The 56,418-nt window shown below is 54.3% G+C and carries 57 protein-coding genes, 1 pseudogene and 1 riboswitch (2 of these 59 running past the window's edge); of the genes and pseudogenes, 20 read left to right on the top strand and 38 right to left on the bottom strand.

Annotation, left to right across the window (positions count from 1 at the left end; all coding sequences use genetic code 11):
- The 6 genes from Y71_RS11230 to Y71_RS11205 all read right to left on the bottom strand — a co-directional run.
- Window positions 1-309, bottom strand: the 5' end (the start) of a protein-coding gene (locus Y71_RS11230; RefSeq protein ID WP_007371686.1) for a type VI secretion system accessory protein TagJ. The gene continues 504 nt to the left of window position 1, outside the view; the window shows 309 of its 813 coding nt (coding positions 1-309); its start codon is at window positions 307-309; its stop codon lies off the left edge, out of view.
- Window positions 310-318: 9 nt separating this feature from the next.
- Window positions 319-1,308 (bottom strand): hypothetical protein, encoded by a 990-nt coding sequence (locus Y71_RS11225; RefSeq protein WP_007371685.1) that lies wholly within the window; start codon window positions 1,306-1,308, stop codon window positions 319-321.
- A 20-nt stretch (window positions 1,309-1,328) separates the two neighbouring features.
- Window positions 1,329-2,123 (bottom strand): PP2C family protein-serine/threonine phosphatase, encoded by a 795-nt coding sequence (locus Y71_RS11220; protein WP_007371684.1) that lies wholly within the window; start codon window positions 2,121-2,123, stop codon window positions 1,329-1,331.
- Window positions 2,120-3,907, bottom strand: a complete 1,788-nt coding sequence (gene tagH / locus Y71_RS11215; RefSeq protein ID WP_007371683.1) for a type VI secretion system-associated FHA domain protein TagH — start codon at window positions 3,905-3,907, stop codon at window positions 2,120-2,122. The genes Y71_RS11220 and tagH overlap by 4 nt, the downstream gene beginning before the upstream one ends.
- Before the next feature lie 125 nt (window positions 3,908-4,032).
- Complete coding sequence (locus tag Y71_RS11210) at window positions 4,033-4,428, bottom strand: putative T6SS immunity periplasmic lipoprotein (protein WP_007371681.1); 396 nt, start codon at window positions 4,426-4,428, stop codon at window positions 4,033-4,035.
- 155 nt (window positions 4,429-4,583) lie between these two features.
- A complete protein-coding gene (locus Y71_RS11205; RefSeq protein ID WP_017457017.1) occupies window positions 4,584-5,066 on the bottom strand; it encodes an Hcp family type VI secretion system effector in 483 nt (160 codons plus the stop codon).
- Window positions 5,067-5,330: 264 nt separating this feature from the next.
- Between Y71_RS11205 and Y71_RS11200 the strand changes: the two genes are divergently transcribed.
- Entirely contained in the window at window positions 5,331-5,540 is a 210-nt protein-coding gene (locus Y71_RS11200; protein ID WP_007371679.1) for a hypothetical protein, read from the top strand.
- Between the two features lie 61 nt (window positions 5,541-5,601).
- Here Y71_RS11200 and Y71_RS11195 read toward each other — a convergent pair whose 3' ends face one another.
- The 11 genes from Y71_RS11195 to Y71_RS11145 all read right to left on the bottom strand — a co-directional run bounded on the left by Y71_RS11195 (window position 5,602) and on the right by Y71_RS11145 (window position 17,707).
- Window positions 5,602-6,096: a T6SS effector amidase Tae4 family protein gene (locus Y71_RS11195; protein WP_007371678.1), complete on the bottom strand. Its 495-nt coding sequence runs from the start codon at window positions 6,094-6,096 to the stop codon at window positions 5,602-5,604.
- Window positions 6,093-6,554, bottom strand: a complete 462-nt coding sequence (locus tag Y71_RS30365; RefSeq protein WP_233218382.1) for a Rap1a/Tai family immunity protein — start codon at window positions 6,552-6,554, stop codon at window positions 6,093-6,095. The genes Y71_RS11195 and Y71_RS30365 overlap by 4 nt, the downstream gene beginning before the upstream one ends.
- Before the next feature lie 34 nt (window positions 6,555-6,588).
- A complete protein-coding gene (gene tssC / locus Y71_RS11185; RefSeq protein ID WP_007371676.1) occupies window positions 6,589-8,088 on the bottom strand; it encodes a type VI secretion system contractile sheath large subunit in 1,500 nt (499 codons plus the stop codon).
- Between the two features lie 3 nt (window positions 8,089-8,091).
- The gene (gene tssB, locus Y71_RS11180; RefSeq protein WP_007371675.1) at window positions 8,092-8,616 is read right to left on the bottom strand and encodes a type VI secretion system contractile sheath small subunit; all 525 of its coding nucleotides are present in this window, start codon (window positions 8,614-8,616) and stop codon (window positions 8,092-8,094) included.
- A 74-nt stretch (window positions 8,617-8,690) separates the two neighbouring features.
- Window positions 8,691-9,704 (bottom strand): type VI secretion system protein TssA, encoded by a 1,014-nt coding sequence (tssA, locus tag Y71_RS11175; protein WP_007371674.1) that lies wholly within the window; start codon window positions 9,702-9,704, stop codon window positions 8,691-8,693.
- Between the two features lie 11 nt (window positions 9,705-9,715).
- Window positions 9,716-10,423: a type VI secretion system-associated protein TagF gene (gene tagF / locus Y71_RS11170; RefSeq protein ID WP_007371673.1), complete on the bottom strand. Its 708-nt coding sequence runs from the start codon at window positions 10,421-10,423 to the stop codon at window positions 9,716-9,718.
- A 17-nt stretch (window positions 10,424-10,440) separates the two neighbouring features.
- Window positions 10,441-14,055 carry a type VI secretion system membrane subunit TssM gene (gene tssM / locus Y71_RS11165; protein ID WP_007371672.1) on the bottom strand — a complete coding sequence of 1,205 codons (3,615 nt, stop codon included), beginning with the start codon at window positions 14,053-14,055 and terminating at the stop codon, window positions 10,441-10,443.
- 3 nt (window positions 14,056-14,058) lie between these two features.
- The gene (locus Y71_RS11160; RefSeq protein WP_007371671.1) at window positions 14,059-15,297 is read right to left on the bottom strand and encodes a DotU family type VI secretion system protein; all 1,239 of its coding nucleotides are present in this window, start codon (window positions 15,295-15,297) and stop codon (window positions 14,059-14,061) included.
- A 17-nt stretch (window positions 15,298-15,314) separates the two neighbouring features.
- A complete protein-coding gene (tssK, locus tag Y71_RS11155; RefSeq protein WP_007371670.1) occupies window positions 15,315-16,658 on the bottom strand; it encodes a type VI secretion system baseplate subunit TssK in 1,344 nt (447 codons plus the stop codon).
- A gap of 24 nt (window positions 16,659-16,682) precedes the next feature.
- Window positions 16,683-17,189 carry a type VI secretion system lipoprotein TssJ gene (gene tssJ / locus Y71_RS11150; protein ID WP_007371669.1) on the bottom strand — a complete coding sequence of 169 codons (507 nt, stop codon included), beginning with the start codon at window positions 17,187-17,189 and terminating at the stop codon, window positions 16,683-16,685.
- A gap of 23 nt (window positions 17,190-17,212) precedes the next feature.
- The gene (locus Y71_RS11145; RefSeq protein ID WP_007371668.1) at window positions 17,213-17,707 is read right to left on the bottom strand and encodes a hypothetical protein; all 495 of its coding nucleotides are present in this window, start codon (window positions 17,705-17,707) and stop codon (window positions 17,213-17,215) included.
- Between the two features lie 972 nt (window positions 17,708-18,679).
- Here Y71_RS11145 and Y71_RS11140 point away from each other — a divergent pair.
- On the top strand, window positions 18,680-20,380 hold the full coding sequence (locus Y71_RS11140; protein ID WP_007371667.1) for an alpha,alpha-trehalase: 1,701 nt from the start codon (window positions 18,680-18,682) through the stop codon (window positions 20,378-20,380).
- A gap of 49 nt (window positions 20,381-20,429) precedes the next feature.
- Here the strand turns inward: Y71_RS11140 and Y71_RS11135 are convergent, their stop codons facing one another.
- Window positions 20,430-20,684 (bottom strand): GlsB/YeaQ/YmgE family stress response membrane protein, encoded by a 255-nt coding sequence (locus Y71_RS11135; protein WP_007371666.1) that lies wholly within the window; start codon window positions 20,682-20,684, stop codon window positions 20,430-20,432.
- Window positions 20,685-20,895: 211 nt separating this feature from the next.
- Here Y71_RS11135 and ycgR point away from each other — a divergent pair, with 211 nt between their 5' ends.
- Window positions 20,896-21,627: a flagellar brake protein YcgR gene (ycgR, locus tag Y71_RS11130; RefSeq protein ID WP_007371665.1), complete on the top strand. Its 732-nt coding sequence runs from the start codon at window positions 20,896-20,898 to the stop codon at window positions 21,625-21,627.
- On the opposite strand, the gene emtA is transcribed toward ycgR, so the two are convergent.
- Entirely contained in the window at window positions 21,628-22,239 is a 612-nt protein-coding gene (gene emtA, locus Y71_RS11125; protein WP_007371664.1) for a membrane-bound lytic murein transglycosylase EmtA, read from the bottom strand.
- A gap of 101 nt (window positions 22,240-22,340) precedes the next feature.
- Between emtA and ldcA the strand changes: the two genes are divergently transcribed.
- Window positions 22,341-23,252 carry a muramoyltetrapeptide carboxypeptidase gene (gene ldcA / locus Y71_RS11120; RefSeq protein ID WP_007371663.1) on the top strand — a complete coding sequence of 304 codons (912 nt, stop codon included), beginning with the start codon at window positions 22,341-22,343 and terminating at the stop codon, window positions 23,250-23,252.
- Window positions 23,253-23,373: 121 nt separating this feature from the next.
- Window positions 23,374-25,107: a potassium/proton antiporter gene (locus Y71_RS11115; protein WP_007371662.1), complete on the top strand. Its 1,734-nt coding sequence runs from the start codon at window positions 23,374-23,376 to the stop codon at window positions 25,105-25,107.
- Between the two features lie 15 nt (window positions 25,108-25,122).
- On the opposite strand, the gene dadX is transcribed toward Y71_RS11115, so the two are convergent.
- Together dadX and Y71_RS11105 are read right to left on the bottom strand one after the other, a co-directional pair.
- The gene (gene dadX, locus Y71_RS11110; protein ID WP_007371661.1) at window positions 25,123-26,193 is read right to left on the bottom strand and encodes a catabolic alanine racemase DadX; all 1,071 of its coding nucleotides are present in this window, start codon (window positions 26,191-26,193) and stop codon (window positions 25,123-25,125) included.
- A gap of 18 nt (window positions 26,194-26,211) precedes the next feature.
- A complete protein-coding gene (locus Y71_RS11105; RefSeq protein ID WP_007371660.1) occupies window positions 26,212-27,510 on the bottom strand; it encodes a D-amino acid dehydrogenase in 1,299 nt (432 codons plus the stop codon).
- 318 nt (window positions 27,511-27,828) lie between these two features.
- Between Y71_RS11105 and Y71_RS11100 the strand changes: the two genes are divergently transcribed.
- On the top strand, window positions 27,829-29,361 hold the full coding sequence (locus Y71_RS11100; protein WP_007371659.1) for a SpoVR family protein: 1,533 nt from the start codon (window positions 27,829-27,831) through the stop codon (window positions 29,359-29,361).
- Window positions 29,362-29,397: 36 nt separating this feature from the next.
- Here Y71_RS11100 and fadR read toward each other — a convergent pair whose 3' ends face one another.
- Window positions 29,398-30,117, bottom strand: a complete 720-nt coding sequence (fadR, locus tag Y71_RS11095; RefSeq protein ID WP_007371658.1) for a fatty acid metabolism transcriptional regulator FadR — start codon at window positions 30,115-30,117, stop codon at window positions 29,398-29,400.
- Between the two features lie 329 nt (window positions 30,118-30,446).
- Between fadR and dsbB the strand changes: the two genes are divergently transcribed.
- Window positions 30,447-30,977 carry a disulfide bond formation protein DsbB gene (dsbB, locus tag Y71_RS11090; RefSeq protein ID WP_035887433.1) on the top strand — a complete coding sequence of 177 codons (531 nt, stop codon included), beginning with the start codon at window positions 30,447-30,449 and terminating at the stop codon, window positions 30,975-30,977.
- A gap of 369 nt (window positions 30,978-31,346) precedes the next feature.
- On the opposite strand, the gene ycgN is transcribed toward dsbB, so the two are convergent.
- From ycgN to Y71_RS11075, 3 genes are all read right to left on the bottom strand, one after another.
- Window positions 31,347-31,793: a cysteine cluster protein YcgN gene (gene ycgN / locus Y71_RS11085; RefSeq protein ID WP_007371656.1), complete on the bottom strand. Its 447-nt coding sequence runs from the start codon at window positions 31,791-31,793 to the stop codon at window positions 31,347-31,349.
- Window positions 31,794-31,886: 93 nt separating this feature from the next.
- Window positions 31,887-32,546, bottom strand: coding sequence for a fumarylacetoacetate hydrolase family protein (locus Y71_RS11080; RefSeq protein ID WP_007371655.1), 660 nt, complete (start codon window positions 32,544-32,546; stop codon window positions 31,887-31,889).
- A 143-nt stretch (window positions 32,547-32,689) separates the two neighbouring features.
- Window positions 32,690-32,965 carry a YcgL domain-containing protein gene (locus Y71_RS11075; protein ID WP_035887435.1) on the bottom strand — a complete coding sequence of 92 codons (276 nt, stop codon included), beginning with the start codon at window positions 32,963-32,965 and terminating at the stop codon, window positions 32,690-32,692.
- A gap of 123 nt (window positions 32,966-33,088) precedes the next feature.
- On the opposite strand from Y71_RS11075, the gene minC reads away from it, so the two are divergent.
- Genes minC through minE form a run of 3 tightly spaced genes read left to right on the top strand, consistent with a single transcriptional unit; the run spans window position 33,089 to window position 34,886 of the window.
- Window positions 33,089-33,781, top strand: coding sequence for a septum site-determining protein MinC (minC, locus tag Y71_RS11070; RefSeq protein WP_007371653.1), 693 nt, complete (start codon window positions 33,089-33,091; stop codon window positions 33,779-33,781).
- A 22-nt stretch (window positions 33,782-33,803) separates the two neighbouring features.
- Window positions 33,804-34,616, top strand: a complete 813-nt coding sequence (gene minD, locus Y71_RS11065; protein WP_007371652.1) for a septum site-determining protein MinD — start codon at window positions 33,804-33,806, stop codon at window positions 34,614-34,616.
- 3 nt (window positions 34,617-34,619) lie between these two features.
- On the top strand, window positions 34,620-34,886 hold the full coding sequence (gene minE / locus Y71_RS11060; protein ID WP_007371651.1) for a cell division topological specificity factor MinE: 267 nt from the start codon (window positions 34,620-34,622) through the stop codon (window positions 34,884-34,886).
- Between the two features lie 87 nt (window positions 34,887-34,973).
- On the opposite strand, the gene rnd is transcribed toward minE, so the two are convergent.
- The 5 genes from rnd to yoaA form a co-directional block, all read right to left on the bottom strand.
- On the bottom strand, window positions 34,974-36,089 hold the full coding sequence (gene rnd, locus Y71_RS11055) for a ribonuclease D (protein WP_007371650.1): 1,116 nt from the start codon (window positions 36,087-36,089) through the stop codon (window positions 34,974-34,976).
- 83 nt (window positions 36,090-36,172) lie between these two features.
- A complete protein-coding gene (gene fadD / locus Y71_RS11050; RefSeq protein ID WP_007371649.1) occupies window positions 36,173-37,858 on the bottom strand; it encodes a long-chain-fatty-acid--CoA ligase FadD in 1,686 nt (561 codons plus the stop codon).
- Window positions 37,859-38,063: 205 nt separating this feature from the next.
- Complete coding sequence (locus Y71_RS11040) at window positions 38,064-38,654, bottom strand: Slp/YeaY family lipoprotein (RefSeq protein ID WP_007371648.1); 591 nt, start codon at window positions 38,652-38,654, stop codon at window positions 38,064-38,066.
- Between the two features lie 36 nt (window positions 38,655-38,690).
- Window positions 38,691-39,386, bottom strand: a complete 696-nt coding sequence (gene tsaB, locus Y71_RS11035; protein WP_007371647.1) for a tRNA (adenosine(37)-N6)-threonylcarbamoyltransferase complex dimerization subunit type 1 TsaB — start codon at window positions 39,384-39,386, stop codon at window positions 38,691-38,693.
- Window positions 39,387-39,444: 58 nt separating this feature from the next.
- Window positions 39,445-41,355 carry a DNA repair helicase YoaA gene (gene yoaA / locus Y71_RS11030; protein WP_007371646.1) on the bottom strand — a complete coding sequence of 637 codons (1,911 nt, stop codon included), beginning with the start codon at window positions 41,353-41,355 and terminating at the stop codon, window positions 39,445-39,447.
- A gap of 111 nt (window positions 41,356-41,466) precedes the next feature.
- Between yoaA and Y71_RS11025 the strand changes: the two genes are divergently transcribed.
- Complete coding sequence (locus Y71_RS11025) at window positions 41,467-41,811, top strand: RidA family protein (protein WP_007371645.1); 345 nt, start codon at window positions 41,467-41,469, stop codon at window positions 41,809-41,811.
- On the opposite strand, the gene Y71_RS11020 is transcribed toward Y71_RS11025, so the two are convergent.
- The gene (locus Y71_RS11020) at window positions 41,812-41,994 is read right to left on the bottom strand and encodes a YoaH family protein (RefSeq protein WP_007371644.1); all 183 of its coding nucleotides are present in this window, start codon (window positions 41,992-41,994) and stop codon (window positions 41,812-41,814) included. It lies immediately after the preceding gene.
- An 81-nt stretch (window positions 41,995-42,075) separates the two neighbouring features.
- On the opposite strand from Y71_RS11020, the gene pabB reads away from it, so the two are divergent.
- The 4 genes from pabB (at window position 42,076) to Y71_RS11000 (ending at window position 47,303) form a co-directional block, all read left to right on the top strand.
- A complete protein-coding gene (gene pabB / locus Y71_RS11015) occupies window positions 42,076-43,428 on the top strand; it encodes an aminodeoxychorismate synthase component 1 (protein ID WP_007371643.1) in 1,353 nt (450 codons plus the stop codon).
- A gap of 3 nt (window positions 43,429-43,431) precedes the next feature.
- Window positions 43,432-44,010, top strand: a complete 579-nt coding sequence (locus Y71_RS11010) for a CoA pyrophosphatase (protein ID WP_007371642.1) — start codon at window positions 43,432-43,434, stop codon at window positions 44,008-44,010.
- Window positions 44,011-44,183: 173 nt separating this feature from the next.
- On the top strand, window positions 44,184-45,548 hold the full coding sequence (gene sdaA / locus Y71_RS11005) for an L-serine ammonia-lyase (protein WP_007371641.1): 1,365 nt from the start codon (window positions 44,184-44,186) through the stop codon (window positions 45,546-45,548).
- 156 nt (window positions 45,549-45,704) lie between these two features.
- Window positions 45,705-47,303 carry an EAL domain-containing protein gene (locus Y71_RS11000; RefSeq protein ID WP_007371640.1) on the top strand — a complete coding sequence of 533 codons (1,599 nt, stop codon included), beginning with the start codon at window positions 45,705-45,707 and terminating at the stop codon, window positions 47,301-47,303.
- 3 nt (window positions 47,304-47,306) lie between these two features.
- Here Y71_RS11000 and yoaE read toward each other — a convergent pair whose 3' ends face one another.
- On the bottom strand, window positions 47,307-48,866 hold the full coding sequence (yoaE, locus tag Y71_RS10995; protein ID WP_007371639.1) for a CNNM family cation transport protein YoaE: 1,560 nt from the start codon (window positions 48,864-48,866) through the stop codon (window positions 47,307-47,309).
- Window positions 48,854-49,012: a protein YoaL gene (locus Y71_RS31095; protein WP_405055677.1), complete on the bottom strand. Its 159-nt coding sequence runs from the start codon at window positions 49,010-49,012 to the stop codon at window positions 48,854-48,856. The genes yoaE and Y71_RS31095 overlap by 13 nt, the downstream gene beginning before the upstream one ends.
- Window positions 49,013-49,324: 312 nt before the next feature.
- On the opposite strand from Y71_RS31095, the gene manX reads away from it, so the two are divergent.
- The 5 genes from manX to mntP all read left to right on the top strand — a co-directional run bounded on the left by manX (window position 49,325) and on the right by mntP (window position 53,481).
- Complete coding sequence (manX, locus tag Y71_RS10990) at window positions 49,325-50,293, top strand: PTS mannose transporter subunit IIAB (RefSeq protein ID WP_007371638.1); 969 nt, start codon at window positions 49,325-49,327, stop codon at window positions 50,291-50,293.
- A 63-nt stretch (window positions 50,294-50,356) separates the two neighbouring features.
- Window positions 50,357-51,157 (top strand): PTS mannose/fructose/sorbose transporter subunit IIC, encoded by an 801-nt coding sequence (locus Y71_RS10985; protein ID WP_007371637.1) that lies wholly within the window; start codon window positions 50,357-50,359, stop codon window positions 51,155-51,157.
- A gap of 12 nt (window positions 51,158-51,169) precedes the next feature.
- Window positions 51,170-52,021, top strand: coding sequence for a PTS mannose transporter subunit IID (locus tag Y71_RS10980; protein ID WP_007371636.1), 852 nt, complete (start codon window positions 51,170-51,172; stop codon window positions 52,019-52,021).
- Between the two features lie 56 nt (window positions 52,022-52,077).
- Complete coding sequence (locus tag Y71_RS10975; protein WP_007371635.1) at window positions 52,078-52,536, top strand: DUF986 family protein; 459 nt, start codon at window positions 52,078-52,080, stop codon at window positions 52,534-52,536.
- Between the two features lie 196 nt (window positions 52,537-52,732).
- Window positions 52,733-52,908: riboswitch (yybP-ykoY riboswitch) on the top strand.
- 6 nt (window positions 52,909-52,914) lie between these two features.
- Window positions 52,915-53,481, top strand: a complete 567-nt coding sequence (mntP, locus tag Y71_RS10970; protein ID WP_007371634.1) for a manganese efflux pump MntP — start codon at window positions 52,915-52,917, stop codon at window positions 53,479-53,481.
- On the opposite strand, the gene rlmA is transcribed toward mntP, so the two are convergent.
- The 5 genes and pseudogenes from rlmA to Y71_RS10950 all read right to left on the bottom strand — a co-directional run.
- Entirely contained in the window at window positions 53,478-54,293 is an 816-nt protein-coding gene (gene rlmA / locus Y71_RS10965) for a 23S rRNA (guanine(745)-N(1))-methyltransferase (protein WP_007371633.1), read from the bottom strand. The genes mntP and rlmA overlap by 4 nt on opposite strands.
- 141 nt (window positions 54,294-54,434) lie before the next feature.
- The gene (cspE, locus tag Y71_RS10960; protein WP_001062678.1) at window positions 54,435-54,644 is read right to left on the bottom strand and encodes a transcription antiterminator/RNA stability regulator CspE; all 210 of its coding nucleotides are present in this window, start codon (window positions 54,642-54,644) and stop codon (window positions 54,435-54,437) included.
- Window positions 54,645-54,656: 12 nt separating this feature from the next.
- Window positions 54,657-54,798 (bottom strand): annotated as a pseudogene (locus tag Y71_RS29985) (DUF2627 domain-containing protein).
- Window positions 54,799-55,309: 511 nt separating this feature from the next.
- Entirely contained in the window at window positions 55,310-56,299 is a 990-nt protein-coding gene (locus tag Y71_RS10955; protein WP_007371632.1) for an MBL fold metallo-hydrolase, read from the bottom strand.
- Between the two features lie 17 nt (window positions 56,300-56,316).
- Window positions 56,317-56,418, bottom strand: the final stretch of a protein-coding gene (locus tag Y71_RS10950; RefSeq protein ID WP_007371631.1) for a YebO family protein. The gene runs 189 nt beyond the window's last position; only the last 102 of its 291 coding nucleotides appear in the window; its start codon lies beyond the right edge, outside the window; the stop codon is at window positions 56,317-56,319.

The raw sequence follows: 56,418 nt of genomic DNA, 5'->3' as shown, positions 1-56,418 counted from the left end.
CGCTGCCAGCCACGGCCACTGCCGATCTGGCGTTACCGGACGGGCGCGACCAGCCATCACGTCGGCACGCTGGCGTTCACCGTTGATCGCCTGCTCCAGCAGCGTCACCGTCGGTTGCGCCTGCGGTTTCAGCGCCTGCCAGCTTTTCAGCTGCGCCAGCGCGCGCGGCCAGTTACCGTCAAGGCAGAGAAACTGGGCAAAAGCCGCACGCAGATCGGCATCGCCTGGCTGGGTACGGATGCGGCTTTCCAGCCGGGCAAGGCTCTCCTGCAGGGATTCGCCTGCCAGTTGTTGCAACAAGGTGTTCATCGCCGCTCCTTAGTTCAGGGTCTTGTAAGTCCCGACCGCCGGATCGCGCAGCTGCGGGTGCAACGAATCGATCAGCAGAATATTAAGGTGCGTACCCGGTTCAAACCACGGCGTCCAGGCTTTGCGCACTTCATCAAGGCGCGCCTGCAAACGGGTGGCATCGCTGGCAACATCGCGGGAGATTTCCACCGCCACCGTGCCGTTCGCCTGCCAGCCGTTGAGGCTGTTGACGTAGGGCAGGATCATCCAGCTTTGCGCCAGGCTGCCTTCGCTGACGACCATGCGTTCGTTGTTAACGGTGGTGATCAGCAGACGATCGGCGTCAACGCTGTCGCTCAGGCCGCTCACCGGGAAACCGTGAACAAAGGTCATGGTGATCTTTTTCTCGCTGCCGTTGCTGATCTGCGTCACTTCGCTGCGCCCGTTCAGCCAACCGCCCTTTTCACATTTGCCGTCCTCTTTCGCCGGAATAAACAGCGCTGGCGCGCTGGCATCGCCCTGCCAGAAGGTGCGCAGATGGCAGCCGTCCTGCAGGGTAAATTCCTGCCACGGCGTACGGTTAGCGGCCGGGGAGAGATCTTCAGCACGCTCGGTTGGCGGCGTCAGGGCGGCAGAGGTGGACGTTGAAGCGGCCGCGGTTGCGCCCGTTGAGGTGACGACCGGTGCCCACTCTTTCGCTTTATCGGCCGTCCCTTCAGCCAGAGTCGCGCCCTGCGGGTCGGTCAATTTCCAGTGCACCTGCGTCAGCGTACCGCACTGGTTTTCCAGCAGCGCGCCAAGGCGCGGTAAGAAGTTGTTCAGAACGGCAGGTTTTTTATCGCCGCTGGCAACAATACGCAGCGGCAACGTTTTGCTGCACCAGCTTTTCGGCGTGTTATCCGCAATGTTATCGATCCAGACATCCAGTTTTTGCGAAGGCGACTGCACGATGCGGTAGTTTTCTGCCTGTACGCTGCCACACACCGCCAGCAGAGCCAAACCCGGTAGCCAAAGTTTCATAAAAGTCCTTGTAAGCTGTATCAATCACGAAGAGGGAAAAACTGGGCGGCTTCAGAGAGCGTATGCAGTAGCGTCGTCTCCTGAGGTGTGCCCATCCACACCGCTACGGCGCTATAGTTGTCCTGCTGGGTTTGCGCCCCGACACTGTTTTTCAGCAGGATTTGATTCATCAACGTCAGCCACTCGTCCGGCGTATTCACCATATGCAGCGACTGTTGCATCTGCTCTTCACTGACACCGTGCCAGAAGCCATCGGTACAGAGCAAAAAGGCATCGCCATCTTCGATCGGCACCACATCGCTGTAGCTTGGCTCGCGTTCATCTTCGCCAAGACCCAGCGCGAAGTAGAGCAAGTTGCCGTTGATGCCTTCGGTCTGATGCCCGGCATCTTTCATCTGCTGCACCAGGCTGTGATCGGTGGTGACATGATAGAGCCAGCCGCGACGAAAGAGATACAGGCGGCTGTCGCCCGCGTGTGCCCAGTAGGCAAGCTGATAATCCCGGTCGATAAACAGGCTTACCATGGTCGTGCCCATACGGTGATAATCCTGTACCGCTTTCTGCTCCTCGCGGATAGCGCGGTTAGCATCGTTGACGTACTGACGAATGTACTGGGCATTCAGGTGCTCATCGCCATCAAACCGGCTGATGATGGTATTACGCGCCAGTGCGGCCGCTACGTCGCCGCCGGGTAACCCGGCGATGCCGTCACATACCACAAAGCAGGCGGCACGCTCGCCGATGTTCTCCCCGGTCTGGTCCTGATTACTGGCACGTTCGCCCTGGCGGGATATGGAGGCCGTGCTGATATTCATTCTTCCGATCCGCTTTGTGAGTCTTTGTACTGGTTAACCTCCATGTCATAAGCGTGGAGGAACGCTTCGCCAAACAGGGTATGGAAGTCATCGTCAATTTCACCCGCCGTTTGCGCGTAGGTGCGCACAAAGTAGTCCCACAGAGCGGCTTTACGGTTCGAGAGTACGCCGAGACGCGCGGTGGCGCCGTCGCGTTTAGCGTCATCTTCCAGTTGTTCCGGGTTAAACGACTGCAACATCGCGGCGATAATCGCGCGGATCCCGGAAATCATACCTAACTGGTGCGCCTGTAAGTCGATCAACGCATCGCGCACCGATTTTTTCGGCGGCATAAAGCCAGGCATCCGCGTACCAAACATCTGCATCAGCACGGTTTTGCCCGACGGCAGCAGCTTGAACGGGTTGTTGGCGTCATCCAGCACCATCGTCATATCGGCTTTAACGCCGCGTTTCAGAATCGAGCGCGAGGAGAGCAGCGCAACGGTGCCCTGGGAAAACATGCTCAGCATCTGGCCGAGCTGACGCATGTTCTCTTTATCGAACTGCGGCACCGGCTGCATATCGCCAAGCCCCATACCTTCCAGTAACGCGTCCAGCAGCTCGCCTTTCAGCACATCGCTGCTGTCGCCATTGCCAGCGGCTGGCGCGCTGCGCACTTCGTTGTTGCTCTGGAGCGGATCGATACGCAGACGCCCTTTCGGCGTTTGCGCCGCGCTGCGCTGTACCGCTTGCGGCGTCGGCAGCGTGATACCCGCATAATCCTGCGGCTCCGACACCGGTTCCGGCTCATCATCGACGAACAGCGGCGTGCCGCTGAGATCTTCCGCGCGCAGTTCGGTGATGATCGGCTGCGGCTGTTGCGGCGGCGTCACGCTGTGCGGATCGGTGATGATTGGCTCGGCGGGTTTCGCCGGAACAATCTCATCCGCATGCGCCAGCGGCACTGCGCCGCTTAACAGCCCAAGCGGATCGTCGCTGCGTGCCGCCGACGTGCTGCCGCCGCCAAACAGCGCCAGCGGATCCAGTTCATCCGCTTCCGGCGCAGGTTTTTGCGCAGCCCGATCAACCGGGGGCACCAGTGCGGATGGCGTGACGTCGTTAAAGATGCTGTCATTTTTAAAGAGCTGTTCATCGTTAAACAGCTGATCGGAAGCGAGCGTTTTCGGCGTCACCAGCGGCTCGTTGTTATTCAACAGCGAGAGCGGATCTTCCGGGTTACGTTCCGGCTCTTTCGGCGCGGCAAAAGGGTTCAGATTTTGCGCTTCCGGCGTTTTCGCCCGGTTGCTGGAGATGCTGTCGGAGATGGAGAACTCCTGCATCAGGCTGTCCCAGATTTCCGTTGGCACTGACGCCGGGGCGTTTTCCGCTACGCTTTTCGGTGTCGGCGCGGGCGCAGGTTTGGCCACTTGCGGCTGAACGTGCTTCGGATACATCTCCTCCGCCATACGGCTTACCGGCTGCGTATCCTGAATCAGCTCGGTAACTTCGATACGGTATTCATCAATGCCCAGAATATCGCCATCCTGCAATTCGACCTGACGGCCACGTTCCAGGGGAATATCATTCAGCACTACGCGGGTCACATTGCCGCGATTGGTAATGCGACACTCGCCATTACCAGCGATATGAACAATCGCCTGTAAGCGAGAGATGGAGCGGTCGTTATCCGGCAGCACCAGGTTGTTATCAGTGCCGCGGCCGATAGTGCCGCCAGGCGGATAAAAGTCGCAGCGGCTTTGCGGCGGCTGATGACCGGGTTTACTGGTAATAATCGTGAATCGCATAGCATATTCCTGCTGGAGTTATGTGCACTCAAACGGCGCCGTTTTCCATAAAGCGGCTGCGTTTGAATACCTGAATATGATTTCAGTGGCCCCGGAGCAGCCCACCGGAGCAAAACTTCGCTCGTTTATTCTTGTTTTTGCACCGTAAGCTCACCTTGCGCGGAGCGGGTCAACATAAAACGGGTTGCATAACGCGTTGCGTTATTGCCATCACTCACTTTAAACACCACATCGTAAATACCAGCCTGCCAGTTGATGTCAGGCCAGACGGTGCAATGGCTGGCAGAAATAACGCGTGTTGGTTGCCAGTTCGCGGGTGATGTCATCGTCTGCCATTCGCTGCCATTCAGTTTATTAATGGTGGGCGCTGTGGCAACAAGCGCCGTGGAGGACAAGGGGGTCATACTGAAGCACGGCTGGTTATCTTTTATTTCCACCCCCGCAGAAGCATATTGCGGCGGATGGCTCTGACAACCGCTCAGCGTGATTAACACCAGGCTCGTCAACCCTATTTTATTCATAACCAGGCTTTCCTGCCCCGGTAACGCTTAAGAATTAACTCAAGCACGATAATATATTTCTGTTTACCATCAGGCTCAATAATGTCTTTTTGCGGATACAGGCACAGAGCCGCTGCTCTGTGCCTGCCGTAATGCGCGTCAAAAAGAGAGCAGCATTACGCTTCTTTGTTTTCCTTGATGTTCCAGCCAGCGCTGGTTTCAGCACCTTTACCGCCGGAAGAAGACTGCTCCCAGTACTGCTGTTTCACTTTCGCAGCCTGGAATGCATAGGTCACACCCACGGTGTCGCCGTTATCCGCACCGGTGTACTGAACAGACGTCACCAGCACATCTTCCAGCGTGATACGTGCGTATTCAACCTGCTGACCACCGGCTTTGCAGACGGAAAGCTCAACCTTGGTCAGGTGCTTACCGCTGGCGCAGTGTTTCAGGATAGCCGTCGTGGATTTATCAATGAGTGCATTTACGTGAAGGTCGTTGAAATTGACTTTACCGGCACCGCCGCCACCGCCAACACTCATATTCCCTGGCTGTGAAGCACCCCAGGAAAAAGATGTGATATCAGTCCAGCCGGTGTGGTTAGAGTCTTTAGATTCACCCGTAACTCCATCGACCTTCAGAAACATATCAATAGCCATAATATTTACTCTTCGTTAATGATAAATATTGCTTTCGAAAAAGCGCTTATATGGCAAACGGGTAAGCATGGGGCCGAATAAAACCGTCCATATTTTACCTCTGCCTCGTTGCTGTACAGCCGGGAGCCGTACAGTTTTTCACTTTCCCGCGTATTGCAGGAAATTGAAAACTCGTCACTGTTGTTGTCCGCATAGCACTAGACAATGCTGACAGCGCTACCTAAAATCCCCCTTTTGTCTTCTATTAACCTGGATGGTCATAAAATGAAAAAGGGTATTGCGCTATTATTGATCTGCCTTTTCGCGGTCGTCGGCATCTACACTTTTATTGATATTATTGAGTCAGTGTTTAATGTCGCCCGCTATGAAACTTTCACACTTGCTGCCACAGGAACCCTCTTCGGCAAGGCGGTATTTTTACTCGTCGTGATTGTTGCCTTTACCTTTTATATTAAGTTTTACCGGAAAAATTAAATCTTCGATTTTATTTTTTCCGCGACTGCGTAAATCGCGATGGATGCGGCAATAATAGCAACTATTTTAATTCCCAAAACCAGATTTCCTGACAATACGGATAACAGTCCGAATTACAGAGAAAAGAGTTGCTGGTCAGCGGTTCCAGCATATCGATATGCCCCCCACCGTACCCCTCAATTTTATTAAAGAATACTACACCCCGGCGTTTTAACAGTGCTCGCCCGCCCTGGACTTTATCGGTGTAGATTTCTGCCTTACCAAAAACATCAGCCCGATTTAATTGATCAGCAAGCAATTTGGCGCCCATTTCAAACTTTTTGCCTTTATATGGGCCACTTTTTATTGTAAAACGCCCCGCAAATTCGATGTTACATTTCAGCAGAGCCAAACTCATTCTTACGGCACAGGTATTCTTATATTGCTCGCCTTGCCGTATTAAATCGTTATAGTCATAGCCAATTTCCGAAAATAAAACATCGGGAGCAACATATCCTGCGCGGGTATCATTTGATGAGTAATGCTGCTTTTTTAATTGCTCGTATAACGGTCTCATTTTTGGCTCCCTTTTTTGCAAGGCAGAAATTCCTTCATCGACTCAACAATAAAGTTGGCGGCAGGTTGTTTACGCTGTTCAGTACTCAGCTTTGCCAGACGCGAGAAAACGTGCTCATGGGCAGAACCCGGCAGTATCTTCTTATACCCACACCACGCTTTCCCTTCCGTTGCATCCAACACCCCGAGAAAATACATATCCGCTTTGATACGTTCTCGCTCGTTATCTTTATTGCTCCAGGCATTAAAAAAACGTTCGGCAGTCAAATTCACATCGTGCCCGGTTAACAGAGACGGATCGCGTGGAAATACAGAGGTATCATCTTCCGGTAATGATTGGGCCCGAGGGTATTGATAAGTTTGTGTTTCTGCTAAAACCAGGGTTGAGAAAACCAGCAGACTGCTAACAGCTATTCGATATAGATTCATCGCATATCCTTCTGTTATGAAATCCTTCATGCCGCAGGCGCATCCCGCCTGCGGCACCTTCTGCTTACGCCTCTTTGGTTTTCAGTGACGGCAGTTTTGACACCAGACGCAGCGACACGGTCAAACCTTCCAGCTGGTAGTGCGGACGCAGGAAGAATTTCGCGGCGTAGTAGCCAGGGTTGTCTTCGATCTCCTGCACCTGCACTTCGGCCGCGGCCAGCGGTTTACGCGCTTTGGTTTCCTGCGAGGAGTTCGCCGGGTCGCCGTCGACGTAGTTCATCACCCAGTCGTTCAGCCAGCGTTCCATTTCGTCGCGCTCGCGGAAGGAACCGATTTTGTCGCGCACAATGCACTTCAGGTAGTGCGCAAAACGGCAGCAGGCGAAGAGATACGGCAGACGGGAAGCCAGACGCGCGTTGGCGGTGGCATCGGCATCGTGGTACTCGGTCGGTTTTTGCAGCGACTGCGCGCCGATAAAGGCGGCAAAGTCAGAGTTTTTACGGTGGATCAGCGGCATAAAGCCGTTTTTCGCCAGTTCCGCTTCACGGCGATCGCTGATGGCAATCTCGGTCGGGCACTTCATGTCCACGCCGCCATCGTCGCTCGGGAAGGTGTGGCACGGCAGATTTTCCACCGCCCCGCCGGATTCAACGCCGCGAATCGAGGTGCACCAGCCGTACTCTTTAAAGGAGCGGTTGATGTTGGTCGCCATCGCGTAAGCGGCGTTTGCCCAGGTGTAGTTGTTGTGGTTCGCGCCGTCGGTCTCTTCTTCAAAATCGAAGCTATCCACCGGGTTCGTGCGAATGCCGTACGGCAGACGGGAGAGGAAGCGCGGCATTACGAGGCCTAAGTAACGAGCATCTTCCGATTCACGCAGAGAACGCCAGGCGGCGTATTCGGTGTTCTGGAAGATTTTCGTCAGATCGCGCGGATTCGCCAGCTCCTGCCAGGACTCCATCTGCATCACGCTTGGTGCGGTGCCGGTGATAAACGGACAGTGCGCCGCCGCGCCGATACGCGCCATCTCGCCGAGCAGCTCAACATCCTGCGGGCTGTGGTCGAAGTAGTAATCGCCCACCAGGCAGCCAAACGGTTCGCCGCCGAACTGACCGTACTCTTCTTCGTAGATTTTTTTGAAGATCGGGCTCTGATCCCAGCCGACGCCTTTAAAACGCTTCAGGTTACGGCCCAGTTCCTGCTTGGAGATGCTCATAAAGCGAATTTTCAGCATCTCATCCGTTTCGGTGTTATTCACCAGATGGCTGAGGCCGCGCCAGGCACTCTCCAGTTTCTGAAACTCTTCGTGGTGGATAATCTGGTTAATCTGCTGCGACAGCTTCTCATCGATACCGGCAATCAGGTTCTGAATGGTGCGGTAGGTGTCGTTGGAGAAGGTTACGGTATTTTCCAGCGCCTGCTGCGCCAGCGTTTTCACCGCGCTTTCTACCGCCGAACGCGCCTGGTCGGTTTTCGGGCGGAACTCTTTGTTCAGCAGTGAGCTAAATTCATCCTGACTGAAGGCCTGGGCGCCCTGCTGTTCATGTTGTTGCGAAGGATTGCTCATGGTTTACTCCTCTTTACCTTGCGCGTTCTCGTCGCTGTTCGGCAACTGGCTAAGGGATTTCAGCAGTGTCGGATCCTGCAACACTTTGGCGATCAGCTCTTCCGCGCCGTTTTTTCCGTCCATATAAGTCAGCAGGTTGGAAAGCTGCGTGCGGGCTTCCAGCAGTTTGTTCAGCGGCTCGACTTTGCGGGCGATGGCATCCGGCAGGAAATCATCCATGCTGTCGAAGGTAAGATCGACGTTCAACCGGCCTTCGCCCGTCAGCGTGTTGTCCACGTTGAAGGCGACGCGCGGTTTCAGCGCTTTCATACGCTCATCGAAGTTGTCGACATCGATCTCGAGGAATTTACGCTCCTCAATAGACGGTAAGTTCTCCACCGGTTTCCCGACCAGATCCGCCATAACGCCCATCACAAACGGAAGCTGGATTTTGCGCTCTGCGCCATAAACTTCCACGTCGTACTCAATCTGTACGCGCGGCGCGCGGTTGCGGGCGATAAATTTTTGACCACTGTTACTTATTGGCATGATGTTCTCCATCGAATATGCGCGGTGAAGGTTTGACGACTGGCGACGCGCCTGTCGTCATAACACGGTACGCGTCACTCCTGACGCCCAAAGATGTTTTGCAACTGGCTTACGCCATCGGGCGCCAGATCGCGAATAATTTCCATAAAATCGAGTTCGATTAACCGCTGTACGCGATCGATCATCAGCGGTGCCGGGTGGCTCGGTTCATGCTGAGTAAAGTATTGCTTCACTTTCTCCAGCATCAACTGTGCGTCGGCGCGCGTCGTTACCTGCGCCGTGCGCCAGTCGGTATGCGCTGCGAGCGGTGCGGCAACCGGCTGTGGCGCAGGGGCTTTTTGCTCCTCCCCTGCGGACGGCGCAGGCGGCTCATCGCCACGGGAAGCGCGGCTCGCTCCGGCAATCATGCTGACCGTTTTCAGTAACTGTTCCATTTCCGGCACCCCGCTTTCGCCCAGTTGTTCCAGCAGCCATGTACGGATGGTTTGCAGGCGCCCTTCAATCTGCCCGATAGCTTCAATACCGGGTTGGCCGCCGCGTACCAGTTCATCTATCAAACGCACCCGACCGCCCGGGTAACCCGCGCATTCGGTTTTACTGCCATCCAGCAGCGCCTGTGCATCGCGCACATTCAGCTCATCTCCATTGCTGCGTAACAGTATCGACTGGCGCAGCGTGGTGGTGAGCGCGGATTTGTCGCTCAGCGCAGCCAGCGCATTAATACGGTAGAAGGGATCGAATTCACCGCCATCGGTAAGCGACGGCCAGAGATGATCCCAATACAGCGCCAGCGCCTGGCCCAGCAGCAGCAAACCGTCGGCGTAACCTTCCAGCCCGCGACGACGCGTCCATGCATGGGTCAGCGCCAGCATGACGCGAATATCTTTCGTGCGTTCCAGCAGCGAGGTGGCCAGTTTTTCCACGCGGTTCCAGTCGGCGGGTTCGGCAGGAATGATCGTGTTGCCGAACTGCTGCTCGGCTTTACCGAGGCTGGCCTGTTCCATCGCCTGGAAGTCGGCGTCATACTCCAGATTCTCGCCGCACGGTTGCTCCGGCGTGACCGGAGCCAGTAAAGAGTCAATCGTCATCCGCAACCTGCTTATTCAAACATCGGTGGGTAAAGACCGTGGCGACCGGGTCTGGCGCCCCCCGCCGGGTCAAACAGCAGCGTAAAGAGCTGCCCGGTAAAATTGCCGCTATGTACGTGTGTATAAAGCGGATAGCCGTCGCTGCGGTTGGTCCACCAGAAACTGATCTGGCGCAGCGGGTCGAAACATTCGGCGGCCTGATTCCAGCCAATGGTCGATTCGCCGTCGCCTTCGTAACCGATCACATCAAGAATTTCCGAGCGCGATTCCGGCGCAACCAACTGCACGGGCGGAATCGACAGCAGCGCCTGATCGAGCTGTTCCGGCGAGTAGCCATTGCGGATAGCGTGCAGCAGCGTGCGGCCCAGTTGCTGATACCAGTCGCCCGCCTGCGCCAGATGGCGCGGTGTCCACTCCAGCGGGTTGATCGCCATCAGCGCGCAAATCGGGTACTGGCGCCCGACGCTGTCGCGCCCCGGCAGCAGACAGCCCATCTGCACTTGCTGCCCGCCAAGCATAGGCGGGACAACAAAATTCCATACCGGCGCATTGCCGAACTGGCGATCGCTGGCACGCTGTTCCTCTTTTTGCCAGTTCATCAACCCCACCTGGAACCAGTGGGACCACTGCCGTTGCAGCGCATCGGGAAAGCGGCGCTGTAAAAAATCACCGGCACTCGGCAGTTTTCCGTACCAGCTGATTGCTGAAGTCATCGTCATTGGCGTTCCTTTGCAGTTCAAGGACATGCGAAACGGGGAAGCTGGAACGGGTTGCGGATGCTGTTCGGCGCAAACTCCAGCGTCACCTGATGCCCGTCAATGGTGAATGTCGCCTGGCGGCTAAGGCTGCTACTGCCGGGGCTGACGCGGGCTTTATCGAAAAAGCGATTCAGTGCCCACGCGCCGTTGGTGACCAGCGTCGCGGTTGTGCCGCTGGCCAGACCGAGCTGCATCCGTACCTGGTTGGTTCCGCCCGATCCCGGCCAGTTAACGATTTGTACCGCCTGCGGCCCGTGGCTGTAACGCAGAATTTGCCCGTCCACATCCAGCGTCATGGTCAGGATGCTGTTATCCATACGCACCGTGCGCACGGTTGTGCGAAACGACGGCGTGGTGCTGCCATTGGCAAAGAAAGCATCGCGGATAGACTGCGCCTGCTGGAACGGCACCAGCAAACCTTCGCTGCCCGGCAGCGTTTTGCCGTCGATACCTGGCATAAAGCGCCAGGTGGACTGCGTGGTGTCGACTTTATTGGTCAGGTTATCGCGAAAGAAGGTATCCATCAGACCGGTGCCCGGCGCGAACATGCGCGCCAGATCGTCCGGCGTCACTTCGCTGCTGGCTGAGCGCACCAGCGGATAACGCCCGGCGATGGCCTGACGGCAGAAGCTGCCCACTTCAACGCTGATACGCTTGCGAACATTTTCCAGATCCCGGCGCTGAGTATCGCTGCTGGCTCCCACGGCCATGTTGCTGAACATGGTTTGCAGGCCGCCGGGCAGACGTCCGGCGCTGGCCTGTAAACGGCTGATCGCTTCCCCCCCCGGCGGGGGCATCCCGCTGTTGGCAGCATCCTGAACGGCGGTCAGATAGCGGTACAGCTCATCAACCTGCTTGAGAAAATCATCAAAGACGATGGTTTTCCCGCCTTTTTCCAGCGGCTGCGCCAGTTCGATAATCGGCGCGAAGTGTTCGGTTACACGCTGTTCCGGCGTCTGGCTGGCCGCAGCATTGGTGGTTTGCTCTGCGCCGTCGTGGTTACTGAACAGGGTTTCCAGCATCTGCGTACCACGGTTAGTACTACCAGCGTTTTTCGCTTTTTCAGCGTCTTCCGGCTCATCCCGCGTCAGTTTCAGTTGCTGGCTCAGGTTGAGCACCAGCCGACGCAGCGGTGAGTTGTTGCCGGAGAGCAAGCGCGCCGTATTGATGCGCTGATTCAGATCGGCACTGTTATTAAGCTGAATGTCGCTTAAAAAGCTGTCCCACAGAGCGATAAAGTCGCGGGCGTAGAGCTGGCGCACCGCGTTATCCGTCTGTTGTTTATCTTCCGGCTGCGTGGTCGCGCCCAGTACCCAGCTATCATCTTCATGCAGGGAAGCGGTGACCGGTGCGATCTTTGCGTTGAAGGTATTCCAGTAGCCGTCCGGCGTGTACAGCCCCGGTAGACCTTCACTCACTGGTTTGCCGCTTTTGCGCGAAAAGACCAGCTCGCTTTGCGGTCCGCCCAGTGAAGCCAGTGAAACCGGCTTCAGGCTGTCATCATGTTCCAGCAGACGTTTCAGACGACCATAAACGCGCGTGGAGAGCGGCTGCTGGTTAATCATTGCCTGCTCGCGGCTGATTAACGCCTCATCTTTGGCGTACGGCGACGACTGAATTTGCGGCTCCAGCAACTGCGTCAGATGCCATTCAAGCTGGCGGATCTGCGCTTTGGTGACGTTCTGCGGCAGATTGCGCTCCAGATTGAGCATCACCCACGAGTGCAGGAATTTGCCGTCGTAATGTTTCGGCTGATAGAGCATCTGGTAGGCTTTCAGCGCTTCGTAGCTGTATTCCACATCGCTGCCGTTATCGTTGCGCAGCCAGGTGGTAATGCGCATCGCCACTTCCGGTAACAGCATCTGTTGCAACGCTTTCTGGTACAGCGTCTGCGAGGCGTCAGCCACATCGTTACCGCGATACAATCCCATACGGCGGGTGATCGGCGGATTGTTGATGTCGAAGGCGTCACTCTGCGGCAGCGCGGCAAGCCCGTTCAGCAGCGGCAGCATGGCAAACAGATCGCCCTGCTGGCGGTTACGCAGCGCTTTGATCTCCTGATCCAGCGCCGGCACTTTGGCCTGCACTTCATCAAGATAATCTTTGTTATTGCCGTAGCTGGTCAGCCACAAGGCGCTGATAACAATCAGCAGCGCCAGCAATGCCGCATAACCGGACCAGATCACCGCCCGGCTGCGTAGCTCCCACCAGCGGTTTTGCCCGGCAATACCCGCTTCCTGGAAGATGACGTTTTGCAGCACATGCTTGATAAAGAAGCTCTGCCCTTTCCCGCCCGGTACCGGCTCATCTTTACTCACCGAATCCCAGTTATCTCCGGCTTTACCCTGCGGTAGCGAGAGCGCCCGGCTGAGTTCACCCATCACGCGGTCGAAAGGCAGGCCTTCCTGCGTACCGCTGGCGAAGTAGATACCGCGCGGCGAGAATTCGGTTTCGAAATTAGAGCGGGCAAACAGCGTGTTCAGGTAGTCAGACAGCAGCGGGCGAAGTGCGGCGAACTCCTGCGGAAACAGGAAACATTCCGCGCGTGCCTGCGCATCGCTTTCCCGCAACAGCGTATCCGGCAGCGCCGCATCCAGCCGCTGCTGTAACAGGGCAAATTCCTGCAGAAAACTGCCCTGCAAGTCAAAATCCGCCAGTCTGGCTTTTTCCCACGGGAAGGTGAAACCCCAGATCTGGTCGCGCTGCGCTTTATCAAAACCGGCAAAATAGGCGCGAAAACCTTTCAGCAAGTCGGCTTTGGTTACCAGTACATAAACCGGGAAACGAATGCCCAACTGCTCATGCAACTCGGTCAGCCGCTGGCGCAAATTGAGCGCCTGTTCGCGGGAGGCTTCTGCGGATTGCGTCAGCAGATCGGCGATGCTGATCGTCACAATCACGCCGTTAATCGGCTGGCGACGGCGGTATTTTTGCAGCAGACCGAGGAATTTCGCCCATTCGCTGGCATCCTGAACCTGCTCGCTCTCCTGCGTGGTGTAACGACCGGCGGTATCCAGCAGCACCGCTTCGTTGGTGAACCACCAGTCGCAGTTACGCGTTCCGCCAATGCCGCGCAGCGCGGTTTTACCAAAGCGATCCGCCAGCGGAAATTGCAGGCCGGAGTTCACCAGCGCAGTGGTTTTCCCGGAACCCGGCGCACCAATGATCACATACCACGGTAACTGATACAGATACTGAGTGCTGAAGCGCTGCGTCCACTGTCCGCGCTGGCCCGGCTGGTTAAAGTGGGCTTTTTTCAGTACCTGTGCGGCCTCTTCAAAGCGCTCATTAAGCACTTGTTCTTCACTGTTCAGGCGTTTGCGCTCGACCGGATCTTTGGCTTCTTCGCTTTTCAGGTTGTCCATCAGCTTACGGTTGAGCCAGGCATTATAGAGGCGCGGCACAATGTGGCTGTGAACCCAAATCAGGTACATCACCGCAATGGTGATCATGCGGTTTTGCTCTGACTCAAGCGGGCGGGAGTCGACGACGGAGAGCAGCGGGCCGATCATCCAGATCACGGCAGCCAGCCCCGTCACGCCAAGGAAACCCCACAAAATGCGGTTGGTCAGCAATGAAAGCAACATATTCATCCTTTAGTTTCCTTGCGGCAGTCCGTTCAGCTCGGCGGCCGTATTTTCCGGCGACACCAGCAAAGTAATCTCTACGCGGCGGTTGCGGGCGCGGTTTTCCGGCGTGTTATTCGGCGCGATCGGGTTCATCTCCCCTCTCCCTTCCGCTTTCACGCGTTCCGGCTGCGACAGATGTTTTTGCAGCAGCGACTGTACCGAGCGCGCGCGCTCCAGAGAGAGCTCGTAGTTAGAGGCGAATCGCGCGCTGCGGATCGGCACGTTATCGCTAAAGCCGACCACCAGAATGCGGCCGCTGACGTTGTTCATCGCCTGGGCGACGCGGTCGATCACCGGTTCGTAGCTGTCACGCGCCACCGTTGAACCGGAAGCAAACAGCCCGTCGCCTTTTAAGGTCACCACGCTGCGATCGGCTTCATCGCGCACCGCCACCAGCCCTTGCTGAATTTCCGGGCGCAGGAAGGCGCTCAGATTAAGCACTGGCGGCGCACTCACTGCTGGCTGGGCAATAGCCGCTTCCGGCAGCTGTGTTTGATAGATTTTCGCCAGCACCGGGCTGGTGTTATCGCCAAGCCGCCAGTTAAGCACAATATAGAACAGACAGGCGAGGAAGCCCGCCAGCCCGACGCAGGCCCATAATGGGATCACCGGACGCCAAAGTTTGCGCATCACCGGTTGATCTTCCGGGTGCGGCGAAAGCGGCGGCGGATAGTTACCACGCACGCCACGGATCATCTGCCACAGGCGCTGTTTGATGGTTTCCAGTTGCGTACGGCCGTTGTCCATCACCCGGTAGCGGCCTTCAAAGCCAAGCAGCAGGCAGAAGTTGATCAGCTCCAGCAACGCGATGTGCTCGCGCGGGTTTTGCGACAGCCGCGCCAGCAGCTGGAAGAACTTCTCTCCGCCCCAGGTTTCGTTGTGGAATGTCACCAGCAGACCGCTGCCGGACCAGACGCCACGGCTACCCCAGGGCGTCAGCGCCGCGGCTTCATCCAGCGCGGTACAGAGGCAGTAGCGCGCGCCCACGATCACCTCGTAGGCCAGCCCGGATTGCTGACAGCGCACTTCAAAACGGCGGATTTCATCAATTAAATGCTGACGCAAACCGCTTTGATCGTCATGAGAGACCGAATAGCGGATTTGCGGTATCGCATTAAGTAGCGGGTTTGCCGCTGCGACCAAAGGATTGTTACCACTGGCTCCTGCCAGAGCGGCATCACTGCCGGCGGCGTTTTGTTCCTGCATATTGTGCGCTCGCTCTCTTATTCAGTCGGGCTACGGATGGCCCAAAACTCCATATCAAGACCCGGGAATTCGCCCGCCAGATGCAGTGCGAAAGCCCCCGATTTCTCCATTTCGTTCCAGAGTTCGCCGCCTTTTTCCAGCTCGAAATAGTTGTAACCGGCATGCCACGGAATTTGCGGCGGCGCGACCGGCATGGCGCGCAGCATCATGCCAGGCAACTGGAGCTGTACCAGATCGCGGATTTTGGTGACCGGGGCGACTTTCATCTGCGCCGGGAAATGGGTTTGCAGGATTTCGCCCGGCACGCTGGCCTTGACCGCCAGCACAAAGCCGAACTCGCGCGCCATGCTGGTATTCGGCAGCGTGGCGACATTCAGGCCGTGAGTGCGTTCGGTGAGCGGAAGCTGGATAGCGTGCTCTTCCATCACCAGCGACAGCCCCTGGCGCAGCATCAATTGCAGTTTGCTGAAGCAGCCCGCGAGATCGTCATGGTCATAAACCGGCAGCGCCTCTTCCGGCGAACGCGTAGCGGTCCAGGTCGTCAGCTCCGTGGCGAACGGCAGCCAGCTTCGCCACAGCTCTTCCGGGTGGATCATCGGCAGTGTTTTCAAATGCGCCACCTCGCCAAGATGGTGATTGATCAGCGCCAGCAGCGTAAATTCCACCATTTCCGAGGTATTAAAACGCCCCGGCTGACGCAAACGCTGACCTATTTGCTGGCTACGCTGCACCAGCAAGCTTTGCAGATCTTTGAGCGCGCCATACAGCAGCGGATTATTGATAGCATTGAGTACCGGCGGGATATAACGCGTATCGAGGCGAACGTGATTATCGTTACGCTTCTCCAGCACGTGCACCACGCCGATGGACGTCCATTCGGCGCTCAGATCTTTTTCCAGCATCAGTTTTAGCCGCAAGCGACCAAACTGCACGGCAGCCGGTCCGACGGACATGGCGTTGTCATCATCCACTTCGCTTTCCCAGGTGACGTAACGCGCCAGCGAATCTTTCTCTTCGCTGAAAATGACTTCATCCCGTCCGCCGCGCCGCACCGGTAACGCCAGCACCACGCGCTCATTGTTGGTGTTGTCCGGGATAGCCAACGGCGCTGGCGCCTGGCGTGCATCGTGGAAAGAGAAAAAAGTGCCGTCCGGCAGTAAACCACTGGCAGAGCTCAGGGCGATACAGCCCTGACGCAACATCGCGTCATCCAGTTCAAGATCCAGGTAGCCCCAAAGGTACGGGCGTTGCAGTGTCCCCCACTCACGAATGTGATGTTGCAGGTAACTTTCCGCACGCTGAAAATGATGAGGACGCAGAAACATACCTTCGGTCCATATGACCTTTTCTGCTTTATTCATACTGTTTTCCTGTTTAGGCTGGCGCTATTTGGAAATGACGCGAATTCCGTTGATGTCGAGGAAAAGATTCGCTTCCAGTTCGTCCGCAGAGGATTTCCAGAATTCGTAGAAGTGGCTCTCACCCTGCACCGGAAGCGGCAGGGAGATACGCCATTTCTTGCCATCCAGAGCCTGATATTCCGCGATCACGCCTATGTAACGCGCCTCCGGCGCGCTTTTGCCACTCAGCGTTTTCGACAACTGGCCGGGCATCAGGAAAAATTCATCACTGTTGAGCAGGTTGGCACCCAGCACGCTGTCAGCGTTATTTTGCAGCGACCAGAAATCGGCAGACATAAACGTGGCGTCCGATTTCAACAGCAAAACCCTGACTTTAAGAGGAGCGGACTCATTGATTTGCGGATGAGCCCTGAACTGAAGGTTATAGCTGGTAGGTACGCTGTGTGAAGAAGATCCACAACCGCTGGCCAGGGTGGCCAGCACAAAGAAAAACACCAGACAGAACTGGCGCACAACAGCATTATTATTCATATCTGGCACTCGTCACGGCTGGATTAATCGATGATCCAGGTTCCTGAGTTAGCGTTTTTGCAGGCTTTGCCGCTGCCGTCTACCGTCACGCAGGTCTGTTTTTTCGGCGCGACTCTGCGACGACGGTCTTCACGCAGCGTTTTGTCGTACAGCTCGCTTTTCACTACGGCACGCATCGGCACATAACCAATCAGTTCTTCCTTTCCTTCATCGGCCAGCGCCATCCAGAAGTGCTCTACCTGTCCCAGAACAACATAGGTTTTACCGGCTTCAAGTTGGCGGATCACTTTGCCGCCGAAATCCGGTTTGCTCATAACGGAAGCCGGATAAAGCGCGCGATAGTTTTGGTTAATGGCAGTAAATTCGGTTGGAGCAAGCACTGCATAACGGTGAGTTAAGGTAACGCCATTCACTTCACTGGTAACAATGGTGTCGTCGCCTGGAGCCGGTTTCGGTGGCGCTTTACACCCACTAACGCCAAAGACAAAAAGAAGAGCCAAGACCATTCGCATGTTCATAGAGTTTTTTCCATTGCAAATATATTACTGTGTTGACCTGGAGCGTTTCGGAAAGTAGCAGTTAAATCGCTCTAAATAACTTCATCCTTTTCCAACAAAACGCCGTGATAATGAATAAAAGGCATAGCTACCGCACGAGCCTGCACAAAGCAAGGCCGCAATATTATTACTTTTCATTGACTATCATGACACGATTTTACAGATAGGATTATTCAATTCAATATGATCTCCGACCTGTTGAAATAGGATTATTTAATTTTTTTGCAAATTAGGACAATTCTCAAGAAAAAATTTCACTTGAGGAGAGAATTATTAAAGATAGCTGTCCATAACGCCAGTTTATTAAAATGCAAATCCATAACCAACTGAAATTAAATAGATAATACCTATGATTCTTTTCTTAGCATATACTGAAAATAATGTGATAAGAGTAATCCTAAAAGCATAAATACACGAATAAATACTACAATATCTGGTAGTCTCAATTCCAGATTAAATGCAGGGTTTAAGAGCTTTTACGCCCTATTTCGGATTCTTTTGTCAGTATTGGCGAAATATATTGAGCAAAAAGCATCTATTTACCGGGCATATATAGTCACGTACAAAACTATTTCATAGCGGTACCGCGGGTTGTTTCGCGCGAGAACATTCTTTGTATGAAATTATTTAGCGGTGCTTAACCGCTTCTGAATCCACATTAAATGAAACCTTTCAGCCATGTCGATTTGCCGCAATATTGTCTATTTTTTGCTCTCTGCATATTTGATCGCTAAAAATAACCCAGCCGTATTGATCAACCTTCGTCACACTTCTGCGGAAAAAAACCGCATTTTCGTCGTAACCAGACGGGGAAATAGTCTGGAATCGTACAAAATGCCAAACGGAGCACGCGATTTATCTGATATTCGACTAAGGTTTGGACAAGATTGATGTCAGCGGTGCCGTGATGCGCCAGCTCAAGGAGAATGATTGATGATAAAACCTGTTATGCGCCAGCCGCGCTCGCTGTTGCTGGCAATGCACGTCGTTTTAGGTGGAGCATTACTTGCTGTTGTTCCTCAGGCGCTGTCCGCAGACGCCCCGAATGCGCAGCAATCACCGGATATCCTGCTCGGCCCGCTGTTTAATGATGTGCAAAGCGCCAAACTCTTTCCCGATCAAAAAACCTTTGCAGATGCTGTACCCAAAGGCGATCCGCTGATGATCCTCGCGGATTATCGTATGCAGCGTAACCAGACCAGTTTCGATTTGCGCCACTTCGTTGATGTTAACTTTACCTTACCGAAAGAAGGCGAAGCCTATGTTCCGCCTGAAGGCCAAAGCCTGCGCGAGCATATCGACGGCCTGTGGCCCGTGCTGACACGCACAACCGATAGCGCCGGTAAATGGGATTCCCTGCTGCCGCTGCCAAAACCTTATGTTGTGCCTGGCGGTCGTTTCCGCGAAGTCTATTACTGGGACAGCTACTTTACGATGCTGGGCCTCGCTGAAAGCGGACACTGGGACAAGATCAACGATATGGTGACCAACTTCGCGCACGAAATTGATACCTGGGGACATATTCCCAACGGTAACCGCACCTACTATCTGAGCCGCTCCCAGCCGCCGTTTTTCGCCTTAATGGTCGAACTGCTGGCTACCCATGATGGCGATGAGGCGCTGAAAACCTGGCTGCCGCAGATGGAAAAAGAATATCGCTACTGGATGGAAGGCGTCGATAGCCTGCAACCGGGTCAGGCCAGCCAGCGCGTGGTAAAGCTGAATGACGGAACCGTGTTAAACCGTTACTGGGACGACCGCGATACGCCGCGTCCGGAATCGTGGCTTGATGATGTCACTACGGCGAAAAATAACCCTAACCGCCCCGCCACGGAGATCTATCGCGATTTGCGTTCCGCTGCCGCCTCGGGCTGGGATTTCAGCTCGCGCTGGATGGATAACCCGCAGCAGCTCGGTACCATTCGAACCACCAGCATTGTGCCCGTGGATCTGAACGCGTTGATGTTCAAAATGGAAAAAATGCTTGCCCGCGGCTATCAGGTTTCCGGTGATGCCGCAAAGGCCAGTCACTATGAAGCCCTTGCCACCGCTCGGCAGAAAGGTATTGAAGCCAATCTGTGGAATGAAAAAGAGGGCTGGTACGCCGATTACGATCTGAAAACCCATAAAGTCAGAAACCAGCTTACGGCAGCGGCGCTCTTCCCGCTGTTTGTCAACGCGGCGGCGAAGGATCGTGCGGATAAAGTCGCTGCCGCCACGCAAGCGCGACTGCTGAAACCCGGCGGTATCACCACAACTACCGTGAATAGCGGGCAACAATGGGATGCGCCTAACGGCTGGGCACCACTGCAATGGGTTGCCGCCGAGGGGCTGCAAAATTACCAGCAGCAGAAACTTTCGCAGGAAGTGAGCTGGCGCTTCCTGACCAATGTTCAGCACACCTACGACCGTGAGAAAAAACTGGTGGAAAAATATGATGTCAGCACCACCGGTACAGGCGGCGGCGGTGGAGAGTATCCGCTGCAGGACGGCTTTGGCTGGACTAACGGCGTCACGCTGAAAATGCTGGATCTGGTGTGCCCGAAAGAGAAACCCTGCGACAACGTGCCGCAAACGCAACCTGCATCCGCCTCACAACAACCTGCGCCTGCCGAACAAAAAGCCGCGCAGTAAACATGAAAAAGGCCGCAGCAATTGCGGCCTTTTTACTGAAGCGTAAGTTTTAATCTCTGCGCAACAGCCTGAACACTGCCAGCACGACAATAGCGCCGACGACCGCGACAAGGAAGCTGTGCAGATTAAAGCCGGTAATATCGCCGCCAAAACCAAACGTTGTAGCCAGCCAGCCCCCAACCACCGCCCCCACAATCCCCAGAATACAAGTCAGAATAAATCCGCCGCCATCCCGTCCGGGCATGATTAATTTAGCAATAATGCCAGCAATCAAACCAAAAAGAATCCACGCGAGAATGCCCATTTTACTCTCTCCTTCTGCTTGTTTCGTTTACATGCACGCACCACAATGGCGGCGCGTTAGCTACAGTATAGTTGTCGGCGACAAAACTTTTTCATCTCACAGACTTAATCCCACTCTTCAGGGAAAATTTTTCGCAATATTTGTATTAAGTTCTGTCTGAAATTGCCGATAACCCAACGACGGTGTGTCAGTCATCAAGGAGCCATTCGGCGTGAGCAATTACAGTGAGCAGTTCCTGAAACAGAATCCTCTGGCCGTACTGGGTGTTTTGCGCGATCTGCAAAAAAACCAGGTGCCTGTCTGCATTACCTGGGGCAGCGGTCAGTTCATCAGTAAGATACTGGAAGTCAATCCGGAAGAGCTGGTGATGGATTTTGGTAGCCAGGAGTATGAGAACAACGCAGTGCAGCGTGCAGGGAAAGTGACCATTACCGCTGAAACACAAGGCGCCAAGGTTGAGTTTACACTGCCCGGGCTCGCAGCCGGTGATTTCCAGGCGCTGCCGGCATTTATTACCTCGCTGCCGGATTCGCTGTGGTTTATTCAGCGCCGTGAATATTTCCGCATTAGCGCCCCGCTCCATCCGGCTTATTTTTGTAAAGCGTTGATGCCGGACAAAAGCGAGATCCGCTTTCGCCTGTTCGATCTCTCATTGGGAGGGATGGGCGCCCTGCTGGATGGCGAATTACCCGCAGCACTGCAACCGGGCATGCGCTTTTCGCAGGTGGAACTGGACATGGCGTCCTGGGGACAATTTTATTTTGACGCACAGCTGATTGCGGTCGGCGAGCGCAAAGTGGTGGACGGGAAAAACAGCACCATCGTTACGCCACGCCTGAGCTTCCGCTTTCTGAATGTCAGCCCCGGCGTTGAGCGCGAGCTCCAGCGCATTATCTTCGCCCTGGAGCGCGAGGCGCGCGAACGCGCCAACCGGGTGCGCTGATTACATCGCATCCATCGCTTTTTGAACTTTCCAGATATAGCGCGGCGCTTGCGGCGCGGGGTGTTTTTCCGCCACGTGTTTCAGAAAAGCGTCAGCGCTCAAATCATTGATCTCATCAATCGCTTCGTCGCGATCCGACGAGAACGTCCGCAGTAATGCCCCGGCGCCGTTAACGTAGGAGACCACCAGCGCGTACTGCATCACCTGCTGGTTGCGGATCCCCGCCAGCGGCCCGTGTTCGAGAATGCTTAAATAGGCCGCGCCCATGGAAATATTGCGTTCGGGATTTTTCAGTTCACTGCTGGAGGGTTGACCGCTCCATCCCATATAGCGGTAGACTTCACGTCCGGCGGTTGACGCTTTCAGTTGCATCAGCCCCACCGCATTGGATTTACTCACCAGGTTCGGGTTTCCCCCGGATTCCACGGCAATCATCGCCGTCAACAGCCGTGGGCTGACACCCCACGCCGCGCCCGCCTTTTCGGTGATCGGCATCCATTGCATCGCCCGTTTCACCGGCACTTCCGGATTCCAGTCCGGCTGGCGGTAATCTTGTCTTGAACTACATCCGGCCAAAAGTACCACTAAAAAAGCAAACCATCTTAATTTCACGCCAACAAATCCTTCTTCGAGGGGCTCATCACTGCGGATGACAACGATACAGGTTAGCGGCATGATAACTGTTTCCCTATAGATGTCAGCAAGGAAATGCCATGTCCACCATCCATTTGATTGCCCCTTCCGGTTATTGCATTAATCAGCACGCGGCGGCACTTGCCGTCGAACGTCTGACGCAGCAGGGGCATCACATTGCCAATCCATCCGTCATCACCCGGCGCAGCGAGCGGTTTGCCGGCAGCGATGAAGAGCGTCTGGCCGATATCAACGCACTGGCAACCCTGGCGGGCAATAATACGATTGTGATGGCGGTGCGCGGCGGCTATGGCGCCAGCCGTTTGCTGGCTGATATCGACTGGCAGGGCATCGCAGCGCGTCAGCAACAACAACCGCTGCTGATATGCGGCCACAGTGATTTTACGGCTATCCAGCTTGGTCTGCTGGCAACCGGCAAGGTGGTTACCTTTAGCGGGCCGATGCTGGCGGGTAATTTCGGCGCAGACACGCTGGATGCCTTCACGCAGGAGCACTTCTGGCGCGCACTGACCAACCCGACCTTCAGCATCGAGTGGAACGGCGTTGGCCCACGATGCCATGTTGAAGGCACGCTGTGGGGCGGGAATCTGGCGATGCTAACTTCACTTATCGGCACGCCGTGGTTGCCGTCAATGCCGGGCGGCATTCTGGTGGTGGAAGATATTAATGAGCATCCTTACCGCGTTGAGCGAATGCTTTTGCAACTGCTGCACGCCGGAATTCTGGCGCAGCAGCAGGCGCTCATTCTCGGTAGTTTCTCCCACGCGCAACCTAACGATTATGATGCGGGCTACAATCTTACAAAGATGGTGGATTACCTGCGTTCACAGCTGACTATCCCGGTCATTAGCGGGCTGGCCTTCGGCCATGAGCCGCAAACGGTAACCCTGCCGTTAGGCGCGTTTGCTCAGCTGCAACATACTGATAAAACACGCCTGACGCTGACCGGTCATCCTGTGATCTCCGGGTAAAAAAAGTGCTTAATGTTCTTATTAAAACACTGTTTCTGCCGTTATTATGAAGTGAAGTTACCAACCCCGGGTTTCCGGCCCGGGGGATTCCCACTGGCGAGGATTAAGGAGAAGCACCACATTGGACGCTGAGGCGATAATTAGTCTGTTTATTCTGGGTTCTGTTCTTGTAACCTGTAGCATCTTATTGAGTTCTTTCTCTTCCCGCCTTGGTATTCCTATCCTGGTCATTTTTCTGGTCATCGGTATGTTAGCCGGCATTGACGGTATCGGCGGGATCCCGTTCGATAACTACCCGCTGGCTTATATGGTCAGTAACCTCGCGCTGGCGATCATTTTGCTGGATGGCGGCATGCGAACCCGCGCCAGTTCCTTTCGTGTTGCGCTCGGCCCTGCGCTTTCGCTCGCTACTGTTGGTGTGCTGGTCACCTCCAGCCTTACCGGTATGATGGCTGCGTGGTTGTTCAAGCTCAACCTGATGGAAGGGCTGCTGATTGGCGCGATTGTCGGCTCCACCGATGCGGCGGCGGTGTTCTCGCTGCTGGGAGGCAAAGGGCTGAACGAACGCGTTGGCTCCACGCTGGAGATCGAGTCGGGCAGTAACGATCCGATGGCTGTTTTCCTGACCATCACGCTGATTGAGATGATCCAGAAGCACAAAGCCGATCTCGATGTGATGTTCCTGGTGCATATCGTGCAGGAGTTTGGTCTCGGCATTCTGCTGGGCGGTGCGGGCGGCTACCTGCTGCAACAGATGATCAACCGTATCGCCCTGCCGCCAGGTCTCTACCCGCTACTGGCGCTCAGCGGTGGTATTCTGGTTTTTTCCCTGACGACGGCCCTGCACGGTAGCGGCATTCTGGCCGTTTATTTATGTGGTTTTGTGCTGGGCAACCGGCCGATCCGCAATCGTTACGGGATTCTGCAAAACTTCGATGGTCTGGCCTGGCTGGCGCAAATCGCCATGTTCCTCGTGCTGGGCCTGCTGGTCACGCCGTCCGATCTGCTGCCGATTGCCGTCTCTGCCCTGATCCTCTCCGCATGGATGATTTTTATCGCCCGTCCGCTGTCGGTGTTCGCCAGCCTGCTGCCGTTCCGCGGTTTCAATCTGCGTGAGCGCGTGTTTATCAGTTGGGTGGGGCTGCGCGGCGCCGTGCCGATTATTCTCGCTACCTTCCCGATGATGGCCGGGCTGGATAATGCGCGGCTGTTCTTTAACGTTGCCTTCTTCGTGGTGCTGATCTCGTTGCTGTTCCAGGGGACCTCGCTCACCTGGGCAGCGAAAAAAGCCAAGGTGGTGGTGCCGCCGGTCGGCTGGCCTGTTTCTCGCGTGGGGCTGGATATTCATCCGGATAATCCCTTCGAGCAGTTCGTCTACCAGCTCAGCGCCGATAAATGGTGCGTGGGCGCGGCGTTGCGTGATTTGCACATGCCGGAAGAGACGCGTATTGCGGCGCTGTTTCGCGGTAACAGTCTGTTGCATCCGACCGGCAGCACGCGGTTGCGGGAAGGCGATGTACTGTGTGTCATTGGGCGCGAGCGGGATCTCCCTGCGCTCGGCAAGCTGTTTAGCCAGTCGCCGCCGGTCGCGCTGGATCAGCGTTTCTTTGGCGATTTTATCCTCGAAGCCGATGCCAAATTCGCCGACGTGGCACTTATTTACGGCCTGGAGGAAGGGCTTGAGCACCGCGATAATCAGCAAACGCTGGGCGATATCGTACAGCAACTGTTGGGTGCAGCACCGGTGGTAGGCGACCAGGTTGAGTTTGCCGGAATGATCTGGACGGTGGCCGAAAAAGCCGACAACGCGGTGTTAAAAGTGGGCGTCAGAGTAGCAGAAGACGAGGCGGAATAACCGCCCCGCAGTAAGTTACACCGTCACAACAGGCACGCGCGGCGCCAGTGCGCACATCAGTTCGTACCCAACCGTGCCTGCTGCCGCAGCGACTTCATCGATTTTTATCTCCTTGCCCCACAGTTCAACCGGCGTACCGATACCGGCCTGCGGGCAAGGCGTTAAATCGACCGTAAGCATATCCATCGAAATCGCGCCGACCGTGCCGGTGCGAATTCCATCGACCAGTACCGGCGTGCCGGAAGGCGCAATGCGCGGATAACCATCGGCATAACCGCAGGCCACCACACCGATACGCTGCTCCTCGCTCGCGCGATAGCGGCAACCATAACCGACCGTTTCGCCCGCTTTTAACGTTTGCACCGCGATAATTTCGCTGCTGAGCGTCATCACCGGCCGAATACCGCTGTTGGCGACATCCTGCCATTGACCGGAAGGCGATGCGCCATACAGCACAATACCCGGACGCACCCAGTCGAAATGCGCTTCAGGATGCCATAGCGTCGCCGCAGAGTTGGACAACGATCGCGGCGCATCCAGCCCTTCCGCCGCCTGCGCAATACGCGCCATCGGCCCGGCGATGCCGTCCGGGCGTTCAGCTTCGGCAAAGTGCGACATCAGGGTAATGCTGCTTACGTTGTTAATCGCCCGCAGTTGCTGCCACACGGTATGCACGCGATCCGGCATAAAGCCAAGGCGATTCATGCCGCTGTTAATCTTCAGATAGATATCCAGCGGCGCTTGCAGTTGCGCATTTTGTAACGCCTTAATCTGCCAGTTGCTGTGCAGGCTGGTGGTCAGCCGGTATTTATCGAATAGCGGTAATTCATCGGCGTGAAAAAAACCTTCCAGCATCAGAATCGGCCCTTTCCAGCCGCGTTCACGCAGCAAAATGGCCTCTTCGAGATTCAGCATCGCAAAACCATCCGTGCTGGCAAGCGAACGCCAGACACGATCGATACCGTGACCATATGCATTCGCCTTGACCACTGACCAGACCTTAGCTGTTGGCGCAGCCCGACGCACGACCTGTAAGTTATTGCCCAACGCCTGCAAGTCCAGCGAGGCCATAATCGGACGAGACATCATTTTTCCTTATATTTATCAGTTATGAACGCCATGCAGATGCTGTGCGCGTGCCGGGGTAAAGCCGGGTAAATAGCGGGCAACGGAGAGATCGTCAGCCGCAATAGCAGGCGTTTTGCCGGACATTAAATCACTGAGCAACTGGCCGGAACCACAGGCCATCGTCCAGCCCAGCGTACCGTGACCAGTGTTGAGCCACAGATTTTTATACGGCGTACGGCCAACAACCGGCGTACCGTCCGGCGTCATCGGACGCAGGCCGGTCCAGAATGTCGCATCTTCAACGCGACCACCGCGCGGGAAGAGATCGCGTACCACCATTTCCAGCGTTTCGCGACGCGGTTGCAGCAGCTCGGTGTTGAAACCGACAATTTCCGCCATGCCGCCGACACGAATACGCTTATCAAAGCGCGTAATGGCGATTTTGTAGGTTTCATCGAGGATAGTGGAAACCGGCGCGCCGTCTTCCTGCGCGACAGGAATCGTCAGTGAGTAGCCTTTCAGCGGGTATACCGGAATATCAACGATGCCTTTCAGCAGTCCGGTTGACCAGGAGCCGAAGGCCATCACATACGCATCGGCTTTTACCACTTCTTCGCCGCACTTCACGCCATAGATGTTTTCGCCTTCATACAGCAGACGATCCACCGGAGTATTGAAACGAAAGACCACCCCGGCCTGCTCTGCCATGCTGGCAAGTTGCTGAGTAAAAAGCTGGCAGTCGCCGGTTTCATCATTTGGCAAACGCAGGCCGCCGGTTAATTTGTGCGCCACTTCCGCCAGCGCAGGCTCTACCTCAGCCAGACGTGCGGATTCCAGCAACTGGTAAGGAACGCCTGCATCCTGCAACACGGCAATGTCGCGGGTGGCGTTTTCATACTGTGCAGCGGTGCGGAAGAGCTGCAAGGTACCGCCCTGCCGCCCTTCATACTGAATACCGGTTGTCTCACGTAGCAACTTCAGGCAGTCGCGGCTGTACTCTGCCAGCCGCACCATACGCCCTTTGTTCTCTGCATAGTGCCGGGCGTCGCAGTTACGCAGCATCTGCCACATCCATTTCAGCTGCGATGAGGTGCCGTCAAGGCTGATAGCAAGCGGTGCATGGCGCTGGAACATCCATTTGATGGCCTTCAGCGGCACACCCGGCGCGGCCCAGGGCGCGGCATAACCGGGGGAAATCTGCCCGGCATTACCGGCGCTGGTTTCCTGTGCCGGACCAGGCTGGCGGTCAATGACCGTGACATCATGACCCGCCTGACGCAAATACCAGGCACTGGCGACGCCCACAACGCCGCTTCCCAATACAACAACTCGCATATCCCTCTCCTGTGAGTAAAGCACAATCGTCTAATTACAAATTGATAACCCAGATGAAAATATTATTCAACATATGGCTTTTTTATGGTGACATTCCTCACAGCCTCACCGTATCACAAGGCCTGCGATTATTTAGCATCTCCTGCTGCGCGACATTTCGCCGCAGTATAAAATTTTGCAAAAGCAGCGATTAAGGCCGGTGACAGGATCAAAAATCGCGAACAAAAAAAGTGCCATGACGTACAGAATTGATTGCGTGTTCTATGCTTGAAATGAGACGCTCCATACAGAGAGTGTTCTAACAATGAGGGCGCGCTAATGGCTACGATTGACTCAATGAATAAGGACTCTATTCGTCTGAGTGATGGACCCGACTGGACTTTTGATCTACTGGATGTCTATCTGGCCGAAATCGACCGGGTGGCAAAACTTTATCGCCTGGATACTTATCCGCATCAAATTGAAGTCATTACTTCAGAACAGATGATGGATGCCTACTCCAGCGTCGGTATGCCAATCAACTACCCTCACTGGTCGTTTGGTAAGAAATTCATTGAAACCGAACGGCTCTATAAACACGGGCAACAGGGGCTGGCTTACGAGATTGTCATTAACTCCAACCCGTGTATCGCTTATCTGATGGAAGAAAATACCATCACCATGCAAGCGCTGGTGATGGCGCATGCCTGCTATGGGCACAACTCTTTCTTTAAGAATAACTACCTGTTCCGTAGCTGGACCGACGCCAGTTCGATTGTCGATTACCTCATTTTCGCGCGGAAATACATTACCGACTGCGAAGAGCGGTACGGCGTCGATGAAGTCGAAAAGCTGCTCGACTCGTGCCATGCGTTGATGAACTACGGAGTGGATCGCTATAAACGTCCGCAAAAAATCTCGTTGCAGGAGGAGAAAGCCCGGCAGAAAAGCCGCGAGGAGTATCTGCAAAGCCAGGTGAATATGCTGTGGCGTACGCTGCCGAAACGCGAAGAGGAGCCAACCATCGCCGAAGCGCGCCGTTATCCGTCTGAGCCGCAGGAAAACCTGCTCTATTTTATGGAGAAGAACGCGCCGTTGCTGGAGTCATGGCAGCGTGAGATCCTGCGCATCGTGCGTAAAGTCAGCCAGTATTTCTACCCGCAAAAACAGACGCAGGTAATGAATGAAGGCTGGGCGACTTTCTGGCATTACACCATCCTTAATCATCTCTATGACGAAGGGAAAGTGACCGACCGCTTTATGCTGGAATTCCTGCACAGCCACACTAACGTTGTGTTCCAGCCCCCCTATAACAGCCCGTGGTACAGCGGGATTAACCCGTATGCACTTGGCTTTGCCATGTTCCAGGATATTAAGCGTATTTGCCAGTCACCGACGGACGAAGACCGCTACTGGTTCCCGGATATTGCCGGTTCCGACTGGCTGGACACGCTGCATTTCGCCATGCGCGATTTTAAAGATGAAAGCTTCATTAGCCAGTTTATGTCGCCGAAAATCATGCGTGATTTCCGCTTCTTTACCGTGCTGGATGACGATCGCAATAACTACCTGGAGATCGCGGCAATCCATAATGAAGAGGGATACCGGGAAATTCGCTCGCGCCTGTCGTCGCAGTACAACCTCAGCAACCTGGAACCCAACATTCAGGTCTGGAATGTCGATCTGCGCGGCGATCGCTCATTAACGCTGCGTTATATTCCGCATAACCGCGCGCCGCTGGATAAAAGCCGCCGCGAAGTTCTGAAACACGTGCATCGCCTGTGGGGGTTTGATGTGCTGCTGGAACAGCAAAATGAAGATGGCAGCGTGGAACTGCTGGAAAGATGCCCGCCCCGCCAGAGCAGCCTGTAACGAAAAAACCCTCTGTACGCAGAGGGTTTTTTTTGCTTAACGGACCTGCAATGCTAAATCGCCAGGCATCGTTTTTTGCATACGGTGCCAGATTTCACCGCTTTCATGGCCGTAACGACGCACCAGCTCATAGACTTTTTCGTACTGCGCCTGTTCACACACTTCGGCAAGCTGGTGATAAAAACCCAGCGCCAGGCTGCGGGCTTCCGGGCTGGAGAAGTAATGACGCCCGATGCGTGTGTACAGCCCTTTCATGCCGTTGAGGATCAGCCCATAGATCGGGTTGCCGGAAGCAAACGCCAGCCCACGGAAAACGTTGTAATCGAGATCGGCGAACGCATCGGCGTGATCTTCCACCTCGCGCGCTTTGGCCAATACCTGCAACGCTTGATCCGGATGCAGGCGGAATGCCGTACGAATAAAAATCGTTGAGATATTGGTACGCACCGACAGCAGATTATCGATCAACTGAGGAACGCTTTCGTGATCCAGACGCGCCAGTGTTTCGAGAATATTCAGCCCCGATGTTTCCCAGAAATTATTCACTTTCGTGGGTTTGCCGTGCTGAATCGTCAACCAGCCATCACGTGCCAGACGCTGCAACACTTCGCGCAACGTGGTACGAGTGACGCCGATCAGTTCAGAGAGTTCGCGTTCAGCCGGAAGAATCGATCCTGGCGGAAAGCGACTATTCCAGATACTTTCGATAATGTATTCTTCCGCGAAACCCGCCGGGCTCTGCGCCTTAATGACCATAGACAAATTTCCATTACACAGCTAAGCAAAGGACACTCATCATACCAGACCCCGTCCGGGGCAGGTAGCGTACGGCAAGAAGAAAAAAAGGGATCGCATCTCCATTTTCGTGATTTTACAAGGCTTAACCCTGTTTTAAGCAGGCCTTTCATTTGAAACAAACCAGAATCTATCAATATTTTGTTTCGCGCAAAATAGCAGCAAGTTTATTCCCAATTTGACATTCCGCATGATAAACATTCGATTACGTATTATTTTGATGCCTGCTAGTGGCCTCTACAATGATTTCGTTTACACTGCGTTGTCTACGCATCTCCAGGGAAAAGATTATGTTGCGATATTTAAATGAGTGCTCGCGTGGGCGCGGTGCCTGGATTCTTATGGCACTCACTGCGTTTGCACTTGAAATGGTCGCGCTGTGGTTCCAGCATGTGATGCTGCTGAAACCCTGCGTGCTTTGTATTTATGAACGTTGTGCGCTATTTGGCGTGATGGGCGCAGGTATTGTGGGAGCCATTGCACCTAAAACGCCGCTCCGCTATGTCGCTCTGGTTATCTGGATTTACAGCGCTTTTCGCGGTATCCAGCTCGCCTGGGAGCATACGATGATTCAGTTGCACCCTTCGCCGTTTATGACCTGCGATTTCGCCGCGCGTTTTCCTGAGTGGCTACCTCTCAATAAATGGCTACCGCAAGTGTTTGTTGCTACAGGTGATTGTGCAGAACGTCAGTGGGAGTTTCTGACGCTGGACATGCCGCAATGGCTGCTGGGTATTTTTGTTGCTTATCTGATTGTCGCTCTGCTGGTGCTGATCGCCCAGCCGTTCAAACCGAAAAAACGCGATCTGTTCGGTCGCTAAAAAAACGCTCCTTCGGGAGCGTTTTTTTATGCCTCACCTACCGGGCGCAAAACCGTGGCAGTTATCAGCGTCAGTCGTTGAAAAAACAACGGCGAACTGTTTGCGATTTAGTATAAAAAAGAGCCGTGGAGGCGGGCAGTCAATGTATCCATTCTGCTTTCAGGCGCGGCAATGACTCACTGCATTACCAGCCTCAACAGCTAAAGATCGTCTGACGCTTCGCTTCAGATTTAATTGACTGCGTACACCATTAATTTCACTGAAAATCTCAGGTGATATTTCGACGATATATAAAACGTGAAGGTGAAGAGCAATTAATTGCTGCTTAATAAATTAACGCTTTATTTTCGTGACAGAGGCTTCGGCAGATCAATCCGCCCATTCAGGTTTATTGAGGATATGGTCCTGCCAGTCCTGGACTTCCGACTCTTTCACTGCAATATGCCGTACCGAGATACGCTCCGCATGCATTGCCGCTTTCGAACCTGTACGCAGTGGGTGCCACAGCGGCAGCGATTTCCCTTCAGCCAGCAGGCGGTAAGCGCAACTCGGCGGCAGCCATTCGAAGGTGGGCAGATTTTCGCGCGTCAGCTTAATGCAGTCCGGTTCGTATTCGAAGCGCCGCTCGTAGTTGCGACACTGGCAGGTTTTGATATTCAACTGACGGCAGGCAACGTTGGTGAAGTAGATCTCGTCGGTGTCTTCATCCATCAGTTTATGCAGGCAGCACTGACCGCAGCCGTCGCACAGCGATTCCCACTCCGCGTCCGTCATTTGTTCGAGAGTTTTGCTTTGCCAGAAAGGAGTGTCGCTCATGATGAAATCCGCCATTGAAATCCAGGGTGCACCTTATAACCAGTCTGGCATGCGGATGCAAGTTTTGCCGCCGGATTAAGGCGGCAAATTGCCTTACAGAACGCGGGTCGACAGGGAAAAACCGTTGAAACTGACTTCCAGCTCGTCGCCGCTGTGCAGCGGACCAACGCCGTCCGGCGTACCGGTCAGGATCACATCTCCCGCTTTCAGCGTAAAGAAGCGGCTCATATAAGCGATCAGCGGTACGATTTTGTGGATCATATCCGCCGTGGTGCCCTGCTGGCGCACTTCACCGTTGATTTTCAGCCCGAGCGGCGTATTTTGCGGATCGCTGGTAAATTCCGCCGCCGGAATGAAACCGGAGATCGGGCAGGAGTTGTCAAAGCCTTTGGCTTTTTCCCACGGTTGCCCCGCTTTCTTCATTTTGCCTTGCAGATCGCGCAGCGTAAGATCGAGCGCAACGCCGTAGCCGGCAATCGCTTTTTTGACGTGCTCTTCCGTTGCCTGGCGCAATGTCGCGCCAATCAGCACGGCCAGCTCTACTTCGTGATGCACAGAGCCAAAATCCTGCGGCAGAGCCAGCGGCTGGCGAATATCGCACAGCGCGGTTTCTGGTTTGATAAACAGCACCGGCTCTTCAGGGGTGGCGCTCCCCATCTCCTGAATATGTTTCGCATAGTTGCTGCCAACGCAAACCACTTTACTCACCGGGTAATCCAGCAGTGCGCCCTGCCAGTTATGATGTTGATACATGTTTTTCCCCTAAGTAACACATTGAACATGAGCGAAAAATGACTATCCGCGCCGTCTGACAGTTTGTCAAATCTCAATATGTTACGGCTTTTGCCGCAAGGAAAATAAGCAGCGGCAGAAAATTCTGCCGCTGTGGGGGGAGATTATTGTTTGTCGTTATCAGCAAGATGCTGTTTGAGTAAATTTTCCGGCGGTGGCGGTAATTGCAAATAATAGCCCTGAGTGGTCAGCGCCTCTTTTACTTTTTCCAAATCGGCACCGGCCAGTTTTTTACGCCCGTCGAGGGGTAAAATCATTGCCAGCTGCGGTTGACCAAAACTTTGCATTAAAGTTTCCGGCACGCGGGAAAAATCGTCTCTTTTTTCGACATACAGATAAGTCTGATCGCGTCGGGTACTTCGGTAGATCACACAAAACATACTTTATACTCGGAATTAGCGGGTGGTTACTTGCCTGAATATAATAGTGACTATAACATGCCTGATAGTCTTCGGAATATTGCTCCGTATGCGAGCGATAATAGCAAAATGAGTAAGGTCAGGATGTCAAACACGCCCATCGAGCTAAAAGGCAGTAGTTTTACCTTATCAGTGGTTCACTTGCATGATGCAAAACCCGAGGTTATTCGTCAGGCGTTAGAAGACAAAATCGCTCAGGCTCCTGCTTTTCTACAACATGCCCCCGTGGTTGTTAATGTCTCTGCGCTGGAAGGCCCCGTTAACTGGCCCCAGTTACAAAAGACTATTGCCGCAACCGGGCTACGCGTTGTCGGCATCAGCGGTTGTAAAGATACCGAACTGAAAGCAGAAATCGAACGTGCCGGGCTTCCCTTACTGACAGAAGGCAAAGAGAAAGCGCCGCGTCAGGTCAGCGCCCCGGAACCCGTACCGGTTGTTACTCCGGTCACAAAAACACGCTTGATTGATATGCCCGTTCGTTCCGGTCAGCGCATTTATGCACCACACTGTGATCTGATTGTCACCAGCCACGTTAGCGCAGGCGCTGAGTTAATTGCCGACGGCAATATCCACGTCTACGGCATGATGCGCGGACGCGCACTGGCGGGTGCCAGCGGTGATAAAGACGCACAAATATTTTGCACACATCTCACGCCGGAGCTGGTCTCCATCGCGGGAGAATACTGGCTGAGCGATAAAATCCCGGCCGAATTTTATGGCAAAGCAGCGCGTTTGCAGTTAATTAACGACGCTTTGACAATTCAACCCTTAAATTAAGCCCTTTTAACAAGGAACTCCTATGGCACGCATTATTGTTGTTACTTCGGGTAAAGGGGGCGTTGGCAAGACCACCTCCAGCGCGGCCATCGCTACTGGTTTAGCCCAGAAGGGCAAAAAGACCGTGGTTATCGATTTCGATATTGGGCTGCGTAACCTTGACCTGATCATGGGTTGCGAGCGCCGCGTCGTGTACGATTTCGTGAACGTCATTCAGGGCGATGCCACGCTGAACCAGGCGCTGATTAAAGATAAGCGCACGGAAAATCTCTATATTCTCCCGGCGTCGCAGACTCGCGACAAAGACGCCCTCACCCGCGATGGGGTGGATAAGGTGCTCGAAGATCTGAAGAAAATGGACTTCGATTTTATTGTCTGCGACTCCCCGGCGGGCATCGAAACCGGTGCGCTGATGGCGCTCTATTTCGCCGATGAAGCAATTATTACTACCAACCCGGAAGTCTCGTCTGTACGCGACTCTGACCGTATCCTCGGCATTCTGGCTTCCAAGTCGCGCCGCGCGGAAAATGGTGAAGAGCCGATTAAAGAGCATCTGCTGCTGACCCGCTATAACCCCGGTCGTGTGAACCGTGGCGACATGCTGAGCATGGAAGATGTGCTGGAAATTCTGCGTATCAAACTGGTTGGCGTGATCCCGGAAGATCAATCCGTGCTGCGCGCGTCGAACCAGGGTGAGCCTGTGATTCTGGATACCAACGCTGACGCCGGTAAAGCATATGCCGATGCCGTCGACCGTCTGCTGGGAGAAGAACGCCCTTTCCGCTTCATCGAAGAAGAGAAGAAAGGTTTCCTCAAACGCCTGTTCGGAGGATAAGTTATGGCATTACTCGACTTTTTTCTCTCCAGAAAAAAGAATACCGCCAGCATTGCGAAAGAGCGGCTGCAAATTATTGTTGCGGAACGTCGTCGTAGTGACGCGGAACCCCATTATTTACCGCAGCTCAAGCGGGATATTCTGGAAGTGATCTGCAAGTACGTGCAAATCGATCCGGAAATGGTAACCGTGCAGCTGGAACAAAAAGGGGACGATATTTCCATTCTTGAACTTAACGTTACCCTGCCGGAAACGGAAGAAACGAAATAAAGCTCCCGTTTTCCGGGCATAAAAAAAGGCAGAAGAAATTCTGCCTTTTTGTTTATTTCAGCGAAATACTGTGATTATTTACAGTTATTAATTCGGGTATTCTGCTAATAATGTTTTCAGTTGATCGGCCATCAATTCTCCGCGCCAGCCGCTGATTAATTCCGGCAAAGTATTCTGCGGTTTTAACTTCCAGTGCCAGTTCAGTAACTGATTAATCTGCCGACGGGAAGCCATCAGCTCAACGCTGATATTGTGGCTTTCGCTGATGGTCTGCACCAGCGCTTTGATCGCTTTGAATGCTTTACGATAACCTGGCATATCCATCAGATTGAGCAGCGGCTCCGGCAATTCCTCTTCCGGCAGCGCCTGCGCCTGCGCGACCAGCGCCAGCAGCGTTTTCCCGTGGTAACGGATCTCACTGCCGGAAAGGCCGATACTGTCCAGTTCGCCCATGCTGGAAGGCATATAGCGCGCCACCGCCCACAGGTTCTCTTCGCGCACCACAAAATTAACCGCCAGATCGCGCTCACGGGCTTTACGCAGACGCCAGTCTGCCAGCAGGCGCAGGCAGGCCAGCTGGCGCGTACGCAACTGCCAGGCGTTGCCAATCTCGCGCCACGCCTCTTCCGGGGCCAGCACTTCCTGGCGGCGCTGCATCATCAGGCGACACTCATCCAGCGCCGCTTCCAGCCGCCCGGCCGCGCGGGTTTCCGCCATCAACTTGTCGGCTATCGGCAGCAGATACCAGACGTCAGCGGCAGCATAATCACACTGGCGCTCCGTCAGCGGCCGCGCCAGCCAGTCGGTGCGGGATTCGCTTTTATCAATCGTCAGGCCGGTAAACTCTTCCACCATCGCGGCAAATCCCCATGACAGCGGACGACCGCAAAATGCGGCGAGGATCTGGGTATCAATCATCGGCTGCGGATGTACGCCGAATGCGTTGAGGAACACTTCCAGATCTTCACTGCCGGCATGCAGGTATTTGATTACCTGGGTGTTGATCAGCAGATCGCGAAACGGCGCCCACTCGGTAATGGTCAGCGGATCGATCAGTGCCGTATGTTCGCCATCAAAAAGCTGGATCAGACCGAGTTGCGGATAGTAGGTACGGGTACGGACAAATTCGGTATCCAGGGCAATGGCCGGGAACGCGCTGGCGGCTTCACACAGCGTAGCCAGCCCGTCATTCGTCGTTATCATCTGGTAATTCAAATCATCATCTCTTTAGTTTGCGCCCATAAAAAACGCCGGCTTAACCGGCGTTCAGGCGACTAACGCATAGCTCAGGCTTTATTGTCCACTTTGGCGCGCGCTTCGTCACGCAATTCTCGCCGCAGGATCTTGCCAACGTTCGATTTTGGCAGTTCATTGCGAAATTCGACCAGCTTCGGCACTTTATATCCGGTGAGCTGGCGACGGCAGAAGGCGATTAGTGCATCTTCGCTCAGCGACGCATCTTTTTTCACCACGAAGATCTTCACCGCTTCGCCGCTGTTTTCGGACGGAACCCCTACGGCGGCCACTTCCAGTACCCCGGCATGCTGCATGACAACATCTTCGATTTCATTCGGATAGACGTTAAAGCCGGAGACGAGGATCATATCTTTCTTGCGATCGACAATGCGCAGGAATCCCTCTTCGTCCATCACCGCAATATCACCGGTATGCAGCCAGCCGTCGCGGATAATTTCATCCGTGGCATCCGGGCGCTGCCAGTAACCCAGCATCACCTGCGGCCCTTTTACGCACAGCTCACCAGGCTCGCCCGGCGGCACTTCGTTGTTGTTGTCATCTACCAGTTTGGCTTCAGTCGACGGCACCGGCAGGCCAATGCTGCCGCTGTGATAATCGATATCGTGCGGGTTGACGCTCACCAGCGGCGCGCATTCCGTCAGGCCGTAGCCTTCAAGCAGATACTGACCGGTCAGTTTCACCCAGCGATCGGCAACGGCCTGTTGCACCGGCATACCGCCGCCAGCGGAAAGATGCAGCGAGGAGAAATCCAGCGAGCGGAACTCTTCATTGTTCAGCAGCGCGTTAAATAATGTGTTCACACCGGTCATTGCAGTGAACGGATATTTGCTCAGCTCTTTGACCAGCCCCGGAATGTCGCGCGGGTTGGTGATCAGCAAGTTCTGCCCGCCGAGTTCAATAAACAGCAGGCAGTTCATGGTCAGCGCGAAAATGTGATACAGCGGTAGCGCTGTGACAACCAGCTCTTTGCCGCGGTGCAACAGCGGCCCGTAAGTTGCGTTAACCTGCTCCAGGTTCGCCAGCATGTTGCGATGAGTGAGCATCGCCCCTTTTGCGACACCGGTTGTACCACCGGTATATTGCAGAAACGCCAAATCCCCGGCGACAACTTCCGGCTTGACGTACTGCATGCGATAGCCGGTTTGCAGCGCGCGACGAAAAGAGATGGCATCCGGCAGGTGATACTTCGGTACCAGGCGTTTCACGTATTTGACGACAAAGTTCACCAGCGTGCCTTTCGCCGGAGAGAGTTGATCGCCCATGCGGGTCAGAATGACGTGACGTACCTGCGTCTTCTCAACGATCTTTTCCAGGGTATGCGCAAAGTTGGAGACAATCACAATCGCGGAAGAGCCGCTGTCATTCAGTTGATGCTCAAGTTCACGCGGGGTGTAAAGCGGATTCACGTTCACCACAATCATGCCCGCGCGCAAAATGCCGAACAACGCGACCGGATATTGCAGCAGGTTTGGCATCATCAACGCAACGCGATCGCCCTTTTTCAGCCCCAGTCCTTGCTGTAAATAAGCGGCAAATGCCCGGCTACGCTCTTCCAGCTTGCGGAAGGTCATCACCTCGCCCATGTTGATGAAGGCGGGTTGATCGGCGTAATGCGCGACGGAGTGTTCAAAAAGTTCTACCAGGGATTGATAACGGTCGGGGTTGATCTCCGCCGGAACATCGGCGGGGTAACGGTTAAGCCAAACCTTCTTCAATGAATCACCTCTGAAATGAGTATTTTTGGTCATCACAACCCCATTTAATAAACAAGCCGTTAACATAATATTAACTCAGCGTACCAGTTTATTAATTAAGCGAATTGAAGGTTGCGAAGCCCGTCACTAATTATTTTTGTTATACACAGCCACAGACAGAAACAGCGGCTTAGCCGCTGTCTCATTTATTCAATAAAACAAGAGATTACTCTGTCACGATGGTCTCTACACGGGCGGGTTCTGGCGGGTACCAGCCCCAGCCAGGATAACCTGTTCGCCATCCGTGTCGGCCAGGCGGCCCCCAAAACCACGGGTCTATCGGCTGAGGCGGCATCATCACTTGTTGGGTCAGATGCCAGCGTTTATAGCCGGTCGCCTGCATCACCATAAATTTGTAAGGGGCGTCACCGATTTTACCATCCGCAGTGCCGGTGATCGGTCCAACCACTGTGACCAGCTGATTACGGAAATCAACCGGATCGAGGAAGCCGTTAACTTCCGCATAAATTCGCCCGACCGACGGCTCGCCCAGTACCGGACGGGCGCCGCTGTCGAGCGGTACGGAGGCGATCTCCAGACGGGTTTTCCCCTGCTGATTCTGGATATCAACGACTTTGCCGCCGAAGCGGGCTTCCTGGCCGACGTACAGCGACGGCGCACTCATCACCCGGACTAAATCGTCCTGCGGCGTGGGACTGGTTCCTTTAATCGCGTCAGGCACAGAAACACAACCACTCAACACCGCCGTTGCCAATCCTGTCAGCAACCAGCGCATAACTCTTTTTTGACCCGCCATGATGCGACTCCTTCACTCAGTTGTTATTACTGAGATTCATTCCCGGCCAGGAAGTTTCTTCCATGCCACTTCGTTACGTAAATAAACCGGTTCAGCGTGCTCGACGGCAACGGTTTTCTTTGCTGCGAACAGTTGTTGCGCAAGCGGCAGCATATCTTCTGCAGTCGGGAGCAGAATTTCACCGTCTGTCAGCGTCAGCGCATTACCGTTACCCATCTCCGGCCATGCCGGCCAGCCGGTACCGACCGTTGCCCATTGACCTTCAAGTTGCTGAAGACGAGCGCTCACTGCTTCCGGTTTGAGCACCGCTTCTGTCTCTTCGCCGTGCCAGACGCCCTGCTCGTCACGCTGGTATTCCGCCCAGTAGACTTCCCCCATACGTGCATCAATCGCGGCAAGTACGCGGGTTGCGCCAGTTTTACGCCATGCGCCCTGCGCCATTGTTGCCAGCGTTGAAACGCCAATCATCGGCAGTTCGGCGCCCAGCGCAAGGCCCTGCGCAATACCAATACCAATGCGCACGCCGGTAAAACTCCCCGGCCCGCGGCCAAAAGCCAGCGCATCAAGTTGTGTCAATTTAAGATCGGCGTCACCCAGCACATCCCTGACCAGCGGCAGGATGCGTTGGGTATGTTCACGTGGGCAAAGTTCGAAATGAGCGAAGGTAGTACCATCGTTCCACAGGGCGACAGAACAGGCTTCTGTGGCGGTATCAATAGCCAGAATTCGCATGGGTATAGCGGTCCATGAAAAACAAAATGGCGCGCATCTTACCACAGTCCCCGGCAAATTACTGCGCCGGGCGCGCAGCAAGAAATTCAACGGCGCGGCGAATATCCCGTGTGCGAGGCGCGGGCGGCAGGCTGGCGAGGAACACCGCGCCATAGGGCCGCATCACCAGGCGGTTATCGCAAATCACCAGCACGCCGCGGTCGTCGATGTCGCGGATCAAACGCCCGACGCCCTGTTTCAGCGTAATGACCGCATCCGGGAGTTGCACCTCATCGAACGGATCGCCGCCGCGCAGACGGCAATCTTCCATGCGCGCTTTTAACAGCGGATCTTCCGGCGAAGTAAACGGCAGTTTATCGATGATCACCAGCGACAGCGTATCGCCGCGCACATCCACGCCTTCCCAGAAACTGCTGGTTGCCACCAGCAGCGCGTTACCGGCGCTGACGAACTGTTGCAGCAGCTGGCCTTTACTGGTTTCGCCCTGCAACAGCACCGGCAGACTCATCGTGGCGCGGAACTGCTCTGCCAGTTCGCGCATCATGGCGTGCGAAGTACAGAGCATAAAACAGCGGCCATTGTTGGCTTCAATCATTGGGCGCAGCATAGCCGCCAGTTGCCGGGCTGAACCGGGCTGGTTGGTCTGCGGCAGATTGCGCGGCACGCACAGCAGCGCCTGATGCTGATAATCGAAAGGACTCGGCAGCAGCAGCGATTCCGCCTCGTCGATCCCGAGACGCGCCGTAAAGTGATGCAGATCGTCATTCACGGAAAGCGTCGCCGAAGTGAAAATCCAGCTCCCCTTTTTCTGCGCCATCACCTCTTTGAACTTATCCGCCACCGTCAGCGGCGTCAGCGCAAGGGTGAAGTTGCGCGAGGTGCATTCATACCAGTAGCTGTAACCAGGTTGATTAATCTCTTTCAGACGCTTGAGCCGCGCGCGGTAAGTGGTCGCCCGCTCAAAAGCGGCATCAAGTAGCGCCGAGCGGCCAAGGGAGAGTTTCGCCACGTCGTAGCACAATTCCAGCGCATCATCGAGCAGCAGCAGCGCGCGCTGGATATTGGCATCGCCCAGCAATTCACGCAGGTTACCGCGATAACCGGGTTCACCAAGTTGCAGACGGAAATCCTGCGTGCTTTGCGCCAGGCGGTCGGCGCATTTTTGCAGCTGCGCGGTATCTTTTAATTCGGTGCGATAAGCAATGGTGAAATCTTTCGCCAGATCCAGTAACTGGCGGCTGGAGAGCGACTGGCCGAAATACTGGCTGGCGATGTCCGGAAGCTGGTGCGCCTCGTCGAAAATCATCACGTCAGCCTCCGGGATAAGCTCACCGAAGCCGCTCTCTTTCACCACCATATCGGCGAGAAACAGATGATGGTTCACCACCACCACGTCAGCATCCATCGCCTTTTTCCGCGCTTTGACCACAAAGCAATCTTTGTACATCGGGCAATCGCTGCCCAGGCAGTTGTCGTTGGTGCTGGTGACCAGCGGCCAGGCCTGCGAATCCTCGGCTACGCTGACGCAGGTGCTGATATCGCCATCGGTAGTCTGGTTTGACCAGGAGCGCAGAAGAATCACATCACTCAGGGTTTGTACCGGCAGATCGCCGCCAGCCAGCGCCTGCTGTTCCAGACGTTCAATACAGAGGTAGTTAGAGCGGCCTTTCAGCAGTGCAGTACGCCCGGTGAATTCCAGCGCGTTGGCTACCGTGGGCAGATCGCGGCTGTAGAGCTGATCCTGCAATGCTTTTGAACCGGTGGAGATAATCACTTTTTTACCGGCGCGTAAGGCGGGAGCGAGATAGGCGTAAGTTTTCCCGGTGCCGGTACCGGCTTCCACCACCAGCGGCTGAGTGTTGTCGATGGCCTGCATCACGGCGTGCGCCATCTGGCGCTGCGGTTCACGCGGTTTGAATCCCGGTATCGCTTTGGCCAGTTGGCCGTCTGTTGCAAAATCGTCCGTCACACTACCCCCTGGTTAAATCGACAGTGATTATGTCAGGGTGGGCGGATTTACGCCAGCCGGGTTTTTGTGGCACTCTTGCCCGCGACTGTATGGAAAATAAGAAGGTGTGTTATGACAATTGTGCGTATTGACGCGGCGGAGCGCTGGTCTGATGTGGTGATCCACAACCAGACCCTTTATTACACCGGGGTGCCGGAAAATCTGGACGCCGATGCGTTTGAGCAGACAGCAAATACGCTGGCGCAAATCGATGCTGTGCTGGCAAAGCAAGGCAGTGACAAATCACGCATCCTCGATGCCACTATTTTTCTGCCCGATAGCAACGACTTCGCCGCGATGAATAAAGCGTGGGACGCGTGGGTTGTTGCGGGCCATGCGCCTGTGCGCTGCACCGTGCAGGCAAAGCTGATGAATCCGCACTATAAAGTGGAAATCAAAATCATCGCCGCGCTGTAATTACTCGTCCTCTTCGTCTTCAAAGCGCGCCACGATCCGTTCGCCCGTGTGGTTGGCGCGCAACTCTGCAGCAACCTGCGTAATCGCCTGGCCGCTGCTCATGCCGCCGGCCATTAACTCCTGGATACGCTCCACGGCTTTTTGCTGCTGCTCGTGGCTGAGGGAAGGTAAACCTGCAAACATCGTGAACTCCTGCTAAATTATGGGCGCTAATTATTTCATGCGTCCGCATAATTCACCAGCCGAAGACGCAGATGAGGATCAATGAAGACGTTATCCCCCGCCGTTATTACGTTACCGTGGCGCCGCGATGCAGCCGAATACTACTTTGCGCCACTTAGCCAGCAGCCCTGGGCGATGTTGCTGCACTCTGGTCTCGCCGAGCACCCGCATAACCGTTTCGATATCCTGGTTGCCGATCCGCTAACCACGATCACGACCCGCGGCGAAATAACCTCGCTTAACGATAGGCGTGAAAGCCGAAGCGATCCATTGCAACTGCTGCAACAACAGCTGGATGCGCACAATCTGCATCCGGCACACAACCCGGATTTGCCCTTTCAGGGCGGCGCACTCGGTCTGTTTGGCTACGACTTAGGCCGCCGCTTCGAAAAACTGCCGCAACGTGCACAGGCGGATATTACCTTACCTGATATGGCCGTTGGCATTTATGACTGGGCGCTGGTCGTTGACCACCAATTGCAGCGGGTTACGCTGCTGAGCCATGCCGATGTCGATGCCCGGCTGGCCTGGCTGCAGGCACAACGCGCGCCGCAGCAGGACGATTTCCGGCTGACGTCGCCGTGGCAGGCAAATATGAGCCGCGCCGAATACGGTGAAAAATTCCGCCAGGTGCAGGAGTGGCTGCACAGCGGCGACTGTTACCAGGTTAACCTCGCTCAGCGTTTTCAGGCACACTATGTGGGCGATGAGTGGCAGGCATTTTCCCGCCTTAACCGCGAAAACCGCGCGCCATTCAGTGCGTTTTTACGCCTGCCGCAGGGCGCCATATTAAGCCTTTCTCCGGAACGTTTTATTCGTCTTGATGGCTCGCACATCGAGACGCGGCCGATCAAAGGTACGTTGCCGAGGCTGGCCGATCCGCAAGCGGATGCGCAGCAGGCGCAGAAACTCGCCGCCTCGCCGAAAGATCGCGCCGAGAATCTGATGATTGTCGATTTGATGCGTAATGATATTGGCCGCGTGGCGACGCCGGGTTCGGTACGCGTGCCGGAACTGTTTGTCGTCGAACCCTTCCCCGCCGTCCATCACCTTGTCAGTACCGTCACGGCAGAACTGCCGGAGGGGCGCCACGCCAGCGATCTGCTGCGGGCCGCGTTCCCTGGCGGCTCGATTACCGGCGCACCCAAAGTTCGCGCCATGGAAATTATTGATACTCTGGAACCACAGCGACGCAATGCCTGGTGCGGCAGCATCGGTTATCTGAGCTTTTGCGGCAATATGGACACCAGCATTACCATCCGTACGTTAACCGCCTGTGACGGGCAAATATACTGCTCTGCGGGCGGTGGGATTGTCGCTGACAGCCTGGAAGAAGCGGAGTATCAGGAAACTTTTGATAAAGTTAATCGTATCCTGCGACAACTGGAGAAATGATTCGTGGAGCAAGCGGCTTTAACTCTGGATGATTTTTTGTCACGTTTTCAACTGTTACGCCCCCAGCTCAACCCGGCGGTGATGAATACACGCCAGGCCGCAGTGCTGGTACCTGTAGTGCGGCGCCTGCAGCCGGGTCTGCTACTGACGCAGCGCTCTCCACTGCTGCGTAAACATGCCGGTCAGGTTGCTTTTCCCGGTGGCGCGGTCGACAGTACCGATACATCGCTGATTGCCGCCGCGCTGCGGGAAGCGCAGGAAGAGGTGGCGATCCCTCCCGAGGCGGTGGAAGTCATCGGCGTTCTGCCGCCGGTCGATAGTGTCACCGGCTTTCAGGTCACGCCGGTGGTGGGCATTATTCCGCCGGATCTTCACTACCATGCCAGCGAAGATGAAGTGGCGGCGGTTTTCGAAATGCCGCTGGCCGAAGCGCTGCGGCTTGGGCGCTACCATCCGCTCGACATCCATCGCCACGGTAACGCGCATCGCGTGTGGCTCTCCTGGTATCAGCATTATTTTGTCTGGGGCATGACGGCCGGAATTATTCGTTCGCTGGCGCTGCAAATTGGCCGCAAGCCTTGACTATACTTTACACATAACATTTTTGTGACAGCGTGCGCGCTATTAGTAATATCAGGGTTAGCCATTAGTTTAATTCATGTGAATAGTTAAGCTGACGGCTGTCATCCCTCTTACACTATGCGCAGTTATTACATCGTTACTGGAACGCCGGTAACCCTGTCAGGAGCGTTAATGTGATTAGTATATTCGACATGTTTAAGGTGGGGATTGGCCCCTCATCTTCCCACACTGTTGGCCCAATGAAGGCCGGGAAGCAGTTCGTCGATGATCTGGTCGAAAAAGGATTGCTGGAAAGCGTTACTCGCGTTGCGGTGGACGTTTACGGCTCACTTTCCCTCACCGGGAAAGGTCACCATACCGATATCGCCATCATTATGGGTCTCGCAGGTAATGAGCCTGCCACCGTCGATATCGACGCTATCCCCACGTTTATCCGCGACGTAGAGACTCGCGGTCGTCTGCTGCTGGCGCAGGGCCGCCACGAAGTGGATTTCCCGCAGGATGACGGAATGCGTTTTCACAGTGATAACCTCTCGCTGCATGAAAACGGTATGCGCATCTCAGCGTGGAATGGCGATAATGTGGTGTACAGCAAAACCTACTATTCCATTGGCGGCGGTTTTATCGTCGATGAAGAGCATTTCGGTCAGGAGACGGTCAGCGCCGTCAATGTGCCCTGGCCCTTCAAATCCGCCACTCAGATGCTGGAGTATTGCAAAGAGACGGGCTTGTCCCTCTCCGGCATGGTGATGCAGAACGAACTGGCGCTGCACTCGAAAAAAGAGATCGAAGACTATTTCGGTAACGTCTGGGCAACCATGCGCGCCTGTATCGATCGCGGCATGAACACCGAAGGCGTGCTGCCTGGGCCGCTGCGCGTACCGCGCCGGGCTTCCGCGCTGCGCCGTCTGCTGGTCGCCAGCGATAAACTCTCCCACGATCCGATGAACGTGGTCGACTGGGTGAACATGTTCGCGCTGGCGGTGAACGAAGAGAACGCTGCCGGGGGCCGCGTGGTGACTGCGCCAACAAATGGCGCCTGCGGTATCGTGCCCGCCGTGCTGGCCTATTACGATCACTTTATTGAATCCGTCAGCCCGGATATCTACATTCGTTACTTCCTGGCTGCCGGTGCCATCGGCACGCTCTATAAAATGAACGCCTCCATTTCCGGGGCGGAAGTCGGTTGCCAGGGCGAAGTTGGCGTAGCCTGTTCCATGGCAGCGGCGGGTCTGGCTGAACTACTTGGCGCAAGCCCGGAGCAGGTTTGCGTGGCGGCGGAAATCGGTATGGAGCATAACCTTGGTCTGACCTGCGATCCGGTAGCCGGGCAAGTACAGGTTCCCTGTATTGAGCGAAACGCGATTGCCTCGGTGAAAGCGATCAACGCCTCCAGGATGGCGATGCGCCGCACCAGCGCGCCGCGCGTCTCCCTCGATAAGGTGATAGAAACGATGTACGAGACCGGCAAGGATATGAACGCCAAATACCGTGAGACATCACGCGGCGGTCTGGCCATCAAAGTACAGTGTGATTAAATAAATCCGCGCCGTTCAACTGAGCGGCGTTTTTTTTGCGCTATTGCGCCAGCGGAATGATATTTCTCCGATTTGTCGTCGCTGCGTTAATTCCCCACTACACTTTCAGTGTCCTGGCAAGGATTTCACGTCGGGGAGTTCACAGGCGACAATGGCATGCAAACGGCTCAACGGATCATTAAACGATATCGACGGCGGCGCGCTATTGTCTCCGTGTCGGTTGCTATTGTCGCGCTTATTTTTACCCTGGCTTTCCGTTTTATTTCGGAGCGGAATTTAAATCACCAACGTATAACCGCGTTTACCCAACATGCTGTAAATACGTTTGATCAATTATTGCTGCCGCTGGCGGCGGGCAGCCATACGTTGATTCCATTGGTTGGTCAACCCTGCGCCAGCGTGCATTTGCAATTACGTAAACAGGCGGCCAGCCTGCAAACCGTGCGTGCTGTTGCGTTAATCCAAGACGGTATTCTTTATTGTTCCAGTATTTTTGGCTACCGCGATGTGCCAATAAAACAGGTGCAACCGTTCCTTCCCACCCGGGAACCCCTGTTGATGCTCTCGACAGACCAGACATTGCTGAAGGGTCGCCCGGTATTGATTATGTGGTACCCCACCTCTGAAGACGGGCAGGATGGCGTCATTGAAGCGGTCAATATCGATCTGCTGAGTGATTTAGTTCTGGAACCGCTGGCGCCGCTGATCACGCACGCTGTGCTGAGCGTAAGCGGCAAACATCTGGTGCATGGCAAAGGCATCATGACCACCTTACCACCGCTGGGAGATGAAAGAGCGTACCAGCGCGTATCAACGCATTTCCCTTTCAGCGTCAGCGTGAGCGGTCCGGGCGCGGCGAAACTCGCATTATTGCATCTGCCGTCGCAACTGCCGCTGGCGCTGATGATGAGTCTGCTGACCGGCTTTATCGCCTGGTTTGCGACCGCCAGCCGCATGAGTTTTTCCCGCGAGATCAACCTGGGGATTGCCGGACGCGAATTTGAGCTGTTCTGTCAGCCGTTGCTGAAAGCGCGCACATTAGAGTGTGATGGCGTAGAGATCTTGCTGCGCTGGCATAACCCGCGCCAGGGTTGGATCTCGCCGGAAGTGTTTATTTCGATAGCGGAAGAACATAACCTGATCGCGCCGCTGACACGCTACGTACTGATAGAGATTCAACAGCAACTGCATTTTTTCCCCGACGATGTCCATTTCCATATTGGTATTAACGCGGCACCGAGCCATTTACGCAACGGCGAATTGCTGCGGGACTTAAATCAGCTCTGGTTTAATCACCATCCGATGCAGCAATTAATTATCGAACTAACGGAACGCGATGTTTTGTTCGAAATGGATTCCCGAATGGTGCAGGATCTTCGGCGCCGGGGGGTAAAAATTGCGATAGATGATTTTGGCACTGGCAACAGCTCGTTGGCCTGGCTGGAACAGTTGCATCCCGACGTGCTGAAAATTGATAAATCCTTCACCAAAACCATCGGTACCGATGCCATTAATTCGATGGTCACCGATATGATCATCGCGTTAGGGCAGAGACTGAATATTGAACTGGTGGCCGAAGGGGTTGAAACCCCGCTACAGGCGCAGCATCTGCGGCAGCAGGGGGTAAATACCTTGCAGGGTTTTCTCTACGCCGAGCCAATGCCCATCAAGGCATTCCCGGCGTGGCTGGCGGGGCACAGGGAGACCCCATCAACGCGGCAAAACGGTCATGCTTTGCCTTTCACGCCGGGCTGAGGATCACTCCTCTTCGTCGTGTTCTGGCTGCTCTTTAACAATGCGTACCAGATCCACACGATAGTCGTTGGCTTCGATGACGGTAATGTGTAACGGCGCGATTTCCAGCACTTCGCCCGCCGGAGGGATTTGCCCTTTGGCGGAGATAACCAGACCGGCCACTGTCGCAACATCCTCGTCGTCATTGACCAGGTTATCAATGCCGAGCGTATGCTGTAACGCATGCAAATCGGTGGTGCCTTTCACCAACCAACCGTCGCCATCAGCCACGATTTCCGGCGTTTCATCCGCATCAGGGAACTCACCGGCAATCGCTTCCAGCACGTCCAGCGGCGTGACCAACCCCTGCACCATACCAAACTCGTTCGTTACAATCACAAAGCTGCCGCGCGCCCGGCGCAACACCGCCAGCAGTTTGATAGGATCCAGCGTTTCCGGCACCACAATTGCCGGGCTGGCCGCAGCGATAGCGGCGACATCAGCCCCCTCTTCCAGCGCCACCAGCATCTCTTTCGCGCGAACAATACCGATGACTTCATCCAGCTCGCCACGACATACCGGGAACAGGCTGTGCGGTGACGAGAGCAGTTGCTGACGGATCTGATCAACACTCAGGTTGGCATCCACCCAACTGATATCACCACGCGGCGTCATGATACTGCGCAGCGAACGGGACGCCAGCGTCAACACGCCGTTTATCATATAACGTTCTTCTTCAGCAAATGCGCCTTCCGGCACCGGCACCGTGGCCTGGCTATCGGTTTCGATTTGCGGGCTTGCCTGGCGACGACCGCCCATCAGACGCAAAATGGCATCGGCTGTACGCGCACGCAGCGGTAAATTCGACTGATGGCGAATAAAGTTACGTCGGGCAACCTGGTTGAAAAACTCAATGATGATGGAGAAACCAATCGCGGCGTACAAATAGCCTTTCGGAATATGGAAACCAAAGCCTTCGGCCACCAGACTCAGGCCGATCATCAGCAAGAAGCTCAGACAGAGCACGACGACCGTCGGATGTTGGTTAACAAAACGCGTTAGCGGTTTCGATGCCAGCAGCATCACCGCCATCGCGATAATAACTGCCGCCATCATAACCGGCAAATGGTTCACCATACCAACAGCGGTGATAACAGCATCCAGCGAGAAAACGGCATCAAGAATAACAATTTGCAGGACCACCACCCAGAAACTGGCATAGCCTTTTCCGTGCCCGCCATCATGTTCGCGGTTTTCCAGCCGTTCATGCAGCTCCGTTGTAGCTTTGAACAGCAGGAACACACCACCAAAAAGCATGATCAAATCGCGGCCGGAGAAGTTGAAACTGCCCACCGAGAAAAGCGGTTGGGTCAGGGTCACCATCCATGAGATCAGCGACAACAGGCCAAGGCGCATTACCAGCGCGAGCGACAAACCGAGCAGGCGTGCTTTATCACGCTGTTTGGGCGGTAGTTTGTCGGCAAGGATGGCAATAAACACCAGGTTATCAATACCCAGTACGATTTCCAGAACAACCAGCGTTAACAATCCCGCCCATATCGAGGGATCCATTAAGAATTCCATGACAGGCTCCTGCAACAAACGTGACTCAATGATGTGCGAGTATGCACAGGCATGATGGCATTGAACATATTAGGAAAGTGGCGGAAAACGCCGGAATGCGCGGCACTGAAAGGCCTTAAGGTGAACTGACGTCGGTGACGGTCCATACGGTGGGCTACGGCCCTTTACTCCTGACTAATTAAACGAACGGTAAACATAACAGAGAGCATTTATTGTTGGCAAAGATTTACCAGACTTTGCAAATTATGTGGATATTTTGCGCTCCGAAATTTCATCAACGCGAAACCTAAATTACGGATCTTCATCACATAAATTATTTTTTCACTATCTAAAATAATTCACGACGGAAATTAGTCTTTTGCTTTAACCCTTATATCTGAATCGATTCGGTTTACCGGGACAGATTCCACAATACACCTATTAACGGTGTGTTAACGACAAGAAGAAGGAGGTAGCAAGTGACCATTGCTATTGTTATAGGCACACATGGTTGGGCCGCGGAACAACTGCTGAAAACCGCCGAAATGCTGCTGGGCGAGCAGGATAACGTCGGTTGGATTGATTTCGTTCCCGGTGAAAATGCGGAAACGTTAATCGAAAAATACAACGCGCAACTGGAGAAACTGGAAACCAGCAAAGGCGTGCTATTTCTCGTCGATACATGGGGCGGTAGTCCGTTTAACGCTGCCAGCCGTATTGTCGTCGATAAAGAGCATTACGAAGTCATTGCCGGCGTAAACGTTCCGATGCTGGTGGAAACACTGATGGCCAGGGACGATAACCCGACCTTCGACGAACTGGTGGCGTTAGCCGTCGAAACAGGACGTGAGGGGGTGAAAGCCCTGAAAGCGCAACCTGTTGAAAAACCGACTCCTGCTTCTGCTCCTGCGGCGGCAAAAGCAGCAGCGCCTGCGAAGCCAATGGGTCCGAATGATTACATGGTTATCGGCCTTGCGCGCATCGATGACCGTCTGATCCACGGCCAGGTGGCAACTCGCTGGACCAAAGAGACCAACGTCACGCGCATTATCGTCGTCAGTGATGAAGTGGCAGCGGATACCGTACGTAAGACCCTGTTAACCCAGGTTGCCCCTCCCGGCGTAACTGCGCATGTCGTGGATGTCGCAAAAATGCTGCGCGTCTACAACAACCCAAAATATGCGGGTCAACGCGTCATGTTGTTATTCACTAACCCGACCGATGTGGAACGCGTTGTTGAAGGCGGTGTGAAAATCACCAGCGTCAATATTGGCGGTATGGCGTATCGCCAGGGCAAAACCCAGGTGAACAACGCTGTTTCGGTCGATGAGAAAGATATCGCAGCATTTAAAAAACTGAACGAACGCGGCATCGAACTGGAAGTCCGTAAAGTTTCAAACGATCCGAAACTGAAAATGATGGATTTGATCAGCAAAGTGGCGAACTAACCGCGGCGGCCTGATTAACTCAGTTTTCACACTTACGTCTGATTTAGCTATAGGAGAAGTACAATGGAGATTACCACTCTTCAGATTGTGCTGGTGTTCGTGGTTGCATGTATCGCCGGTATGGAGTCGATACTGGACGAATTCCAGTTCCACCGTCCGTTGGTGGCATGTACGCTGGTGGGTATCGTCCTGGGTGATATGAAAACGGGTATTATCATCGGTGGTACCCTGGAAATGATCGCGCTGGGCTGGATGAACATCGGTGCCGCGGTTGCCCCCGATGCCGCGCTGGCGTCCATCATTTCAACCATTCTGGTCATTGGCGGGCATCAGAGCATCGGGGCCGGTATCGCGCTGGCCATCCCGCTGGCCGCTGCGGGCCAGGTGTTGACCATTATCGTTCGTACCATCACCGTAGGCTTCCAGCATGCGGCGGATAAGGCGGCTGAAAGCGGCAACCTGACCGCGCTCTCGTGGATCCACGTCTCTTCCCTGTTCCTGCAAGCCATGCGTATCGCCATTCCGGCGGTAATTGTCGCCATCTCTGTCGGCACCAGTGAAGTACAAAGCATGCTGAACGCCATTCCTGAAGTAGTGACCAGCGGTCTGAATATCGCCGGCGGCATGATTGTGGTTGTAGGTTATGCAATGGTCATCAACATGATGCGTGCAGGCTACCTGATGCCGTTCTTCTACCTCGGCTTTGTAACCGCCGCCTTTACCAACTTCAACCTGGTAGCGCTGGGTGTTATCGGTGCGGTAATGGCGATTCTCTACATTCAGCTCAGCCCGAAATATAACCGCTCCGCAGGTGGCCCTGCTCCGGCGGCGGGTAATAACGATCTTGATAACGAACTGGATTAACAGGTGAACGACATGGTTGATATGACTAAAACTCCGACTGAGAAAAAACTCACCCAGAGTGACATTCGTGGTGTGTTCATTCGTTCTAACCTGTTCCAGGGTTCATGGAACTTCGAACGTATGCAGGCGCTGGGCTTCTGTTTCTCAATGGTACCGGCTATTAAACGCCTTTACCCTGAAAATAACGAAGCGCGCCGCCAGGCAATTAAGCGTCACCTCGAATTCTTCAACACCCATCCGTACGTGGCCGCGCCGGTACTCGGCGTTACGCTGGCAATGGAAGAGCAGCGTGCTAACGGCGCGGAGATCGACGATGGTGCGATCAACGGTATTAAAGTGGGTCTGATGGGGCCGCTGGCCGGTGTGGGCGACCCGATCTTCTGGGGAACCGTACGTCCGGTATTTGCGGCACTGGGCGCGGGTATTGCCATGAGCGGCAGCCTGCTCGGGCCATTGCTGTTTTTTGTCCTCTTTAATATTGTCCGCCTGGCGACACGCTATTACGGCGTGGCGTACGGTTACCGTAAAGGTATCGACATCGTTAAAGATATGGGTGGCGGCTTCCTGCAGAAACTGACCGAGGGGGCGTCAATCCTCGGCCTGTTTGTCATGGGCGCCCTGGTGAACAAGTGGACACACGTTAACATTCCAATGGTTGTATCGCAGATCACCGACCAGACCGGTAAAACGACGGTGACTACTGTACAGACCATTCTCGACCAGTTGATGCCGGGTCTGGTGCCTCTGCTGTTAACCTTCGCCTGTATGTGGCTGCTGCGTAAGAAAGTAAACCCGCTGTGGATTATCGTCGGGTTCTTTATCATCGGGATTGTAGGTTACGCGATTGGCCTGTTGGGCCTGTAACCGGGTATGTGTTAACCGGGGGCTTACCGCCCCCGGTTTTTATTTAAGGAGGAACAATGACTGTTACGGATAGCGTTCTGCTGGCGTTTGTCGCCGCCCTGTTTGCTTTCGCCATCTATGACGAATTCGTTATGCCACGTCGTCAGGGCACATCGCTGCTGACCGTTCCCCTGCTACGCAGAAGCCGCACTGATGGCGCTATTTTCGTCGGCTTGCTGGCGATCCTGATCTATAACAACACGATTAATGGCGGTTCCTCTTTAACGTTGTGGTTATTATCTGCGCTGGCATTGCTCGGTATTTATCTTTTTTGGATCCGCTCACCGAAAATCATCTTTAAAGAGTGCGGCTTTTTCTTTGCCAATGCCTGGATCGAATATAACCGTATTAAAGAGATGAATTTATCGGAAGATGGTGTGTTGGTCATGCAATTAGAACAGCGACGCTTGCTTATCCGCGTGCGAAATATCGACGACCTTGAGAAAATCTATAAGGTTATCGTTAATACTCAATAAGTTAAGATATAGCAAAATCTATATTTACCCGCATAAAAAATAAGCTATTTTATAGCCATTGCTATATTCAGGTGAAAATTTACTTATATTTATTAACGTTATTTTCACCTATAAATCTAAATGCAAATCGTTATCAACTAGTTACCGGAATTATATTTTTCGGTTGTTGTTTTATATTCTCAAAATATGTTAAGGTTCGTCCGTCGTTGGGGAGTAGCCGATTTCCGCTTATCCGGAAATGTACGTGTCAACATACTCGTTGCAAAACGTGGCGCGTACGGACTGAGTCTTTTTCAGTCAGGCGAGACCATTGGCACATTAACTGCTGTTTACTGGGGGCAGTGATGTGTTTATGGAATTCCCGGTCAGGACGTCACGATGAATCTCTCCGCCACTCTTCTTCTCGCTTTTGGCATGTCCATGGATGCTTTTGCTGCTTCCATCGGCAAAGGCGCGACGCTGCATAAACCTAAATTCTCTGAAGCTCTGCGCACGGGTCTTATTTTCGGCGCCATTGAAACGCTGACGCCGCTCATCGGCTGGGGCCTCGGTATGCTGGCAACCCAGTTTGTGCTGGAGTGGAATCACTGGGTCGCGTTTGTGCTGCTGGTGTTTCTTGGCGGGCGCATGATTATTGAAGGCGTGCGCGGCGATGACGGTTGCGAAGTGGAAACGCCGCATCGTCATGGTTTCTGGCTGCTGGTCACGACAGCCATTGCCACCAGTCTGGACGCAATGGCTGTGGGCGTCGGTCTGGCTTTCCTGCAGGTTAATATTATCGCCACCGCGCTGGCGATTGGTTGTGCAACGCTGATTATGTCGACGCTCGGGATGATGGTTGGTCGTTTTATCGGCCCACTGCTGGGCAAACGGGCCGAAATTCTTGGCGGTATTGTGCTGATTGGCATTGGCACACAGATCCTGTGGAGCCACTTCGCCGGTTAATCTTCCCGCTGTAAGCAGTGAATACTGAAATCCGTCTGGCAGCGGAAGCATTCCGTTGCCGCTAATTTTTCCCATACTTCCGGCTTCGCCCGCCATGCAAATGGCGTCATCTGTAGCAAAGCCACCGCTTCCTGACCGGTAAGGCTCATCTCATAAGCCAGCGCGCGAGTTTCTACTACTTTAAACCCTTCCATTGCTCCCGCGTTTTCAGCATGTAGTTTTACTTCGTCGTAGATTAACCCTTTCAGTTCCAGCAAATGACGAGGCCCAGGAGCAGCAGTAATAACAACACCACCGGGCTTGATTACACGCACCAGTTCTTCCGCTTTACAGGGAGCATAGATGCGAACCAGAGCGTCTATGCTCTTATCTTCAAACGGCAGACGATGGCTGGAAGCCACACAAAACATAACCTGCGGATAGCGTTTTGCCGCCGCGCGGATCGCGGCCCTGGAGACATCCAGCCCAAACGTTTTTGCGCCGTGGTGTCTGGCTATCGCAGCAAAGGCCTGAGTGTAATACCCTTCCCCGCAGCCAATATCCAGTATCGCGTCGGCCTGCTCTGGCAATCTGGCCTGTAACAGAACGCCGATGGCATCCCGCAGCGGCTGATAGTGCCCCTCATCCAGGAATGCACGACGCGCCTGCATCATCTCTGCGCTATCGCCGGGATCGCGGGAACGTTTATGCTGTACCGGCAACAGATTCACATAACCTTCTTTCGCCAGATCGAACTGATGACGCTGCGGACAAACGAAGGCACTCTCGCGACGCTGTAAAGGCGAGTGACAGAGCGGGCAACTGAAAGGCATAAAAACTCCGGAGGGTATTTCTCAAAGGGCGAAAGTGTACCGCCATTTGTCGCACGAGGAAATTAAAAAGCCCCGCACAAGTGCGAGGCTTTATGGCTGACTTTAACGCGCGAAGCGCGTACAAGCTCAGAGGTGTCGAAATCAGATAGCAGTTACGTTAACTGCAGCCGGGCCTTTCTGACCGTCCTGAATTTCAAACTCAACGTTCTGGCCTTCAGCCAGAGTTTTGAAGCCGTTACCCTGGATTGCAGAGAAGTGTACGAATACATCTTTGCTGCCGTCTGCCGGAGTAATGAAACCAAAACCTTTAGACTCGTTGAACCACTTAACTTGACCTTTAATCTTTGCCATTTGCAAAATTCCTTAATGTATATACTTCGCCCGCAGGCATTGACTGAGAAAACTGAGACATTACTGCTTGAGGCACTAATATAAGGTTCGGCAGAGAAGCTGTATTCAACGAAACGTGTTTACTCAGGACTTCTTTACTGAAAATGCCACACATAAACAGAACTGTACCTCGATTGACCCAAAACGTGTTATCACACAATATGTAAATTATGGCAAGCCATTTTTAAACATGTCTGGATCCGCCGCACAAATTCTAAGGTTATCAAAGCTTCTTCTGCACTTTTATGCATTACGATGAACGCTATAGCAGTCACCAGGCCCTTATCCTCATGCATCGACAATAGCTGATTTTTCACCATTGCTCAACAGGTTCCATGTGCTCAAACAAGCCACAATATGTCTATGCATATAGCGTATATCATAAGAACTTTTTACGCATAGTTATGCTTTTTTATCGTCCAGGACGATTCTTAAACTATTAAGACAACAGAGGAAACTATTTACCTGGTTTACTCTGGATAGTTGTTGTGCAAATAAGCTTTGCCCTGCACCAAAATAATGAATTTATGATGACATTGCCTCATAAAAAGGCAATAAAAACGTTTCGATAAAAATAAAACAGTGTCATTTAAAAAACACAATACTTTTGGAACGAAGCGGGTGTATTAACCGAGGGATAAATACTGACCGATTTTCAGGATTCTAAAGTTATCATTATCCGTTGCCGCTTCGCTTAATGACAGCTGCAATTCCTTTACCGGTTGATCCAGGGATTCATCAGCCAGTTCAAACACGCCCCAATGGACTGGAAATGCCAGCGGACTGCCCAATTGTTGCCATAGCGCGACAGCACTTTGCGGATCCATATGGTTAATCGACATAAACCAGCGCGGCGCATAAGCGCCTACCGGTAATGCGACGACATCCAGCGTACCTAAACGCTGTGGAATAGTGAGCAACTCCGGAGTGTATCCCGTATCACCTGCAAACCAGAACCGCCCTTTTGCTGATTCAACCACCCAACCGCACCATAATGAACGGTTGCGGTCCCATAGTGTTCGCATGCTCCAATGTTGTGCAGGCACTGCCGTATAGACCATTCCCTGAAATGTCACACTTTGCCACCAGTCCAGTTCCGTTACGTGTCTTGCGCCCAGGCGGCGGATCAGCACTGCCAACCCAAGCGGGACGAAGAACTGCACGTCAGGGAAACGGCGCAAAAGCGCGCGCAGCGTCCACGTATCCAGATGATCATAATGATTATGGGAAATCAGGATCGCATCCAGTTGTGGAACATCTTCAATGGCAAGCGCAAGCGGCGTACGTCGCTGCGGGCCGGCAAAACGGACAGGAGAAGCACGGTGGGAGAAGACAGGATCGGTCAGAAGGTATTGCCCCTGAAGGCGTAACAAAATACTGGCATGACCCAGCCACCACAAACCGTCGCTGTCGCCAGTGATTTCCACTTTTTGCCACCACTGCTCGATAAAACGGGCATAGCCATCAGCGGGAGGACGGGGAAGCCCAGCGGCCTTGCGCTCATTGCGCCAGCGCTTAACGTCACCGGGTTGATGTTCGACGGGCGTCGTATTGATGAACCCATCAGGGGAGTGATGAGAAAGTGCAGGATTATACCAGGGGTTTTTCCAGACCATCTCATCCTCCTGCGTCGTTAGCGTTCAGCCACCAGACGGATGAAATCCTCATCCTCTTCTTTTTCCTGCTCTTTGGCAGGCACAGTTTGCGGTTCTTTTTCTGGCTCGTTAGATTCACA

Source organism: Kosakonia radicincitans DSM 16656 (assembly GCF_000280495.2).
GTDB lineage: Bacteria > Pseudomonadota > Gammaproteobacteria > Enterobacterales > Enterobacteriaceae > Kosakonia > Kosakonia radicincitans.
The sequence above is the reverse complement of the archived record's forward strand: the minus strand, read 5'-3'. Positions and strand labels throughout refer to the sequence as shown.

Excerpts from the sequence above, each read along its gene's own strand:
- Y71_RS11225 (WP_007371685.1), bottom strand. The coding sequence starts at position 1,308 with ATGAAACTTTGGCTACCGGGTTTGGCTCTGCTGGCGGTGTGTGGCAGC.
- Y71_RS11220 (WP_007371684.1), bottom strand. The coding sequence starts at position 2,123 with ATGAATATCAGCACGGCCTCCATATCCCGCCAGGGCGAACGTGCCAGT.
- tagH (WP_007371683.1), bottom strand. The coding sequence starts at position 3,907 with ATGCGATTCACGATTATTACCAGTAAACCCGGTCATCAGCCGCCGCAA.
- Y71_RS11210 (WP_007371681.1), bottom strand. The coding sequence starts at position 4,428 with ATGAATAAAATAGGGTTGACGAGCCTGGTGTTAATCACGCTGAGCGGT.
- Y71_RS11205 (WP_017457017.1), bottom strand. The coding sequence starts at position 5,066 with ATGGCTATTGATATGTTTCTGAAGGTCGATGGAGTTACGGGTGAATCT.
- Y71_RS11200 (WP_007371679.1), top strand. The coding sequence starts at position 5,331 with ATGAAAAAGGGTATTGCGCTATTATTGATCTGCCTTTTCGCGGTCGTC.
- Y71_RS11195 (WP_007371678.1), bottom strand. The coding sequence starts at position 6,096 with ATGAGACCGTTATACGAGCAATTAAAAAAGCAGCATTACTCATCAAAT.
- Y71_RS30365 (WP_233218382.1), bottom strand. The coding sequence starts at position 6,554 with ATGAAGGATTTCATAACAGAAGGATATGCGATGAATCTATATCGAATA.
- tssC (WP_007371676.1), bottom strand. The coding sequence starts at position 8,088 with ATGAGCAATCCTTCGCAACAACATGAACAGCAGGGCGCCCAGGCCTTC.
- tssB (WP_007371675.1), bottom strand. The coding sequence starts at position 8,616 with ATGCCAATAAGTAACAGTGGTCAAAAATTTATCGCCCGCAACCGCGCG.
- tssA (WP_007371674.1), bottom strand. The coding sequence starts at position 9,704 with ATGACGATTGACTCTTTACTGGCTCCGGTCACGCCGGAGCAACCGTGC.
- tagF (WP_007371673.1), bottom strand. The coding sequence starts at position 10,423 with ATGACGATGACTTCAGCAATCAGCTGGTACGGAAAACTGCCGAGTGCC.
- tssM (WP_007371672.1), bottom strand. The coding sequence starts at position 14,055 with ATGAATATGTTGCTTTCATTGCTGACCAACCGCATTTTGTGGGGTTTC.
- Y71_RS11160 (WP_007371671.1), bottom strand. The coding sequence starts at position 15,297 with ATGCAGGAACAAAACGCCGCCGGCAGTGATGCCGCTCTGGCAGGAGCC.
- tssK (WP_007371670.1), bottom strand. The coding sequence starts at position 16,658 with ATGAATAAAGCAGAAAAGGTCATATGGACCGAAGGTATGTTTCTGCGT.
- tssJ (WP_007371669.1), bottom strand. The coding sequence starts at position 17,189 with ATGAATAATAATGCTGTTGTGCGCCAGTTCTGTCTGGTGTTTTTCTTT.
- Y71_RS11145 (WP_007371668.1), bottom strand. The coding sequence starts at position 17,707 with ATGAACATGCGAATGGTCTTGGCTCTTCTTTTTGTCTTTGGCGTTAGT.
- Y71_RS11140 (WP_007371667.1), top strand. The coding sequence starts at position 18,680 with ATGATAAAACCTGTTATGCGCCAGCCGCGCTCGCTGTTGCTGGCAATG.
- Y71_RS11135 (WP_007371666.1), bottom strand. The coding sequence starts at position 20,684 with ATGGGCATTCTCGCGTGGATTCTTTTTGGTTTGATTGCTGGCATTATT.
- ldcA (WP_007371663.1), top strand. The coding sequence starts at position 22,341 with ATGTCCACCATCCATTTGATTGCCCCTTCCGGTTATTGCATTAATCAG.
- dadX (WP_007371661.1), bottom strand. The coding sequence starts at position 26,193 with ATGTCTCGTCCGATTATGGCCTCGCTGGACTTGCAGGCGTTGGGCAAT.
- Y71_RS11105 (WP_007371660.1), bottom strand. The coding sequence starts at position 27,510 with ATGCGAGTTGTTGTATTGGGAAGCGGCGTTGTGGGCGTCGCCAGTGCC.
- Y71_RS11100 (WP_007371659.1), top strand. The coding sequence starts at position 27,829 with ATGGCTACGATTGACTCAATGAATAAGGACTCTATTCGTCTGAGTGAT.
- fadR (WP_007371658.1), bottom strand. The coding sequence starts at position 30,117 with ATGGTCATTAAGGCGCAGAGCCCGGCGGGTTTCGCGGAAGAATACATT.
- dsbB (WP_035887433.1), top strand. The coding sequence starts at position 30,447 with ATGTTGCGATATTTAAATGAGTGCTCGCGTGGGCGCGGTGCCTGGATT.
- ycgN (WP_007371656.1), bottom strand. The coding sequence starts at position 31,793 with ATGAGCGACACTCCTTTCTGGCAAAGCAAAACTCTCGAACAAATGACG.
- Y71_RS11080 (WP_007371655.1), bottom strand. The coding sequence starts at position 32,546 with ATGTATCAACATCATAACTGGCAGGGCGCACTGCTGGATTACCCGGTG.
- Y71_RS11075 (WP_035887435.1), bottom strand. The coding sequence starts at position 32,965 with ATGTTTTGTGTGATCTACCGAAGTACCCGACGCGATCAGACTTATCTG.
- minC (WP_007371653.1), top strand. The coding sequence starts at position 33,089 with ATGTCAAACACGCCCATCGAGCTAAAAGGCAGTAGTTTTACCTTATCA.
- minD (WP_007371652.1), top strand. The coding sequence starts at position 33,804 with ATGGCACGCATTATTGTTGTTACTTCGGGTAAAGGGGGCGTTGGCAAG.
- minE (WP_007371651.1), top strand. The coding sequence starts at position 34,620 with ATGGCATTACTCGACTTTTTTCTCTCCAGAAAAAAGAATACCGCCAGC.
- rnd (WP_007371650.1), bottom strand. The coding sequence starts at position 36,089 with ATGATAACGACGAATGACGGGCTGGCTACGCTGTGTGAAGCCGCCAGC.
- Y71_RS11040 (WP_007371648.1), bottom strand. The coding sequence starts at position 38,654 with ATGGCGGGTCAAAAAAGAGTTATGCGCTGGTTGCTGACAGGATTGGCA.
- tsaB (WP_007371647.1), bottom strand. The coding sequence starts at position 39,386 with ATGCGAATTCTGGCTATTGATACCGCCACAGAAGCCTGTTCTGTCGCC.
- Y71_RS11025 (WP_007371645.1), top strand. The coding sequence starts at position 41,467 with ATGACAATTGTGCGTATTGACGCGGCGGAGCGCTGGTCTGATGTGGTG.
- Y71_RS11020 (WP_007371644.1), bottom strand. The coding sequence starts at position 41,994 with ATGTTTGCAGGTTTACCTTCCCTCAGCCACGAGCAGCAGCAAAAAGCC.
- pabB (WP_007371643.1), top strand. The coding sequence starts at position 42,076 with ATGAAGACGTTATCCCCCGCCGTTATTACGTTACCGTGGCGCCGCGAT.
- Y71_RS11000 (WP_007371640.1), top strand. The coding sequence starts at position 45,705 with ATGCAAACGGCTCAACGGATCATTAAACGATATCGACGGCGGCGCGCT.
- yoaE (WP_007371639.1), bottom strand. The coding sequence starts at position 48,866 with ATGGAATTCTTAATGGATCCCTCGATATGGGCGGGATTGTTAACGCTG.
- Y71_RS31095 (WP_405055677.1), bottom strand. The coding sequence starts at position 49,012 with ATGGACCGTCACCGACGTCAGTTCACCTTAAGGCCTTTCAGTGCCGCG.
- Y71_RS10985 (WP_007371637.1), top strand. The coding sequence starts at position 50,357 with ATGGAGATTACCACTCTTCAGATTGTGCTGGTGTTCGTGGTTGCATGT.
- Y71_RS10980 (WP_007371636.1), top strand. The coding sequence starts at position 51,170 with ATGGTTGATATGACTAAAACTCCGACTGAGAAAAAACTCACCCAGAGT.
- Y71_RS10975 (WP_007371635.1), top strand. The coding sequence starts at position 52,078 with ATGACTGTTACGGATAGCGTTCTGCTGGCGTTTGTCGCCGCCCTGTTT.
- mntP (WP_007371634.1), top strand. The coding sequence starts at position 52,915 with ATGAATCTCTCCGCCACTCTTCTTCTCGCTTTTGGCATGTCCATGGAT.
- rlmA (WP_007371633.1), bottom strand. The coding sequence starts at position 54,293 with ATGCCTTTCAGTTGCCCGCTCTGTCACTCGCCTTTACAGCGTCGCGAG.
- cspE (WP_001062678.1), bottom strand. The coding sequence starts at position 54,644 with ATGGCAAAGATTAAAGGTCAAGTTAAGTGGTTCAACGAGTCTAAAGGT.
- Y71_RS10955 (WP_007371632.1), bottom strand. The coding sequence starts at position 56,299 with ATGGTCTGGAAAAACCCCTGGTATAATCCTGCACTTTCTCATCACTCC.